Here is a 57,671-nt window from a genome sequence, read left to right on the forward strand (position 1 = left end):
GCCATAAGGCCGCTCCCTGCCGGGACGGCTTCACGTTTTACCAAGAGAAGCTCATGCCAAGACCCAAAAAATGGCGCAGAGTCTGCTGCATGCCCCAGAGCACCTGTTTCGGTCCAGTGGCCGGAACCGACGCCACTGTGGCTGAAACCGACGGCACTATGTCTACGGAGGAAACACAGGGGCGTGGCCGTGGAATGCGTCGCGGCATGCACGGTTCAGGGCACGGCGGGCGCAGAGGCCATGCCGGGCACGGCATGCACGGCGAAGCAGTCATTATGACCGTTGACCAGTACGAAACCGTGCGCCTTATTGATCTGGAAGGACTGACGCAGGAAGCTTGCGCTGAAAAAATGCAGATCGCGCGAACCACCGTGCAGAGCATCTATGCTGAGGCACGAAAAAAGCTGGCTGACGCGCTGGTGAACAGCAAGATGCTGCGCATTGAAGGCGGAGAATACAAACTCTGCGAGGATGCGGACGAACCGTGCGGGCATGGCGGTTGCCGCCACCACCACAGGCAAGGCTTCTAGAGCTTGCTGCACAGCCATTGAGCAACCGCTTACGGCTACACTTTAAACACATACATGCGTAAAAGTAAGTACCATCTTTTTTAAACGTATATAGGCGCTTGCCCTCGGATAGAAAACACGCCGTTCAGCGATCCGAAAAACCGCGCAAACGCGCACGGCCCTGGGGCATATGGGCGGGTGCATATGTCTTGTGCACTCCTTGCGTTCACCGCTGCCAATAGGCCATTTCGAACATGCCCAAAGCACCGCAAAGCATCTTGGCTCTGAACAGCCGCCAGCCCATTCAGACAGGGTCAGCTTCCTTGCACACGTCAACCCAAACGCCTCCGGTGATGCGCTCAAGTTCGTCCAGCGCGATTCTTACTGCATTGTTGGGCGCGCCCGCCGCTGGATATACAGGATCAAAACGCCGGAGGCTGGCATCCAGATAGATGCGCACATTGTCGTGTAACGCAAAAGGACACACGCCGCCCATCGGGTGGCCCACCAGCTCCAGCAGATCTTCAGGTTTGATGAAGCGGGGTTTGCAGTTGAAGGTGTCCTTGAATTTGCGGTTGTCCAGCCGGGCCGTACCCATCACCACCAGCACCATAGGGCCGTCTGTTCCCATAACAGAAAGGCTCTTGGCAATACGTCCCGGCTCGCAGCCCACGGCTGCGGCAGCCAGATCCACAGTGGCGCTCGACACCTCGAATTCCATATATGCCTCAGCCAGACCGTGACTCGCCAGCACGGCCTTTACTGCATCCACACGCATGACCCATCCTTGGTTTTACATTTCTCTGCAACATCAAGCTGCGACAGCAAAGCCAGATACAGCGTATGCCAGCCGTTGCGGCAGCATCCTGCTGATTATGGCCTTGCCAATGGGAGCACGTCATGCCACCAATACAAAACGCCGCCCCAGATATTCTCATCCCGGCATGCTTTTCTTATTATATCAAAGAGAAGAAACCTTTATGCTGAGAGTACGGTTTTTGCCGCTCGACCAGGATAAAAGGGAAAATTCCATGCAGAAATAGCAGACAAGGCTTGCGTGACGGCACTGCCTAGCGCCTGAAAACCAGTGCCAGTCCAACCAGTACCAGCACGAAACCCAAAAGCCGCGGCCAGCCAAAGGGCGTCACGGGCAGGCCAAACCAGCCGTAGTTGTCTATAACAGCCGCCATAAGCAGGTTGCCAAAAATCATTGCCAAAGCCGTTGCCAGCACTCCGATACGCGGCACGGCAATGATGGTGTTCAGCACCATAATGGCCCCGAAAATACCGCCAATCCATTGCCATGACGGCGTTTCAGCCACCCGCCAGATCTGCCCGCGCCCAAAAAACAGCGTGGCCAGCCCTAGAAACAATGCCCCGCAGGCAAAAGAAATAAAACTGCTTTCCAGAACGCCCACGGTGCGGCTCAAGGCCGCGTTAATGGGCGACTGCATGGCCGTCAGGCAGCCTGCCAGAATCATGAGAGCAATGTACAGCATAACCCCTCCGGCAAGGTCTGAGGGTAGGAGCGCCCTTAATATAAAGACACTCCGGCGGCGACGAGTGACCGCCGCAAGATATTCGCCGCCGTATGGCTGGTGCAAGATGGTCACCGAAAAGTGGCAGCCGAAAAATGTTTGGCACAAACCGTCCGCGCCGTGCGCATACGTCAGCTCACAGGATGAATATGGATCGAGGTCAAACAGTGGTGGCCCTGCTGCCTTTCACACGTGCAGAACCCGCAGCGCAGAAGACACTTGCAGAAGCCGCCGTGCTAGAGCAGATTAACTTTGAAATTCATTATATTTCAAAGTTGTCATTCTGCCGAAAAATGCGATTTTCGGCAGAATCCACGCCGCGTTGCGGCGCGCTGCACGCTTGTGCAGCGTTAGAGCATTTAAACTTTTTCAAAGTTAAAATGCTCTAAAACCGTCGCGTAAAAACCACCATGCAAAACCCGCAGGCTGCTTATTCGCCGTTACGCAAAAAAGGCGTGAGGGCTACGGCTACAAGCAATCCTTCGGGACTGAGAAAACGGGTAACGGTCTGCCCCCACGGCTCCTGCTTCAGGCGCACCAGCATAGTGTAGCCGTTTTGCTCAAGCACCTGCGTGGCGGATTCAATATCTTCCACATCCAGCTCAAGCCATGCCTGAGGCACAGGCACCTCTTCCGGCCACTGCGCAGTGCCGAAGCAGGAAAGCGCGGCCTTGTCCAGAGGCCAAAGGGCAAAATGCTTCACGCCTTCCACGGCCTGCGTGTGCCAGTAGCCTTCATAACCTTCGGTGTGTTCAAGTGGCAGGCCGAACATGTCCCTGTACAGATGTTCGCTTTCCTGCTGCCTGTTCACCACAGGGCCGAAGCCAGAAACAAAAAGAACTTTTATACCTTGCGGCAGATTGGGCTGCATTGCTGTCTCCAAACCGGGCAAGGTTTCGTGCCGGACACAGGGCTTCAACCCCGGTCCGGCACGGTGCCCTGTTTCTGTTCTTACTCTGCGAAAATGCCCTTGGGCAGCGCGCCGAAAACAGCTTCATAGCGCTGACGGAAGCTCGCCGGGGTAATGACGTGCTCCTGCGTGCCCATTTTTTCCAGGGCAAAGCTGGCGCTGACAGAGCCCAGCTTGGCGGCTTCGGGCATGGCAAGACCATGCACCAGCCCCTTGATGAGGCCAGCCCGGTGGGCGTCGCCCGCTCCGGTGGGGTCCAGCACCTTATCAATGGGCACAGGGGCAATGTGAACGGTTTCGCCCTGGCCGCGTACCTGTGCGCCTTCCGCGCCAAGTGTCGTCACAAGCCAGCTGGTGCGGGCCGCAATTTCGTCTTCGCTCTTGCCCGTGGCCTTGCAGATCATGTTCAGTTCATAGTCGTTGGTGATGCAGGCCAGGGAGCCTTCAATGGCTTCCAGCAGCTCTTCGCTGGTGAGCACGGGCAACTGCTGGCCGGGATCAAAAATATAGGGCACGCCCTTTTCGCGGTACATGCGGGGCAGACGGCGCATGTCTTCCACATTGCCGGGCGACACAATGGCGATGTCCTGCCGGGCATCCATGCCGGGGAAGTCGTACACGGCGGGCAGGGTCATTGCGCCGGGGTAAAACCCGGTGATCTGGTTGCTGTTCAGGTCTGTGGTGATATAGCACAGAGCCGTGAACACATCTTCCGCACGGCGAATGCCGTCCAGGGGCAGACCATGCGAGGCCAGCGTTTGGGCGTAGGACTCAAAATCGCGCCCGGCGGCAGCCACAATTACGGGCTTTTCATCAAGCAGGGCAAGAGTATAGGCGATATTGCCCGCGCAGCCGCCACGCCTTTCGTCCATGCCGTCCACCATAAAGCTGACATTAATCATGTGCAGCTTGTCCATGAGAATATGGTCCTGAAAATTACCGGGAAAGGTCATGATGCGGTCAAAGGCCAGCGAACCGGAAACGTAAATGGCCATAGGGTCCTCGCGTTATATGGTGAACAAATATTTGTTGAAAACTGTCTGGCAGATTCAGACAGGCTCTGCCCGCCTCAAAGACCCGAATCCCGCATTACCGTCATGATTCGGACATGGGCGGCTGGCTGTTTTCCTGAATCCAGTGCAGAAAAGGCCCATGCCCCGCCTCAATGGGCACAGCCACAATGCAGGGCACCTCATAGGGGTGCAGGCGCCTAACCGCCTCTTCAAAGGCAGGCAGGGCCGCGCGGCTAACCTGAGCCAGCAGCAGGCATTCTGCCTCGTCGTGAACTTCGCCGCGCCAACGGTATATGGAGCGCGCCCCGGGCACGATATTTACCCCTGCTGCAAGCCCCTCGCCCACCAGGGCGCGGGCAAGATCAAGGGCAAGCGTTTCATGGGGCGCAGTGACGTAAACGAGAAATGACATGCTGTGCCTCCGCCGTGGGATCTGAGGGCAAGGTTATACCCAAACGCGCAAAAAACAAAGACCGCAACAGGCGGCAAGGCCACAGCACGAACGCGCAGCACTGCTTGTATGCGGCCGGATTCACAATCCGCGCTGTTTTTGCAGGATTATCACGCCACATCCAGCAAGGCGCACATTGATTTTATACACGCAAAGCCACAGAATCAATGACGCACACGCAATGCCAACTACGGATATGGGCACGGCATCAGCCTCACGCACCTTGCGGGCATTTTGCGCCTATGGCATAGGACAGCCATGAAGGCGAAAAATATCCGTCAGGCGAGAGCGCAAAAAATACTTGAGGCATTGCGAACCCGCTATCCTTCTCCCCGCACGCATCTGGATGCGGCAACCGCGTGGCAGTTGCTGGTAGCCACGGTTCTTGCCGCCCAGTGTACGGACGCCAGGGTCAATACCGTGACCCCGGAACTGTTCCGCCGCTGGCCCGGCCCCAGCGACATGACGAAGGCGGCCATTGAAGAAATTGAGGCGATCATCCGCCCCACAGGCTTTTATCACAGCAAGGCAAAAAATCTGCTGGGGGCTGCGATTCGCGTGTGCGAAGTTTACGGCGGTCAGGTGCCAAAAACCCTTGAAGAGCTCATTACCCTGCCCGGTGTGGCGCGCAAGACTGCGAATGTGGTGATGTTCGGGGCCTTCGGCATCAACGAGGGACTTGCTGTAGACACGCACGTCAAGCGTATCAGCTATCGTCTGGGGCTTACTGAAGCAACCGACCCTGTTCCCATTGAGCGCGACCTTATGGAACTTTTTCCGCGTGAGGAATGGGGCGATGTGAACCACCGCATGGTCTGGTTTGGGCGCGAGGTCTGTGAGGCGCGCAAGCCCCTTTGCGGCCAGTGTGAGATGGCAGATTTTTGCCCGAAGCTCGAACCGCCCAAAACGCCCCGACCGCAACGCAGCAAAAAATCAAAGCCTTAAGAAATATGTTTCCCCGTCGATGAGAACTACAGCGCTCTGCCATTCGGCCAGCGCCCCCGTCTCTTTATTCAAGACTCAGCCGTCCACTCGGCTCGGACATACAGGATGGAAGCCATGTCGCAAAACAGCTTGCTCAACGTCAACAACAATGAACTTGAAATCATTGAATTTATTATAGACGAAAAGCAGCCTGACGGCAGCTCCTACAGTGGGCACTACGGCATCAACGTGGCCAAGGTGCTCGAAATCATTCGCCTGCCCAATATCACCAGCGTACCCAGCAAGTGCGACTCGTCGGTGCTGGGCACCTTCAACTTGCGGGGCAAGGTGCTGCCCATCCTCAATCTTGCCACATGGCTTGGCAAAACAATGACCGAAGAATCCAACGCCAAGGTCATTGTAACGGAATTCAGCGGAGTGCAGGCCGCATTTCTTGTTTCGTCCGTCACCAGCATCCACCGCATGACCTGGGACCGCATCGAGCCGCCGAACCAGTATGTGCAGACATACTCGCGCGACAGTATCACCGGGGTTCTGCGCATTCAGAACAGGGTACTCTTTATTCTGGATATGGAAAAAATTCTGGCCAGTCTGGACAGCACGCTGGACATGTCGCAGATCAAGGTGGACACCTCGCCCGTTGAAGGCGCGGCCCAGTTTCACCTGCTTGTGGCAGACGATTCCAATTCGCTGCGGCACATCATCAAGTCTTCGCTGCAAAAGTCCGGCTTTCAGGTCACAGCTGTGGCCAGCGGACGCGAAGCGTGGGAGTTTTTGCAAAAAACCCGTGATGAAGCGCAAAACGAAGGCAAGGAACTTACCGATATTGTGCATCTGGTTATCTCTGACATCGAAATGCCCGAGATGGACGGCCATATGCTCACGGCTAAAATACGCGACACTCCCGGCATGAGCACCCTGCCCATCATCCTTTTCTCTTCGCTCATCACCGAGGCCCTGTACGCCAAAGGCGTCAAGGTGGGGGCAGACAAGCAGGTTTCCAAACCCGACCTCCCCGGCCTGAGCAAAATCATTCGCGAGCTCATCGCGGAAAAGCTGAACAAATAACTGGCAGAAACGAACGGGCGCCCCTTTGAAAGGCCTGAGTTTCACTGCAGAAACTCAGGCTCTTTTCGTATATTTTCGTATGTTTTCGTATGGCTGTCAGTTCCTCTGAGGCGAGCCAGACCAATGACAAGTCCCCCTTCACAGGGGCGAAACCTGCTTTTCTGCATTGTGTTTTAACCGCCGCACAAACTGAAAACCCGCCGTTTGCCTGCCCGGCACCCATATTTTTGGTCTATGCCGTTGGCACATGCCGCCTGAACATCTCTGACACAAGTACCCCGCCAGTGGGGATGGCCTTAAAAACCCTGTATCTTTACGCCCCGTGCTGTCGCTGACTCACTCGTAAAAAGCGCTTCCTCACGCAACCGCTGCACGTCTTTTCGGGGAGATTCGCCGAAAAGGCGCTTATATTCCCGGCTGAACTGACTGAGGCTTTCATAGCCCACCGCCACGCCAGCGCTGCTGGCATCCATATTCTGCATAAGCATAAGGCGTTGTGCCTCATGAAGTCTCAGCCTCTTCTGGAACTGAAGCGGACTGAGCGTCGTTACTTCTTTGAAATGCCTGTGGAACGTGGAAGGAGCCATGTGGACTTTTTCCGCCAGCTCTTCAACCTGCACTGCTGCGGCAAGATTCTGTTTCAACCAGGTTATGGCCTGGGCCACATGATTACCTTGAGAGCCCAGGGTATAAAAAGAGCGCAACCTGTGGCCGCTCTGCCCTGCCAGCAAGAAATAGTGAATCTCACGCACGATCATCGGCCCGAGAACCAGTAGCTTTTCCGGGCAATCAAAAAGCTTTGCCAATCGTACGTAAGCGTCCAGAAGATCGGTGTCGAGTTGCTGAACGTGTATGCCCTTGACCACGGAAGCCGCCTCTGCCGGCTTGTGGGGCATTTCCAGCGCCAGCTGCGCAATCAGGCTTTTGTCCAGATCAATGGCGATGGAAAGGCTGGGAACGTCCGGCGAGGCTTCACAAATCATACTCGCGCCCGGCATATCAACGCCTGTCACCAGAATGTCGTCTTCACCATACCGGTATTCATCCTTGCCCATAAATGCCCGTTTACACCCCTGCGCCATTTTGACGATCACCGGTTGATAAAAGCATGTTTGCGGTTCTGTGGTTTTGTCGCGCCGGTACATACGCACCCCGGCAAGACCGGTTTCATAAACACCGGGTCTGGGCATGCGCTCAAGAACGCTACGCTTGAGAAAGGCTTTTGCCCTGTCAATATCCACCCACATATCGTTCGCCATATGCCCTCCTTCACCACCTTGCATATTCTCAGACACCACTAGCATGAAGCTGCCCAATTGACATATCCATGAGAGTATTAGGCAAACAATAGGCAGAAATGTGCCTTCAGACAACTCTATTCAGACCTTATAAACAACATTAACGACCACGTTTTGCCAAAAGGGGTATGAAATGAACGAGTCTGATAATATCTCCCGCCGTTTTTTCCTGAAAAGCAGCGCTGCTGCCGTGGGCGTTGCCGCACTTTCCAGCATGGCTGGCGGCAGGGTCTGCGCCGCCACGCTCTCCACTACAAATCCGAAAAACGATGAGCAAGGCAAGGCAACGGTATTTTTTACCAAGGACCTCAGCGCCGCAGGCCTGCGCAAACTGTATGCCCGCGTCAACCAGGGCATGACCGGAAGAATAGCGGTCAAACTGCACACGGGAGAACCCGGCGGCCCGAACATTATCCCCCGGGAAATGGTCAAGGAGCTGATGCATGATGTCCCAGGCGGGGTCATTGTTGAATGCAATGTGCTGTACGACAGCCCAAGAAAAACAACTGACGGACACAAAATGGTCATTGCTGGCAACGGCTGGACCTTCTGCCCGGTAGACATAATGGATGAACACGGCGACGTGAACCTGCCCGTCAAAGGTGGCAAGTGGTTCAAAGAGGTCGCCTTTGGAAAAAATATTCTGAACTACGACTCGATGCTTGTGCTCACTCATTTCAAAGGTCATGCCCTGGGAGGCTTTGGCGGATCACTGAAAAACATCGCCATCGGTTGCGCATCAGGAAAAGTCGGTAAGGCACAACTGCACGACTCTGACGGCAGCTCATGGCCTTCCGGCCCGGATTTTATGGAACGTATGGTTGAAGGCGGCAAGGCCGTTGCAGACCATTTTGGCCAGCACATCACCTATATCAACGTGCTGCGCAACATGTCCGTAGACTGCGACTGCGCAGGCATCAGTGCCGCGCCTCCTACCGCGCCGGATCTGGGCATTTTGGCTTCAACGGACATTCTGGCCATCGATCAGGCTTCCGTTGATATGGTGTACGCGCTGCCCGAGGCCCAAAAGGCCGATCTTGTGGAGCGTATGGAATCCAGAAGCGGCTTGCGCCAGCTTGAATATATGAAGGAACTCGGCATGGGAAAATCCGGGTACGAACTGGTAGTCATCTAAAGCAGATTAACTTTGAAAAACTTCACATTTTAAAGTTGTAATGACGGTGAAGTCATATGAGAAAATTTATCCAGCACGAAGCCGCCTCGTTTTCAAGGCGCTCATTTATAACAGCAATAACCGCAGGCATGTTCGCAGTGGCGGTGCATCCGCTTTTGGCTCCCACCAGTGCGGCCAACGCAAAACCCGCATCAGGGGGGCAAAAAATGCTGATCGTATACTACTCCCGCTCCGGCAATACCCGCGTTGTGGCGGAAAAAATTCATGCCTCTCATGGCGGCAATATTGTGGAATTGCAAACAGTGAATCCATACCCGGAAGAATACCGGGCTACCACAGAGCAAGCCCAGAAAGAACTGAAAGCAAACTACTTTCCGCCCCTGAAAACCAGTGTGGACGACATCAGCCCATACGACGTGATTCTTGTGGGTTCACCAAGCTGGTGGGGCACCTTTGCATCGCCCGTAAGAGGTTTTTTGGCGCAGCATGATTTTTCGGGCAAAAAAATTGCGCCGTTCATCACGCATGAAGGCAGCGCACTGGGTAAAAGTGTTGCCGACCTCAAAACGCTTTGCCCCGGCGCGACCATTCTTGATGGTCTGGCGGTACGTGGCGGCCGTGTACAAAATTCACAGGCTGAAATCGACCAATGGCTGAAACGCCTTGATCTGGGTAAATAGGAGAAATGGTATGCAAACGCGCACATTGGGTACTGACGGCCTGAGCGTCTCCTGCATGGGCCTTGGCTGCATGGGCATGAGTTACGGCTACGGCCCTGCATCTGATAAAAAGGACATGATCGCCCTGATCAGAACGGCTGTGGAAAACGGCGTTACCTTTTTTGATACTGCCGAATGCTATGGCCCCTTTACCAACGAAGAACTGGTGGGCGAAGCGCTGGCACAGTACCGCGGTCAGGTCGCCATTGCCACCAAATTTGGAATTTCCATCATAAACGGCAAGCAGATAACCGACAGCAGGCCTGAAGTAATCCGCCAGTCTGTGGAAGGCTCGCTAAAACGCCTTCGTATAGAAGCCATCGATCTGTATTACCAGCACCGGGTTGACCCTAACGTGCCCATTGAAGATGTGGCCGGAACAGTCAAAGAACTGATTCAGGAGGGCAAGGTCAAGCACTTCGGCCTTTCCGAACCAGGGGTGCACACCATACGCCGCGCCCACGCTGTACAGCCTGTGGCGGCAATCCAGAGCGAATATTCGCTCTGGTGGCGGCGGCCAGAACAGGATTTGCTCCCGACCCTTGAAGAATTGGGCATAGGGCTGGTGCCATTCAGTCCTCTTGGCAAAGGCTTTCTTACTGGCAGGTTTGACGCCGCAACCACCTTTGACAAATCCGACTTCCGCAGCATCCTGCCGCGCTTTACCCCGGAAGCCCTGGCCGCAAACCAGGCACTGGTGACGCTGCTTCAGAATTTTGCCGCACAAAAAAATGCCACCCCGGGGCAAATTGCCCTGGCATGGCTTCTTGCGCAAAAGCCCTGGATCGTGCCCATTCCTGGCACAACCAAGCCCTACCGCCTTGTAGAAAATGCGGGGGCCGCAAGCCTGCATCTTGAGGCGGACGAACTGAAACAGCTCACCAGAGCGGCGTCTGAAATTCAACTGACAGGCGAACGGTATCCCGAAGAACTGGAAAAACGTACAGGACTGTGATGAACTTTATTCAAACCCTTGCCATAGCCCTGCTTCTTCTGGCCTTTAGCGTATGTGGCACAGTAACCCTTGCATCGGCAGGAGATACAGCAATGAGTAACATCATTATCACACGTAAAAATTCCGTAGAGCCCGCCACCGGCCCGGAATCAGTCTTTACAGGCGACGTCAGTGTTGAATTTTCTGTTCCCCGGCGGGGCGAGTCGCGTCTGTCTGGAGGCTTTGTCACATTTCAACCCAAGGCTCGCAGCAACTGGCATACGCATCCCTACGGCCAGCTTTTGATTATTGCCACGGGCAAAGGCCGGGTTCAGGAATGGGGGCAGCCTGTTCAGGAGGTTTTTTCCGGTGATCTGGTCTGGTTTCCGGCGGGCGTAAAGCACTGGCACGGCGCTGCTCCGGATCAGGCCATGTCGCACTACGCCATTCAGGAAGAACAGGACGGGCAGGCCGCAAACTGGATGGAAAAGGTCACGGACGCGCAGTACAACGGCCAGTAAAATTCCGGGGGCCCAATGCGAAGAGCAGTCATAACAGGCGCAGCGGTTCTGCTGCTGTGCCTGTACGGCATAATATCCGAGGCAAAAACAGTGAATACCACGTTATCAAGCAGGCAACAGGCCATTGTGCCCATTGCCGCATTTGCCGCAAGCGGGCAAATACCAGCCCTGAAAATAGCGTTGCACGACGGCCTTGACGGCGGACTGACCGTCAATGAAATCAAGGAAATACTCGTGCAGCTTTACGCTTACGCGGGATTTCCCCGCAGCCTGAACGCACTGGGAGCCTTTCAGCAAGTGCTCGGGGAGCGCGAAGCAAAGGGCATACACGACGAACGGGGCAAAGAGGCAGGCCCGGTTTCTCAAGAAAAAACGAGCCTTGAACGTGGCACAGAAGTACAAACCGCGCTGGTGGGGGCTCCTGTCAAAGGCGGGCTTATGGATTTTGCCCCGGCCGTTGACGAATTTTTGAAGGCCCACCTGTTCGGAGATATCTTCGGGCGTGACAATCTGGACTGGCAAAGCCGTGAAATCGCCACAGTGTCAGCTCTTGCCAGCATGGATGGAGTGGAAAGCCAGCTTCGTTCACACTGCCGCATCAGCAGAAATGTCGGCCTGACAGCAGAACAAATGCAGGCTCTGGCCGCAGTTCTCCGGGCCAAAGTCAGTGATTGCGCAGGAAAGAAGGTTGATATGATCCTGAAGGAAGAAGACGGCAAATAGCCATACGCCAAAGCCTGTTCACAAGCTTTACACATTGCCCGGTGCCGTTTGCAGGTACATCCCAAACGACTGCAAGCGGCACCGTGGTGAACTGTCTGAAGAGTGTAACGTGTCCCAGCAAAGCCGTGTAGCAGCAAGCAGACCCGCCGTTACGCGGCTTTGTTGCGGCAACATTTGAAGCAACCCCTTGTGGACGTTTCAAGAATAAAATGCCCAAGGGGGCGAAGCCACATATCCACCGTCAAACCGCACTTCAAAACTGCCTTGCTACTTCGCCCTGCTCTCCAGCAACACAAACCTGTACGCAGTATTTTGCCAAATACTCGTTAGCGGACTCAGAAACGATGTAGCTGGCCATGTCGTATCCATACATATGCCCGCTGATGACCCAACCGCGCTTGGCAATGGTTTCCAGCATGCGGCCATAAACGGCCTCATGACTTTGCGCCTCACCCCGATGATAAAACCTCGCATAAAGCCCCGCAGGCCTGATGCGCAGGTTTTCTGCTCTGGTTCCCCGCGATGCGCCGCAAAAAAAATACCCGGCAATATAGGAAGGAAGGTGTTCCCGCTCTGTCAGAAAACCAAAAGGCATGGGGGCTGACCTGCCCAGTTTTTCAAACTTGTCGGCAAACTCGGCAAGAATTGCGATGCAGCCCTCTTCCGTAGCCTGATCTTCCGCGCTTACAGACGTCACTTCAAGCTGTTCTTCTTCCAGCTCTACCAAATCCAGAACATCGTATTGGGCATTCAGCGCTTCATGTCCCAGGGCTATGGTCGCTTCCAGCATTTTTTGCCTGGTGGCAAGACGCAGGCGCTCCTGACGCAAAAGCTGCCTTTTTTCTTCCAGATGTTCCAACAGGCCTGCCGGATCAGGCTCACGCACGAAATTGCGTATTTCTTTCAACGAACTGCCCGTTTCTTTAAGCATGGCAACCATGTCGAACTCGTAAAACTGGCCTATACTGTAGTGCCTGTAGCCATTTTCCGAAACATGCCGGGGCTTCAGCAACCCCTCTTTGTCGTAAAACAGCAGGGTGTCCTTGCGCGTTCTGCACAATTTGGCAAATTCTCCGGTACTCAAATACTTCATAGTTTTCCCCTTGACTCTGGAGTTACTCCATACCTTATGGTGACTGACACCATTATGAATAGCAAGCAAATTGCCCATTCCAAGCCTCAAGAGGAAATAATGCCCAGATTTATAGATATCTCATTTCCCCGCCGCAGCCGATTCATGCCGCGTTTTGCCGCCCTGCTCTGCCTTTGCCTGTTGCAGGCGGGCTGCAATGACGGCCCCTCCCCAATGGAGAACGCGCCGCAGGTGCGCTATACGGCCATTGCCCCTGAACGCCTTGTGCTCACCAGTGAATTGCCCGGACGTGTGGCAGCTCTGGTCACGGCCGAAGTGCGCCCTCAGGTGGACGGCATCATTCAGCAGCGGCTTTTTGAGGAGGGAGCGCCCGTAACAAAAGGGCAGGTTCTCTACCAGATTGACCCCGCCGCCTATGAAGCGGCCCGCAACACGGCCAAGGCTGAACTGGAAGAAGCCCTGGTGCACGCAGCCGCGCAGCAGAAGCGTGAGACCCGCGCACGGGTGCTGGCCAAGGCCAACGCCGTAAGCCAGCAGGAATGGGATGATACTGTGGCCGAACACGGCAAGGCCAAAGCCCGTATTGCGCGCGCAAAGGCGGCCCTGGAAACTGCGGAAATCAACCTGAACTATACGAGCATCAAGGCTCCTGTGTCCGGCAGAATAGGCAGATCTGCCGTCACGCAGGGCGCACTGGTTACAGCCAACCAGACAAACCCTCTGGCTGTCATTCAGCAAATTGATCAGGTGTATGTGGATATTACGCAGTCCAATGCCAGCATGTTGCGCCTGCGCCGCCTTGCCGCCGCTCTTGGCCCCGCATGGGGTAAGGGCACAACCGGAGCGCGCCTCATTCTTGAAGACGGCACGCCCTATGCCGCACCCGACCCTGAGCACGGCGAGACACAATGGCATACGGGCGATCTGCTTTTCGCAGAAATAAGCGTGGCCCAGACCACGGGCAGCGTGAATCTGCGCGCCCTGTTTCCCAACCCTGAAGGGCTGTTGCTGCCGGGCATGTATGCCAGGGTGCTGATTGAAGAAGGCGTCATAGAAAATGCCCTTCTGGTTCCCCAACGCGCTGTCATGGCTGACGGAAGTGGACGCCATTTTGTACTCACGCTGCAAGAACCGGAAACATCGGCAACGGCCCAAAATGCTGCCCTTTTGTTCACGGTGCAGAAAAAAAACGTGGAGCTCGACCGCCCCTTTGGCAACCGCTGGCTTGTACGCTCCGGCCTTGAAGCCGGAGATCTTGTGATTGTGGAAGGTATTCAGAAAGCCATCCCTGATGGCAAGGCCATAGGCGAGCAAACGCCCGACGATACGCAAGACAGCGGTGCTGCGCAAAACAGCAAAACCCGGGATGGGCAATAATGGCAGCTTTCTTTATCAACCGCCCCATCTTCGCCACGGTGCTGGCGATTCTGCTTATGCTGTCTGGCGGGCTGGCCTTGCGCAATCTGCCCATTGCCCAGTACCCCGACATTGCTTCGCCACAGGTATCCATCTTCGGCCAATACCCCGGCGCTTCGGCGGCAACGGTGGACCAGAGCGTGACCCAGCTCATCGAACAGCAGATGAAAGGCATCGACAACCTGCTCTACATGCGCTCTTCCAGTGATTCCAGCGGCACTATTGAGATGGTGTTCACCTTTGAGGCCGGAACCAATATCGATATTGCCCAGGTGCAGGTCCAGAACAAGCTGCAGCAAGCCATGCCCATGCTGCCTGAGGCCGTTCAGCGTCAGGGCTTGCAGGTCAGCAAGGCCGTGGAAAATTCCTTTATGGTCATAGCCTTCTATGTCACTGACGCTTCAATGACCGCAGGCGGCATCAGTGACTATGTGGCAAGCAATCTTATTGACCAGCTTAACCGGGTGGAAGGCGTGGGCTCCACAACGCTTTACGGCGGCGTCAACGCCATGCGCATCTGGTGCGACCCCGCGAAAATGGAGCAGTACAGGCTGAACCCGCAGGATATCGTGGCCGCAGTACAGGCCCAGAACGCCCAGGTTACGGGCGGCCAGGCAGGCGCAGCCCCCGCCTTGCCGGGGCAGGAGATCAACATCACGGTCAATGCCGCCTCACGGCTGCAAACAGTGGAAGAATTTCAGCAGATACGCCTGCGCACCGAAAGTGACGGGGCAGTGCTTCGCCTCGGGCAGGTTGCCCGCGTGGAAATCAACGAGGAAAACTTTACGGGGCAATCGCGCTTTAACGGCAACCCGGCCGTTGGCGTGGCCGTAAAGCTGGCCTCCGGGGCCAATGTCATAAAAACCACCGACGCCATCAAGGCGGAACTGGCATCCCTTGCCCGCTTTTTTCCTGAAGGAATGAAGTACGACTTCGCTGACGACAGAGCCCCTATTGTAGAAAAATCCATCAGCTCTGTGGTGCGTACCCTGCTGGAAGCCATTGCCCTTGTGGTAGCCGTGATGTTTTTATTTTTGCAGAATTTTCGCTCAACGCTCATTCCCGCCATTACTGTGCCCGTGGTCTTGCTGGGCGTGTTTGCCGTGCTGTCTCTGGCAGGATACTCCATCAACACCCTGACCATGTTTGGCATGGTGCTCGCCATTGGCCTGCTGGTAGACGACGCCATTGTGGTGGTTGAAAATGTGGAGCGCCTCATGCGGGACGAGATGCTCAGCCCCAGAGAGGCCGCACTCAAATCCATGCGGGAAATCACAGGCGCGCTGGTAGGCGTGGCCGTGGTTATTTCTGCCGTTTTCGTGCCTATGGCCTTCATGTCCGGGTCCACAGGCGTCATTTACCGCCAGTTTTCCATAACCATTGTCACGTCAATGGTACTGTCGGTGCTGGTTGCCATTGTGCTTACGCCCGCCCTGTGCGCCACGATGCTGCACAGGCACGCGCACAGCCAGGGAGAAGGCCTGTTCGGGCGCTTTAACCGCTGGTTCGACCGCCTGACCCGGCGTTACGCCGTCAGCCTGCGCCCCATGCTGGACAAACCGAGGCGCTGGGTTGTCATCTTTGGCGCGGGGCTCGCCGTATGCGCTATTCTGCTTTTACGTCTGCCCAGCGCCTTCTTGCCAGATGAGGACCAGGGCATACTGTTTCTTGATGTTCAGCTGCCGCCGGGGGCTTCCTTCGAGCGCACGGCGAAGGTACTGGCGCAAGTGGAAGACTATTTTCGCCAGGACGAAAAAGAAGCCGTGCAAAGTATTTTTACGGTTATGGGCTGGAGTTTCAGCGGTTCTGGTCAGGCTTCGGGCATGGCATTTGCCCTGCTCAAGGACTGGAGCGAGCGCGGCAAGGGACAAGGCGTATTTGATGTCATGAACAGGGCAAACGCCCGCTTTGCAGCTACCCCTGAAGCCCAGCTTTTCGTCATGGCCCCCCTGCGGTTATGGAGCTTGGCAATTCATCCGGCTTCAATATGGAACTGATGGACCGTGGCGCCAGAGGACACGAAGCGCTTATGTCCGCCAAGGACGCCCTTTTGCAAAACGCGATGAAGCAGAAAGCCCTCGCCTACGCCCGGTACAGCGGTCTTGATGATTCAGAGCAATACCGGCTGCTTGTCGATAGTGACAAGGCAGGAGCACAGGGGCTGGACATGGCCGTGGTCAACGGAGCCATAGGCGCATACTGGGGCGGAGAATACATCAACGACTTTGTGGACAAGGGCCGCACCAAGAAGGTCTATCTTCAGGCAGAGGCAGGATTCCGCTCCAGCGCGGAGGATTTTTACCGCTACTATGTGCGCAACAGCGCGGGTGAAATGGTGCCTTTTGCCAGTTTTCTCGGTGTGGAATCCATCACGGCTTCCCCCAAACTTACCCGCTACCAAGGTGTGCCTTCAGTGAAAATTGAAGGTGAGGCCGCACCGGGGCAAAGCTCCGGTCAGGCCATGAAGGCTATGGAAGCCAGCGCCAAAGCTCTGCCCCCGGGCTTCGACTTTGCCTGGACAGGCCTTTCCTACCAGGAACTGCTGTCCGGCAACCAGGCTCCCATGCTCTACGCCATTTCACTGCTGGTGGTGTTTCTCAGTCTGGCAGCCCTGTACGAAAGCTGGAGCATACCCGTATCCGTTTTGCTGGCCGTGCCTACGGGCCTTGTGGGCGCTCTTGCCGGGGCTTGGCTGCGCGGACTGAATAATGATATCTACTTTCAAATCGCTGTGCTGACCATTGTGGGCCTGTCAGCCAAAAACTCCATTTTGATTGTGGAGTTTGCCCGCGCCCAGCACAGGGCTGGCAAAAGTCTGGCCGCTGCAGCCATTGAGGCATCCCGGCTGCGGCTGCGGCCCATCATAATGACATCCCTGTGTTTTATTCTCGGTGTCATTCCTCTGGCCCTGAGCAGCGGAGCCGGGTCAGGAGCGCAAAATGCCCTGGGTACTGTGGTGATGGCAGGAATGCTCACCGCGACGGCCCTTGGCGTTTACTTTACGCCACTGTTCTTTGTGCTGGTTGTGAATATATTTCGCAAACCGCGCAGCAAAGGCGGTAAGTAGCAATACTGCTGGAAAATACGGCAAAAAACATCGGCACGCCACGCAAGCCGTAATGACTGTGGCGTGACGGTATTTCAAAGCAAGCATTCACCGGGAGCGTGATCCCGGTGAATGCTTGCTGCATCACGAAGGGCGGCCCGGTCTGCCCACTGCCACGCATTATGACGCAAAAACAATGCTGGCTGTAACAAACGCATCCTATGATTTTTTTATGAGCACAGACAATCCGAATACACACAGTGCGCCCCCACAGGGCGCTCCTGTTCAAAAGCGCCTTTCCAAGGGCGCACGCTGGCGGGTGCTTATTGCCGTTATGGTGGCATGGTTGCCCATTGCCACGGACATGACCATCCTGCATATCGCCGTGCCGTCGTTGACGCTTTCGCTACAGGCCACGGGCACGGAAATACTCTGGATTATTGACATCTACCCGCTGATTATTGCCAGCCTGCTGGTGCCAATGGGCACGCAGGGCGACCGCATCGGCCCGCGCAAACTGCTCTTGGTCGGGCTGCTCATCTTTATGGCCGCTTCGCTGGCAGCGGCCTTTTCGCCAACGGCCAAAAGCCTGATTATGGCCAGGGGCCTGCTTGCCGTGGGCGGAGCCATGATAATACCCAGTGTGCTGGCCATCATACGGATTACATTTGACGACTGGAAAGAACGGGCCATGGCCCTGGGCATCTGGGGTACGGTAAGTACCGTGGCCGCCGCCATGGGCCCTCTGGCGGGCGGCCTTTTGCTTGAGCATTTCTGGTGGGGATCTGTTTTTCTTATCAATGTGCCGATCATTCTGATTATCCTGCCCCTGGCTGCCCACCTGCTGCCCAAGCCCCAAATCAAGGCCAAAGGCACATGGCCCATCGGGCAGGCTCTGACACTGGCCGCGGGCCTTATGGCGACGGTGTATGCCATTAAGGCCGTTTTCAAACAGGGCTCTTCAATGCTGCTTTGCGGCGGCGTGCTGGCTTGCGGTATTTTTTTGCTGGCATTGTTCATACGCAAGCAGCTGACTGCGCGCGCGCCCATGCTTGACCTTGGCCTGTTCCGCATGCCTGCCATCCGCGTGGGACTCGTGACAGCCCTTATTGTTTCAGGCGCGCTGGCTGGCGTGGAGCTTACCATTGCCCAGGAGTTGCAGTTTGTTCTCGGGCGCACGCCCTTGCAGGCTGGCATTTTCATGCTGCCCATCATGGCGGCTTCTGCCGTTGGCGGCCCTTTGGCCGGAAAACTGGTCGTTTGGGGTGGGCTGCGGAGCGTCTGTACACTGTCGCTGCTGGCTGCCGGAGCCAGCCTCGCCGGGCTGGGTTTTGCGAGCTTTCATGACGCTGGCTGGCTGGTGTTCTCGTGCATGGTCATTTTGGGGCTTTCACTCAGCATTGGTTTGACGGCCTCATCCATTGCCATCATGGGCAGCGTGCCGCCGGAAAAAGGCGGGGCAGCAGGATCCATTGAAGCTCTGGGTTATGATCTGGGCGCGGGCTTGGGCATCACGGGCTTTGGGGTTCTGCTGTCAGTAAACTACAGCGCGGCCTTGCGTTTGCCGGAATACATACGCCAGAGCCTGCCGCACAGTGTCGTGGATTCTATCAGCGATACGATGGTTGCCGCGGAGCTGGCTGGTGGAGAAAAAGGCAAAGCCATTGCCGAGGCCGGACAAATGGCCTTTTCCTCCGCACACAGCACAGTGCTGCTGTCTGCGGCGCTTCTGGTATTTCTTTTGGGCTTGTGGGTTTTCAACGGATTACGCCACTATAACCCAAAGGAACAAAGTAAAGGCTGATCCGGCAAGGGATGTCCTGTCGCCAAGCACACTGGCAAGACAATCCATGCAGAATCACGTTGACTGGAACCAGGCAGGCCGAGCTGATTTGACGAGAATGTATCAGGTAAAAACTGACGCTGCAAAAGCTGAACTGCCCAGAGCTGGTATGGTAAAAGCTTGTCTGCAAAAGTTGTTCTGAAAAAATACCGTGGCAAGGCCCTTCCTGCCGTAAATTCACAGGTAAAATTGTCCTCCTCCAAAGCCCTGCCCCCAGCGGGGCTGACAAGCCGCAGCGCGTCACCCTTCTGACGCGCTGCGGCGCAAAAAGACTGCATTTTTTGGCAACCATTTTGCAATCCCCTCCGGCATGGACGTGTTCAACTACAACCAGGCTGAGATTTTAAGTCTCATACTTACCATGATGCGGGTAAGTATTGTCATGTTCATGCTGCCTGTGTTTTCCACCAACAATATCCCCGTACAGGTCAAAGCCGCCATAACCCTGGTGTTCACGCTGGGCGTATGGCCGCATCTCGCCCTGCCGGGCAGCCAGATGCCTGCCCATCCCTTCGACATGGTAATCATGATTCTGGGCGAGGCGGTGCTGGGGCTGGTGCTGGGCATGGCCGTCAATTTTCTGTTTATGGGCATTCAGGCGGGTGGTGAACTTCTGGGCTTTCAGATGGGCTTCACCATGATAAATTTTGCCGACCCGCTCACCGGCAACCAGACGGGCATAACGGCGTTTTTTCTCTGGATGGTTTCTCTGCTGACCTTTCTGGCGCTGGACGGCCACCTGTACATGATCAAGGGCTTTGCCGAATCCTTCAAGCTGATACCGCCGGGGGGGCTTTTCATCGGCTCCAACATCATGTGGCAGATACTGCACCTGGCTTCGCAGATGTTTGTATTGGCCCTGCAAATTGCGGCTCCGGTAATGGTGGCGCTTTTTATGGTGGAAGTGGCCCTGGGCCTGGTAGCCCGCACCTCGCCGCAGATACACATTATGGAATTCGGCTTTCCGGCCAAGATTGGCGTGGGATTTTTCTTTGTGGGTCTGCTGCTGGTCATTATGGCTGACCATGTGGAAACCTTTATTCTGGGACTGGACGGCCTATTCACCAACCTGCTGCGGTCTATGAGCCCTCTGTATCAGTAGCGTTAAAAACCCTGTTCCAGTCCAAGCCGGAAGACCATATGCGGATAAACCTGCTCCGCATGCAACTTGTCCCTATGGTACAGCAGCTCTTCAACAGCGGCCATGGCCCCCTGGCAAGAGGCTGCCAAAGGATCGTCAAAAACCACATATCCGCCAGCAACCATTCGGTCTTTCACGCTCTCATATGAGTAGGCAACGGCGTCGTAGATATCACAGTCAATATGTGCCAGGGCAAAAGACAGTTTTTCCTGAAACAGCGTCGGGACTGTGTTTTCAAACAATCCTTTGACCAATATCAAGTTATCCAGACCGAGCATCTCTTTCCGCCTAAGCATTTCCCCCATCAAGTTATCTTCCTTGAAATCCCCTTGTTTGTGGTAATCTTGCGCGCTCTCGGTCAGGGGCATGCCCTCAAAGGTGTCCAGCGCGTATACGCGCCTGCGGCTTTTTGTAAATTTGAGCAGGTAGGCCATAAACAGGGCCATCCCTCCCCGAAAGGTACCAAATTCAATAATATCTCCTTGTGCATCCAGCTTCGGCAGGTAGTACTTAAGAAGAATAAACATATTCAAAAATCGCTCTCTGGTGACAAGAGAAAGCCCATGCGCTGCACGCTGAGCGCCATGAAAAAGCGGATCCGCTTCACAAAAAGCCCGCAGTTTATCTTGTTGAAGACTTATGCCTCTGGCGGCCCCATCATGCAGGGATACTCCTTTTCTGGCGCCAGGCAGGGGCAAGCGCAACAAGGTATCGCTATCAAAAATATTATACAGGAAATTATCGGACTCATCTTTGATTTTTACATCAAAGGGCGAGCATGGCCTTAGCATACAGCGCGTCACCAGCAGCCTGGTTCCCTGACGAACATAAACGCGAATTTCGACTGATTGACTATCCCGCTGAAGGTCAAGGCAGGCAACGGCCAACAGATTTTTTTCCACTGTTGCTACGCGGCCTCTAAACAAAATGCACTGTTGAGCGCTGTCTATCAATTCATAAAAAGCGCCAACATAACTGTCTGCATGGCCGTACAGGGCGAAGCGGCAAGGTCCTTTGGGAAAAGGCCCTTGAACCTGCTTAAACATCATGCCGTCGCCCGATCCATCGGCAAGCACGCCAGCCATATCAGGAACCAGCTTTCCCACGCCTGTCGCCGAGGCCAGCAAAAGTTCCTTTGCTTCACTGTCACTCATCTCTGCAAGCTTAGTCATGGCACTCTCCCCTATGCAAAGACCTTGGAAAAACCGTCCAAAACTGGTCTTCTTTGAGTTTTCCTGTATAGCATCATCTGATGTATCGCATCTTTTTTTTCTGCCGTATTATTTATCACATCGTACTCTAGCGGGGACGAAAGCCTCTTTTCAAGGCGATAAAAAGACGACAAAATTACCTCTGGCGATATACTTTTCCCACATATATATTTGTTAGGACAAGTGTCACCATTAAACATATTAACTTTATTTGACCTACACAGGTCACAACGCTCCTGAGAAAGAGCATGCTCATTGGCAATATATCCAGAAAAAAACTCTGGTTCACTATCTGAAAAAGATATTACAGATCTTGTTCCCACGGCTCTTGCCATGTGCATCAATCCTCCAATGACACCAAGGAAGGCACTACTATTTTTTATTATAGCAGCAGTTTCTCTTAACCCAACATGAAGGCAGTTTTTCGTATTTGGAAGCAATGGATCGCTTTCTGCTCCAATCTGAACAATCGTATAGTTTTTACTTAAAACTTTGCTTACCACAGACCATGTTTCATAGCCGGCAGTTTTCCATACTGCGCCATAGCTTTGCATAACAATATATTTATCATTTACAGGTCTGTTTTCTTCAATTTCCTGATCGCTCAGGTATATTTTTGGATAAATCTTGATATCGCCATACACTTCGGCTCTGGCACAAAGCTTTGCTATCATATGTGTTTCTGGATAACGCCAATGATAAAATCCATTTTTGCATTCAAGATCCCAATAGTGAGCATAAAATGGAGCGACACCACGTTGCAACAGGGCATCATGCACGTCGCGCGAATTAAAAACGGCATGTGCGGGAGTATCATTCAAAACAATATTTGGGTTATGCTCAAGAAGAGCATTGTATTTTGTTGAAGCCACGCAAAGGCCACAGTTCTCGGCAATTGCCGAAACGAGGATGGCATCGCCTATGCCGCCATCATTAAAAATCGTTTTTGTGCGTTGGGCCATATGAACAAATCCTTACTGGATACGGCGGTCAGCGGGGCGTCTTGCAAGCGCGAGCGATCACGCGCATATCGCGCCCTGGCACATGAAATTTAGCCTGATTATCTAGCACAAGAACTTCAAATCCGGCTTTGATCAATTCACTGGCCATTTCATTTTTTGTCCAAACGTAGCGGTGTGTTTCATAATCAAGCCTGTCCCACTGGTTGCCATAAAACTGAGAAAAACCCAGATTAAGGGCCCCCAGAGGAGTATCAATGCTGGCCTGGCTTTCCAGATACATTTTTATGCAGGCATCAAGGTCTGGATGCTCCATGAGAAGAAGCCCTTCCGGTCGGAGCAAACGGTGAAATTGAGCCAGAAGGTCTATGGCGGCCCATCGTGTAAAATGCTCAAGCACATGAACAAGAAGAATGCGGTCTACACTGCTATCAGCGGCATCCAACGCGCGGATATCCATCTTTAAATCGTAACATGACCCGCTTCGTGAGGTATCTTTCCCCTCATAATCATAGTTATCAATGTTTATCCAGCCCTCAATATTTTCCCCACCGCACCCAAGGTGCAAATTTATCTCATTCATGCCTTGGCGACTGGCATAAGAATTAATTGAGTTAAACATGTAAACGTCCTCTTGATAAAATGACACTTGGCATGACACCCCAAAGTCCATCATCACAAGGAAAGCCTGCCGTGCAGCCTCTTAGGGCATCCCCATAAACATCACGTAAAGGATTTTGAAAAGCCTTCTGAGTTAGCAGACGCATTGGCTATCACAGCGCTTGGCAGTCTTCCCCGTAATCCTGTCATAAACCACCTGGAGCTGTCCCAATGAGTGTTCCAGGGAAAAATCACGCCCAACATGCACCCGCCCTGTCTGCCCTGCGGCTCTGGCAGCCTCTGGATGCCTGGACAACCAGCCAACATGATTGGCCAAAGCTACTTCGTCACGCCCGTCCAGCACAAATCCGCTTTGTCCATGCACTACCACATCGGCAGCACCGCCACACCTGGTGGTCACTATGGGCACCCCTAAGGCGTGGGCTTCCAGGAGCGCATTGGGCAATCCTTCCACATAAGCCGTATGTAAAAAGACCGAGCAGAGCGACAAAAAATCGGAAACATTCTTGATCGCTCCAGGCAGAAGGATGCGATCAGCATGCGCAGTGCTGGCCACTACGTTCTTTAGCTGCTCATACATCGGACCGTGCCCAGCCAGAACTGCATAAAGACCGGGATTAGCCGCACATACGCGCATAGCTGTGCAGATCCAGAGCTCCGGGTCCTTAATCGAGACAAAACGGATAAGACCACCCACCACCGGGGATTTTTCAGGGATGCCGAGTTTAATGCGCAAAGCGGCTACATTCTCTGGCTCAGGACAAGGCCAATCCTTTAATCGAAGAATATTTGATGTCAGCGAAACACTTCCCGCGGGCAGGTTGAGCCATTCCTCATAATCGATGCATCCGGCGCGGCTGTTGTTGGTCATAACTACGCCTGGCATCTGCACGGCCCTGCTAAGAATAGCGTGCGCCAACGATTCATCAACACTTTCAAAGCCATATGGTGCTCGACTGCGCGGTGCAAGACTGCGCCCGGCAATTATTATATTTGGAACACCCGCAATAATCGCCGCCAATAGGGGTTCGAGATGATCGGCATTCCAGATATGCAGTAATCGAGGCATTAAACGCAAAAACCAGGCTGCATAAACGGCAACACTATCCCGAAAAACAGGGGGAGGATTTTCAAAAGCAGCATCTACAACTCCGCGTGCCGCCTGAAAATCTTCAACCTTTATCTTATCCAGAGAAAATTCAAGAACAGCCTTACAGCAGTTCTTGGCTTCTGCCAGAAAAAAATCATTTCCTCCTGCGGCAGACAAGGTCCGGCACAGCAGGACAATGGGGGTTCCTTTATCCTGAAAAGCTTTAGCTGAAGCCAAAATTTGGCGCTCAACACCGCCGCAAGTCAGGGAACCGTTCCACCATGCCACCGGGCCGATGAAATATTCTGGCTTGCGCAAAGGAGAGCCTTTAATGAAGCTCGCAGCATTGGCTTGTGCGTCTGACATGGTGATACTCCAACTGCACTGTAGTTTTGGCGCGCATAAAAGATTGCAACATCGATGCCAATAAAAAAGGGACTGCACATGGCAGCCCCTTCCACAAAACACTCGCACATGATCAGATGTGCAGACCTGCCCCACTTCTACCCCGCAGCCTTCTCCAGCCGCGCCAGGGATTCTTCCTTACCCAGAAATGCCATGATTTCATTAAGATGCGAGCCGCCCATAAAGCCCATAAGGGCCGTGCGCAGGGGCGGGGCCACTTCTTTGAACTTGAGGCCATTATCAGCCACATAGGCGTTGAGGGCAGCCTCAATGCTTTCAGCCGTAAAGGGCTCGCAAGCCGCGAACACTGAGACCAGCGCGCTCAGATGGGCCTTGCCGCCATCCGTCAGATGTTTGGCGGCGTCTTTTTCGGCATATTCCAGATCAGCGGCGGAAACCAGCAACGGCCGGAAGCTTTCAGCCAGTGCCTTGAGGTTGTTGGCACGCTCGCGGAACATGAGGCACAGGGGTTCCAGCCGTTCCTGCGTCAAAACGCCAAGGCCGGCTTCCTCCACAAAGGGCGCAGTCAGCGCGGCCAGTTCGGCCAGAGGCATTTCGCGCATGAAGTGGGCATTGCACCATTCCAGCTTGGCGGGGTCAAAGGCTGCAGCCGCAGGATTGAGGTTGCTGCCGTCAAAAAATTCCACCAGTTCTTCGGGCGTGAACAGTTCCTGATTGCCGTGGGACCAGCCAAGCCGCACCAGATAGTTCACAAGAGCCTGTGGCAGCAGGCCGTCCTGCTGATACTCGATGACGGCCCGCGCGCCGTGACGCTTGGAAAGCTTCTGGCGGTCAGGGCCGAGAATCATCGGCACATGGCCGAAGCGCGGCACAGGCAGGCCCAGAGCTTCATAGATAAGGATCTGCTTGGGCGTGTTGGAAACGTGGTCGTCACCACGGATCACGTGCGTGATGCCCATGTCGTGATCGTCCACCACCACGGCCATATTATATGTGGGCATGCCATCGGCACGCCTGATGACCATATCGTCCAGTTCATTCACGTCTACCGCGATCTTGCCCTTGACCAGGTCGTCAAAAACCACCTTGCCTGCCAGCGGAGCTTTGAGGCGCACACAGCGCCCTTCGCCGGGGCCGAGGTCGCGCGTGCGGCAGCAGCCGTTATAGCGCGGCTTGAGGCCTTTTTGCCGGGCTTCTTCGCGCATGGCCTCAACCTCGTCAGGCGTGCAGGAACACCAGTAGGCGTGGCCGTTTTCCAGCAGCTTGTCCACATAGGTGTTATACAGGTCGGTGCGCTGCGTCTGATAGGCCAGATCCCCGTCCCAATCCAGACCGAGCCAGCGCATGGAGGCCAGAATGGAATCGGTATATTCCTGCTTGGAGCGCAAAAGATCCGTATCTTCAATGCGCAGATGAAAACGGCCGCCGGAATGGCGGGCCAAAAGCCAGCAAAAAATGGCGGTGCGTGCGCCGCCGATATGCAGGTGTCCCGTGGGGCTGGGGGCAAATCGTGTAACCACTTGCGTCATGTTACTATCCTTGACTGAGCTTTTGAGGCAAACAGGCTGTTTCCCGTCTATCTCATATATTTATTAATTTTTCTGCAAAATAGTCTCGGGCAAGCCGCGTGCCGGGCGCCAGCGACCAGAGGCAATACTTCTCCGAATACACCCGAGTACGTCAGGATGCCCCGAATGCGCCCGGAGACGCCCAGATTCGCACGGTTGCCCCGGATTGGCCCAGATGCCCCCGGAGACACCGCGCGGCTCACAAATTCCGGCTGTCTGTATTGTGCGCGGCTTCGCGCCTTTCATCGCAGGTGCGTGCAAGACGTTTGAGGGTAAGGGTAAGCTCCCTTACGTCGATGGGTTTGGTCAGATGGGCGTTCATGCCCGCCTGAAGACTGCGCTCTGCGTCGCCTCGCATGGCATAGGCTGTCATGGCCACAATAGGCACATCCACCGCGCCGGGCAATCCACTGGCCCTGATTTCGCGCGTGGCGGTATAGCCGTCCATAACAGGCATCTGCACATCCATAAGAACAAGGTCAATTTCGTCCACATGCTGCCGCCATGCGTCAAGGGCTTCCTGACCGTTGCTCACGGCCATGCATTCCACCCCCATGCCGCTGAGCAGCACTTCCATAATTTCGCGGTTTATGTCCCCGTCTTCAGCCATCAACACGCGCAACCCTTGCAGGCAGGCAAATTCCACCTTGTGATCGGCCTCGGCCAGATCAGGGGCAAACATGTCTTCCTGCCCTACGCCAAAGGGCAATTCCACCGTGAATACGCTGCCCTTGCCGGGGCCGCTCTGCACGTTGATGCGCCCGCCCATAAGTACGGCCAGACGGCGGCAAAGGGCAAGCCCCAACCCGGTGCCGCCGAAGCGGCGGGTAATGGACGTGTCTGCCTGGGAAAAAGGCGTAAAAATACGCTCCTGTTCTTCACCGCTCATGCCAATGCCTTCATCGCTGACGATACAGGCCAAAGTGACATTATTAAGTTTGCGGCGCACCAGCTGAAAGTCTATGCGCACTGTACCGCGTTCTGAAAATTTGATGGCGTTGCCGCCCAGATTCAGTAATATCTGGCGCAGCCGCAGGGCGTCGCCCATCAGGGTGGGCGGTATGCGCGGATCTATGCGGCTCTCAAGCGTGCAGTTCTTGTGATGGGTGCGCGGGCGCAGCAGGGCAAGCACGGCCTCAAGCTCTTTTTCGGGCTGGAATGGCAGATTTTCCAGCTCCATATGGTTGGCCTCAATCTTGGAAAAATCCAGAAGATCATTGATAATATCCAGCAGCGACTCACATGTGGAATGAATTTTTTCCACATAGTCCCTTTGCTGTGGATTGAGTTCCGTATTGAGCACCAGGTGCGCCATGCCCATGATGCCGTTCATTGGCGTGCGTATCTCATGGCTCATGTTGGCGAGAAATATACTCTTGGCCGCGTTGGCGGCCTCCGCGCTTTCCTTGGCCTCGCGCAGCACACGTTCATGCTGGCGGTGCTTCGTCACATCGCTCACATACCCGGCGATGCGGGGTTCTTCCTGCGTGCCCACGACCTCATAGGCCAGGGCAAACCAGCAAAGGCCGCGCCAGGGATGATTTACCCGAAGCTCCACATGCTCCTGAAAACCCACAGTCCAGCCTTCAGCACGGCAAAGATTGCGCCAGCGCTGCCTGTCTTCAGGCAGAATGCGCTTTTCCATAACCGCGAGCCGCTCTTCGGCGCCAGCCCCTTCGCGCAGGCCGAACTGCTCGTAAAAAACCTCATTGCAGGTAAACTCCAGCTTGCCCTTATGCCGTCCCAGTTCAAAAACACCCAGCCAACCCAAACGGCAGGCCAGCGAAAGCCGCGACAGGCTTTCACGCAAAGCCTGATGGGCTGCATGAAGTTCGTTTATGTCCTGATGGTAACCTGCAAGGCGCAGGACCTTGTCGCCTTTCTGGGAAACACGCCTGCCACCGCAACGCACACGAATGGAACCCAGCTGCGGATGGTTGTATGAGTAGCGCATTTCGCGCATTTCAGTGTGCTTTTTAAAATCTTCAAGGCTTTCCCATATGCGGTTTATGTCGCGGCTGTCCACGTGGGTGCGCCAGAATTCCGCACAGTCTTCAGGACTGATGTCGTCAGGCACGCCCAACAGGCGGCGCGTAACTGCGTTGGTAAGCAGACGCATCTGCCCGGAAGCCACATCGCGCTCAAGAACCCAGAGGCCAACACTGGCTGCAGCCATGGCCTCCTGTCCCCACGAAAGTCCTTCCTCAAAGCCCTGCTGTGCCTCTAACACCATTGTGCCTCCATAAAACTTGATGTGCAGGCTAGCGCTTTTGGCCCGGCAATACAATGCCGTTTTGCGTTGCCGCCCCGGTGCCTGCCACCCGTCTGCCATTCATTTTCACGCTTTCAGCGTAAAATGTCGGAACATTGTCGTTTGTTTGACTTCCTACTGGCTTGCGCGCCACATGGCTGGGTGTTAATTTGAACAGCTGTACGGACATACCGAATATTCTGCAACAGGAAAGACAGCGCCCACGCGGGGCTGCCCGCTGCCTGTAAATAAGGAAGACACATGAACAACGCCAAAGTTGTTATAAAGTACGGCGGGCACGCTATGGACAAGCCCGAGCTTTGCACGGCTTTTGCCACTGACCTTGCCCAGCTTTCGTCTCAGGATATGGGATTTGTGGTGGTGCATGGCGGCGGGCCCCAGATTTCCGCGCTGCTGGCGCGCCTGAATATTGAAAGCCGCTTTGAAAACGGTCTGCGTGTTACTGACGAAGCCACAATGGAAGCCGTGGAAATGGTTTTGTGCGGCCAGGTAAACAAGGCCGTTGTGGCCTCCTTTGCCGCGCACGGCGTGCGGGCGGCAGGCATTTCCGGCAGAGACGGCAACTTGCTGCGCGCTGTGGTAAAAAATCCCGCGCTGGGCCTTGTGGGCGAGGTAGAGACTGTAGACGCAGCCCTGCCCCTTTGCCTGCTCCAGGCTGGCTTTGTGCCTGTTGTGGCTCCGGTGGCCAGCGGCCCCGAAGGCCAGGCCCTGAACATCAATGCCGACACGGCCGCAGGCGCTCTGGCTGGAGCTTTGGCTGCGGATTACTTTGTGCTGATCTCCGATGTGCCGGGCGTGCTTGATGCCGAGGGCAGGCTTATTCCCGCCCTGACCCGCACAGAGATAGACAAGCTCCGCGCAGAAGGCGTCATTACCGGAGGCATGATCCCCAAGGTGGAATCCTGCCTGCACGCTCTGGACGCAGGCTGCCAGCGCGCTCTTATTCTTGATGGCCGCGCGCCCTCAAGTTTGCGCCGCTACCTGCTGGACGACGCCCCGCTGGGCACCGTTGTTGTGGGCTAACCGCACGCCAGACAAAAATACAAGCGGCAGCCGGAATTCCGGCTGCCGCTTTTTTTATGTAAAATATTCTGAAGCTGTTTCTACTGCACAATGCCCACAGTCTGGGCAATAAGCACACTCCAGCCGTCAGGCAGGGGTAGCTTGCCGTCCAGCGCGGAAGCGTTCGAGGCATGCACATAGTTGCCCAAACCTGCCGACGCGCAGAACAGGCCCGCGTTCTGATACAGCGAGCCCACATGCATACCCGACCACTTGTTTGCCGCCGGAGCCGCAAACAGCAGCACCAACGAACCACCGCCAAGCTTGGAGCGCCAGTCTCCGTCCAGAACCTTGACCAGGGCGTGGGCGGTTTCATAACGCCACACGCCGTTTTCCAAAGCTACAAAAACCTGCACTTCCTGCCTGTTCAGGGCTGACGGGGCGGTACGGCGTCCGTCTTCCCGGTTGACGCCCCAGGTGGCCCAAAGCAGGTCACTGAGTTGCTGCGCGGGAAGCGGCGCGCCGCTGTAGCCTTTTTTGGTGGAATGGCGCTGGGCAAAAGCCTGCATAAGCGGCATGCCCCCGGTCTTGTCAGGCGCGGGCAGTTCCATGCGCGGAGCGCCAGCATCCACTGGGGCTGCGTTGACAGGGGCAGCGGGAAGCAAGGCCAGAGAAGCCAGTGACAGAAAAAGAGCAAGGTTACGCCGAATATTGCGGATCATAAAATACTCCGTGGATGGGCTGGTGCCCACGAGTGCTCAAGGGCACCCCCAAAATGACCAGGCAAGCAGAGCAACCATGAAAGGCTAAATATTTCAGGGTTGGTATGCAGCCCAACTACGCGTCTGGCTGCCCCCGCGCTGCATCGCAACGGGCGGCCCGGTCTGCTTGCCGTCGGGCATTGTAACGCTGAACATGCTGCAATGCTCTGAAAAAGCCGTGGCTGGAGTATGATGGTCTTTACGGAATCTTTCAAGCAGCCCCGAGAAAGGCGAGTCGCCTGGCAGCGCCACACACCGCGGGGCCTGTGCTGCTGCTGCCCGATGGTGCTCGTGGCAGGATGTGCAAAAAGACGGCGCGTTGCGGATGGCAAGCCCCGAATTGCAGCAGGGCGAACTACGCCCGCATGTATTACTGGAAAAAAAGCAGGGCCGTACCGGGTATTGCGGCTGAAAAGACCGCGCCTGACGCGCCACGGGTCAGGAATTCTCCCCGGCCAGCGGATGGAGCTTTCCTCCACTGTCGAGCAGGTGCTCAAAATCTTCAAGGCTCATTGGGTGAGCGTAATAAAATCCCTGAGCCTGAATGCGGCCCAAACGGGACAAAAAGTCACGTTGCGAAGCGTTTTCCACTCCCTCGCACAAAACCCCCATATTCAGGTCTTCGGCAAGGCGCACAACGCTGTTGATAATGCTTTTGTTGGTAGGGGCTATTTCCCCTGTCCCCAGGAGTCCTCTGTCAATTTTAATAAAGTCGAAGGGCACATCCTTGAGCACGTTAAGACTGGAGTAGCCCGCGCCAAAATCATCCAGCCAGATGGAATAGCCGTACTGCTTGAACTGACGCACGCTTTCACTGATTTCTTCGAGCTTTTTTACAAAGACGCTCTCGGTGATTTCCAGCCCAATCCAACAGGGCGCAATGTCATGCGCCTGCACCAAAGAATGAAATTCTGATACAAAAGTGGGATTTCTGAAATGCTCGCGTGAGATGTTCAGGGATACAGGCACCATCGGCTTGCCGGACTGCTGACGGCGCTGCATGTGCTTGCAAACCTGACCATAAATGGTGAAATCCAGGCTGGTTATATCGCCAGATTCTTCCAAAAGCGGCACAAAGCTGTCGGGCATTATGATCTTGCCGTCAGGCGTGCGCATTCTGGCCAGAGCTTCGACGCCCACCACGGTTCCGGTAACGATGTCGATTTGTGGCTGTAGCAGAAAAAACACGCCCCGGCTTTCCAGCGCCTTGGCAATGTCTTCATAGAGACTCTGCCTTTGCAGGCGGCAGACCTCCATAGCTTCGGTGAAAATTCCGCAGCGTGATCGCAGGGTAGGCTTGAGAGCGCGCCGCGCCTTGTCTGCCCGGCTTACCAGAGGGTGCAGGCTTTCCGGCGTGCCATCCACAGCGCAGATGCCGCCCACAAAAGCCAGGTGACTGCGCGGGTGCAGATTGCGTTTTTCTGCAAGAAACTGTTCGCCTTCGGAGACAAGTTTTTTGGCCATGCCCTGCAGGCTGAAGTCCGGGGGGATAGTGAAAAGCATTGCGAACTGATCGGCAAAAACGCGGCTGGCGCAGACATAAGAATCGCAGCGGCGCAAAAAAGTGGCAAAGGCACGCAGCATGCTGTTGCCCGCACGTTCGCCATAGATGCGGTTGAGAACCTGAAATCCCTGCATATCGGCGTGCAGGATGCCGAAACGCCGCCCAAGACATTCAGTGCGCACCACTCGCAGTGCCTGTTGCAGAAATGATTCATACTGCATGAGCCAAGTGGTGCGGTCATACTGTTCCATACGGCCCAGCAGACGGCGAATCTGGCAGCTTTCCCAGCTCTTCAGGTTGATTTCTGATCCGGGGTCGCCTTCTGTCCGGCCAGAGGGCCACGCGCCACCCTCAAAAAGTCCCCCCGCCCCATCCTCCAGAAAGTGCATGCCTCCCCCTTTTTCGGTCCGGCGCAAAGACTCCACTGTGGTGTCTTTCTACAATTCTGGGCTAGGCGAGGCTAGCTCACTCTGAAATATTTTGTAAAGAATTTTCTATGTTTGTAAAAATAGCTATCACTAGCTCTTTTGACCGCGGCGCACCCACCAGTCCTTTTCAACGCGTCCATACCACCATCTGTTATGGTCGGTACGCAACACAACTTGGGCCAGCTCTTCAGCCGCCGGGCTGCGCAGGCGCTTGACCGCGCTTTCAAGCCATTGCGCGGCAAAAGCGTTGCCCTTGTCCAGCTCTGCTTTGAGGTTACAGATAAGGTCAAGCTGATCCGCGTCGTGGGCCAGGATTGATTCCGGGCTTGCGCTCGCATCCAGCTCATCCCAAAGCGGCAGCACATCGCCCTCAAGCCCGGTTCCTTCCACACAGTCTTCCAGGGCACGCCGCGCCTGGCATTGGTCGTAGCGATGGTTCACATAGTTGAAATCGCCCGTGCGCGCCTCATGCAGATCATGAAACAGGCAAAGAAATGTGACCCTTGCAGGATCAATATCGCTCATGCGCGCCAGCACATACCCTATAACGCTGACCCGGTACGAGTGTTCGGCCACATTTTCCTTGCCGGAACCAAGAAAGGCATACCCGGTGCGGGGCGTGTGCCGCAGCATTCCAACTTCATTAAAAAAATCTGCAATGCGCTCCAACTGGTCAGGATTGAAGGTCTTTGCGGCTACCCGCTTGTCTGTGTCGCTCATGATAATTCCGGTAAGATGATTGGCAAAATTTGAAGAGCATCAAAAAAGGTCACTCAAGACCATACTTACGCAACTTGTTATGCAGGGTGGCGCGGGTAATACCCAGACGGCGCGCGGCCTCGCTTTTGTTATCCCCGGCCTGCCGCAGCGTTTCTTCAATGGCCCTGCGCTCCACGGCATCAAGAGGCAGGCCAGCCAGCGATGCGTCCGGCTCCGCCGGGCGCACGTCTTCCTGAATTGCGCAAGACAGCATGGAGGGTAGTTCGCGCCCGGTAATAAGGTCGCCGTGGCACAGTATGACGGCGCGCTCCACCGCGTTTTCCAGTTCACGCACATTGCCCGGCCAGGAATAACGCAGCATGGTGTCCAGGGCCTGAGGCGAAAATCCGCGCACGACCTTCCGGTTGCGGCTGGCGAAGCCTTCAAGAAAATGCGCCGCCAGCAGAGGAATGTCCTCCTCCCTTTCGCGCAATGGCGGCACATCAACACTGATGACGTTGAGCCGGAAAAACAGGTCTTCGCGAAAACGCTTTTGCGCCACTTCCTGCCGCAGATCACGGTTGGTTGCGGCCAGAACGCGCACGTCCACAGTAAGCTGGGTGTCCGAACCTACGCGCTGCACTTCACCCTGCTGCAAGGCGCGCAACAGTTTGGCCTGAACGGACAAAGGCATTTCGCCCACTTCATCCAGAAAAAGCGTACCGCCGTGGGCCTGAGCAAAGCGGCCTTCACGCCGCCGCTCCGCCCCGGTGAAAGAACCTTTTTCGTGGCCGAAGAGTTCAGACTCCAGAAGATTTTCAGCCAGCGCGGCGCAGTTCACCGTAACAAAGATTTTATCGGCACGGGAGCTGTGCGCGTGCAGGGCGCGGGCCACCAGCTCCTTACCCGTGCCGGACTCTCCTGAAATAAGCACGGTGGCCTCTGTGGGAGCCACGGTATCTATAATTTCCTGCATGTGGGCAATAGCGCTGCTGCGGCCTATAATGCCCGGCATGGATGCGGTGTTGCTCAACTGACGCCGCAATTCACGGTTTTCAACACTCAGGCGCGAATGTTCGATGGCCTGATGCAACACGCTTTTCAGGTTATCAAAATCCAGGGGTTTGACCAGATAATCATAGGCTCCAAGCCGCAAGGCTTCCACCGCAGTTTCTACGGAGGAGTATGCGGTCATAAGCACCACTGGCAAGGCGGGATTATATTCAAGAATGCCCTTGAGGGCATTTATGCCGCTCAACCGGGCCATACGCACATCAGTCAGCACCACGGCAAAAGCTTTTTCGCGTACCAGAGCTACAGCTTCATCTCCGTCAGAAGCCTCTTCCACCGCATAGCCCCAGGAACGGAGCATGGTACGCAGCATGCCACGATGCGCTTCGTCGTCGTCAACCACAAGAATGCTGTTGCTCACCCTGCCCTCCCCTCCTGATCTACACAGAGCACTTTCACGTTGAAATTGCCGCTCTGCGGCAAGCAATGCTTGCCAGCGCCAACCTCACATGCCCTGTAACGTTCGGCTTCACAAAGCCAGAGCATCTTACCGTACAGATAGTTTACTCGGCAAAACGCCATATAGCTTTATACATAAGAAGCTGTCTTTTCCTGTGCGGGAGTACCCGTCACACGCGCTTTCTTTTTCTGCGCTCAACAAATGGCGGCGGCTCGGGCGATGCCTCTGGCAGCCAGATGCGGAAGATGGTTTCCCCCTTTCCATCCCCCTGCGCCTGCCGGGAAGTAACGCTGATCTCGCCATTGTGGGCTTCGACAATCTTGTGCACCATAGCCAGCCCCAGCCCGGTGCCTTGCCCCTTGGTAGTAAAGTAGGGATCAAAAATATGCGGCAACTGACGCGGGGGAATGCCTATACCCGTGTCGCGTACCATAAGGCACACGCCCTTTTTCTGCCAGGCCACGGCCAACGTCAGCCTGCCCCCGTCGGGCATGGCGTCCAGAGCATTGATGCAGAGGTTCAGCAAAGCCTGCCCCATGCGCTCGGGGTCCACCATAGCCTGCGGCACGCCGCGGGCAACCCTGCACTCAACCTCAACGCCGCGCTTTTCCGTATCCTGCCGGATAAGGCGTACCACATGCTCCACAACCCCCGTGATGCTGCCTGCCCGGGGAAACACGTCGCTGGGGCGCGAAAGCCCGATAAGATCCATAATGACGCGGTTGAGCCTGTCCACCTCGTTGACCATAACATTGGCCGCGGCACGGTCTTCGCTGCCTTCGGGAAAGCGCTGGCCGAAATATGTGGCGTAGCCCTTGATGGAGCTGAGGGGATTGCGGATCTCATGCGCCACCCCGGCAGCCAGATTGCCAACAGCCGCCAGCTTTTCCTTGCGGCGCACCTCGCCCTCAAGACGGCGCACTTCCACTTCGGCCTTGCGCTGCCGCTGGCGTGATTCACGGGCACGTTCAGCATAGTAAAGAGCCAGAAGGCAGACCAGCCCCACAAGCAGGGTCACGGCAGAAAGCATGGCCACATAGTCCCGGTTCTGGCTGCGCGTGATCTCAAAAGGCGAAATATCCAGGCCAAGAAATATTACAGGAGTGGGGTATCCCTTGGCAGCATCGGTCGCACCGGGCGAAAACTGGCGGTACACGGCAAAAACCCTGCGCCCCTCAAGGTGCATGATACCCCAGCGGGCCAGCATGCCAGGCCCCAGCTCGCGCATGCGCGCCTCGTCCATCTCCACGTCTTTAACCTGCAAAATTTCGCCAAGACGTCCTCGGTCACTGTGGGCTACAATGGTGCCGTCGGGCATGGTTACGGCAACAAAAACAATGCCCGGGCTGGCCGCCATTTCTTCCAGCAGCACCTGAAGGCGTACCCCAGCCTCGCTGCGCATGCCGGAGCGCAAAATACTTTCAAAGGCAATGATAAATGAAGAGCCCTTTTCAGCCAGCAAACGCCCCATGGCTGCTTCGCTGCGCTCAATGGAAATATACGCAAGCAGGCTTATCATGAGAGCCAGCACAAGCGCTGCGCCCCCCATCAAAAGACCAAGCGGAGCGCGCAGCACTCCACGCGCGCCTTTCAAGGAAGCGTAAAGCCTCCCGCCCGGGCCTTCCAGCATGGCTGGCTTCGCCCCGTGCGTCTCTTCATGTTTTATACTCATACAGCAGGTATAGCTTCATGAGGCCACGCTGTCACCCTATGGTGCCGGCGCCTCGAAATGTTTGCACGGTTTTTGCTTCGTAATATACATATAGTCCAATATATGTTGTTAGAGCAACGCATACTCTGCCGCCCAGGTTGAAAGAAAAAATCAGGCATCAGCCCATATCCTACCGCCTGACATAACTGATTCAGGATTGCTTGCGCCATGAAAAAAACCATTTTCCTTCTTGTTATGATGGTCTGTCTGCAACCGCCAATGCGTTCTCCGGCACAAAATCATGAATACGATATTTTGCCGTCAAATCCACCACGGCAGCCCTTTAATGCACTGGGCATGCCATTGGAACACCTGCCCCCGCAGCAACGCATAAAAGCATTTGTTATCATTAGTGAATTTTCGCCAAAGGTGTATGAGCTACGCCAGCACATCATAAACAAGAAAAGTGAATTGGAAGACCTTAATTTTGATAGAAAAACATCACCCGATACGCTGTCTCGCCTCGGCTGGGATTTGCTGGTGCTGCGCGACGAACTACGCTCGGTGCTGACTCATGCCGACCAGCGGATGCGGCTTGAAGTTGGCATTCCTCTGGGTACGCCCAACAGCAGGGGATGCAGCATGGGCTTTGAGCAAATGCCCTGTAAATAGGGGCAAAACCAGCCCCGCACCAACACTCACCCCTATCTGCACAGACCGCGAGAACCATTATTTTTCAGCTTTTCGGCATCAGAATACCTGGGTACGCAGACTATCCAGATGGCGTGGCTAGGTTGTTTAATAATTATACATATCAAAATACATATGCATAAAAAATATACACATTTGAACTTCTGCAACAAAACCCTAAAAAAACCAACAGTCGAATGAGTTCAGCATATTATAGAAATACACTCCATAAAATCGATATTGGCACAGCAATTGCTAATATTCATGCATGACTACAGAAAACAGATAGAATAAATTTAAAAACAAATAAAAGTCTACCAGCGCAAGAGCAAGCTTCTCAGTCCGACCATAATAGTGAAACCCGGAAGCGGCAAAACAGCGCCCAACGGCTGCATTTATAAAATCTTAGGCTGTAAGCGACGCCGCTTCGGAGCCGACAGAAATGTTCACTGCCGGATCCTCAGAATCTGGACCCGGCAATTGGCAGGAACAGCCAGCCCAAGGCTTTGCGCCGGGTACACCGGAGCGAGAAAAAACAAGGCTGGTCCGAGCGAAAACATGTCGCCAACCCAGCCAATCCGCCGACGGGCGGTAACTATATAAAACCAACAAACTTCCGTGATGTCCTCCGCCCCCATTGAGGGCCTCCGGATCCCCCCCCCGAAAACCTCCTCCTTTGAACAGAACCTCTAACCATCGGAACATCCTCCCTCTCTCGGCCGCCGGTTGCCCCCGGCGGCCGCCTCTTTTTTTGGGCCTTTGCCTGCCGCGCACACACCTGAACGGCTTGTCACTTCCACCGCCACATGCCCTGCGCAAACAGACGACAGCCGCTCCGCCCGCACCCGGCACGCCAAATCAGTTGCCACTCAGTTCGTCACCGCAAGCCCCTTGCAGCCAGACCAAGTACGTTCAAGCCAGTTGCCTCCGAGCCAGTTGCCGCCTGAAAATGGCGCTTACCTGCGAATAACGCTCGGCTTCGGATACTTCACAGCAGCAAGCCAGGTACAGTTCCTTTTTATTTTTCGGACATTGCGCCTTTCTCGTTCTAAAATGATCCGGCAGCCAGGCAAGCAGCCTCCCTCCAAGAGGTGTGGGACGTGCAACTGTTGCCGGGTGCGCTTATCCCGCTCGCGGTTTGTTTGCGAAGCTAGCAAAGCGCGCCACGGGATTTAACCGTTGCGGCGCGCTACACCCTGATGCTCTGGATACAGAACCTACGGACAATAACAAGCGTGCTAGCGATACAGATGATTTTCTTGAACAGATGATCCTCTGGAGTCGCCACTGTCATTCATATGCCTCTCAGTCAGGGCCGCCCCGAATACCGCACTGTTTTGTTTGCACGGCATGCACCATATCTGGCGAACCTCAAGCCGCTGAAAATCCTGACTCTCAGAGCAACCGGCTTCGACGCTGAAAGCCGCAAACGAAGCCCCCGCGCCAACGTGTGAAAACGTCAACGCGGGGGCCCCACAGGCTATCACATGGTCAAGGAAGGGTTAGAGTTTTTTAACGGTGCAAGGCATATCCATTACAGACGCCTTGCGACTTTAGGGCTTTCCAGCTGGCAGCAAGACGCCACGGAATTCCACTTCAGTCCGCCTTTCCATTTGCCTGGGAATCAGGTGGGCCCACGCACGCCAGAGGCGTGGACTCGCGCCGGATTCCCAGGCATCATACTGTGGCTAGCCAAGTTTCATCTGGGCCACAAGGTTCTTGAGGGTGTGCGCCTGCGCCGCCAGATCCGAAACGGCCTGCGTAGCTTCAGCCATAGCAATGGCGCTTTGCCTCGATATTTCATTGACGTGCACGATGCTCCGGTTGATCTCTTCGCTGGCGGCTGATTGCTCTTCGCTGGCCGTGGCGATGGCATTAACCTGATCTGCCGTGGATTCCACTGTGGCGACTATTTCCTCCAGCGCCTGCCCGGACTGATTGGCAAAATCCGTGGCACGGGCAATCTGATTTACCGCATTATCCATAGATCCCATACTCTTGGCAGTGCTGTCCTGAATGGATTTGATGGCCTGGCTGACATCCTGGGTAGACGCCATGGTTTTTTCAGCCAGCTTGCGCACTTCGTCGGCCACAACGGCAAAGCCGCGCCCGGCGTCGCCCGCCCGCGCCGCTTCGATGGCCGCATTCAAGGCCAGCAGGTTGGTCTGGTCGGCAATGTCTGAAATGACATTCATAATTTGCGTGATGCTCTGGGCATGGCTATTGAGTTCAGCCATGTCGCCCTTGAGTGCCTCAGACGTATGGCGCACGGACTCGATGCTCTGCACGGCCCGCTCCACAATCTGCGCGCCAGATCTGGCCTTTTCCCTTGTGTCTGCAGAGGCTTCTGAAGCCGCGCTGGCGTTGCGGGCCACTTCCTGCACTGTGGCGTTCATTTCGTTCATGGCCGTGGCAGCCTCGGCAAGACGCTGTGCCGATTCTGAAGCGCTGCGGTCAGATTGTTCAACCTGTGCCGCCAGCTCTGTAGAGGCGGAAGAAATGATGCCAATGGAATTTTCCAGCTGTTCAGCTGCGGCCAGCATGCCATCCTGACGAGCGTTCTCGGCTTCTTTGCGGGCCACCTGCGCTTCTTCCATAGCCACGCGGGCTTCACCTGAGGCCAGCTCAGCCTGATGCGCCTTTTCTTCGCTTTCGCTGAACAACCCGCGCAATTTGCCCACCATGCTTTGAATGCCGCTTGAAAGCCCGCCAATCTCATCGCTGCGTTGGGCGGCCTTGGTCAGCGCTGCCTCGTCCTGTGGCGAAGGATTGAAGTTGCCGCCTGCCACTGCCTGCACATAGCGCTCCCCGGTCTTCAAGGACCGCGATATGCCGCGAGCCACAAATACGATGACGCAGCCCAGCACAACCGCAGTTATAAGACCCATGAGCACATTGGCCTTCAGCAGCTTGCTGGTGGGAGCAAGCATCTCGTCCCTGTCGGCCACCATAACCACATGCCAGTTGCTTTCAGGCATATGACGGTAGTAGGCCACCATTTCGCGGTCGTCGCGCATATAGGTCGTGCGCCCGCTGCCGCCGCCTATGGCAGCCTGTACAAAGGGTTCGCTGCTGCAATCCTTGCCCAGCATAGCCTTGTCAGGATGCATGAGCGCAGTCCCTTTGTTGTCATAGACCGCGCAGAAGCCTTTTGTGCCCATCTTGATGGTGTCTGTGGTGTCGACGCTCAATTTTGCAAGGCTCATGTAGCCGTACAGCACGCCCTGCGTTTTGCCCTGAAGCTTCACCGGGGCCGCCACCATCGTTGACATCTCACCCGAATGGCTGCGCAGGTTTTCCATGCTCATCTGGCCGCCAAGAGCCATCTGCACCGACTTGCGCTCCCGCAAGTTGCTGCCGATCATTTCCCGGGAGGTATGAGCCACTACCACACCCGTGGAATCGACAAGGCCAGCGCCGTCAACCATGCCAAAATGTTGGGCAAGGTCATCAAGTATGCTCTGAACATCCGGCTCGGAAACCTGCAGTATGTCTGACTGGTTGCCCCCGCGTGTGAGCAGGGCTTTTTTGGCATGGGCCGATTCTGCGTTGGTTCTTATAAGGCCGTGCGTCATCTGCTGCACAGTGCCTAGACCGTCAATCTGTTTATCTATAACACTATCAAATTCATGCGCAATTTGATGCGTAAGAGAATTCTCTGCCTGCCAGTAGCTTAGCGCGCACACTGCCGTCAGACCAAGCATGGACGGAACCAGGATAGTGAGCATCATCTTGCTCATAATTCCAATTTTCATGTGTATAACCTCTGAATCTGGGGAATTTCAGATTGTTGGCGCAAAACATCACGCCGAATTAAGCCTGAGGCGGTGACGGCGGGGAGGCCGTCCGAAAAGAAGATACTGGAAGGGGGTATGCCGCTCTGGCAATTCTAGCCAGAGTAAATACACCTATATAGCTTTTCGTATTTTAATGCAAAAAATATTATACCTTTTGCGTAATTTTTTAGTCTTTTTTACATTTTTTTTGTACTGAACCTGCACGCCCAGACATGCAGAAAATGAACACATAAAAACAGACTGTTGCGGGCATAACCCCCTTTTCATCAGCAGCCGTGCGCGCATATACGGACAAAAACAGGAGTATTTTGAAGGGTTACCCTGTTTCTGGTTGTATTGGGGCATTGCTTTTTCCGGGAATAAATTTCGACACGGCAACGATTCTACTGATGAACAATCTAGGCGGTGTCGTCACGAGATGAATTTTCTTGTTATTTCAAGGAAAACGAGACTTTTATGTAGGGAGCGTACTCTGATAGTACTCGACCGGAATAAAAGCCGAAGTTCGACGCGGAAATAACTGGAAAGGCGCTCGTGACGACACTGCCTAGAAGGGCAGGCGACAGCAGTCCGGCTGAAGCGACGGGATACGAAGAAAGGGATCTAGAGCAGATTAACTTTGAAATGCATTACATTTCAAAGTTGTCACTCTGCCGAAAAATGCTATTTCCGGCATAATCCACGCCGCGTTGCGGCGCGCTGCACGCTTGTGCAGCGTTAGAGCATTTAAACTTTTTCAAAGTTAAAATGCTCAAGAGGGAAAGAAAGAAGGAAAGGAAAAACGGAATCAGGCGGTCACGGTCAGGCGCAGAGTTTGCCCGCAGGCAGGGTCAAAGATCAGACCGTCCGGGGGCAGGCCAAGGTTGGCCCAGGCGGCGCGAAGTTCCCCGCGCATTCCCCATATATATCCCTGGCAGGAGGACGGCGCACACAAGGCCTGCAACACAGGCGGCGCATCCGCATCAGAAGCTACCGCCAGCTGTTCAAGGTGTTGCCGCACCGCCAACAATAAGGCACGCCCCATAACTCGGCTGCCCAGGGCAGGGTCAACAGGGCCAGCCAGCAGGGCCGCGTCCAGCGAAGCTTCAGGCGCAAGGCCCATGCGGATAACAGGAACACGGGCCTTCTGGGCCAGAAGCCATCCCTGCGCCAGACAGTCCAGCGTGTCTTTCAGCCCCCACGGGCTATAAAGCCCCTGCCGCCACATGCGGGCAAGAGCCGTACCCTCAAGAACAAGGCAGGGGTAAAACCGCAGCATGTCAGCTCCAGCGGCAAGAGCCAGCGGAACGTCACGCAAAAAGTCGTCAGGGGTATGCCCCGGCATGCCCGGCAACAACTGCACACCGAGCGTCAAGCCCGCCTCTTTCACATACGCGCAGGCCCGCAGGGCCGTAGCCCCATCATACCCGCGCTTTGAGGCCACAAGGGCATCATCCGCAAAGCTCTGCACCCCAAGTTCCACGCAGCCGCAACCCGCAGCGCGCAAGCGGTCAAGGACAACGGCGTCCACGCAGTCTGGCCGGGTCGAGCAGCGGAAGGAATGAATCCAGCCCCGCTCCAGCGCCTTTTGCGCCAGATCAAGGCAGGCCGTCTGTTCCGGCAAGGGCATGGCCGTGAAGGTACCGCCATAAAATGCCAGTTCAGCCGGGGGCTGCCCGAGGGCATGCCTATTTTTAAGGTTGTCGTGAGCCCGGCGCAGCAGGCCGGCAAGGGACGATGCAGACAGAACTGGTGCAACAGAGGCAGGTGCGGCGGCATCTATACAGGCGGAAAGGCCGGTCTGCACATCCTGCGCACAGAACACGCAACGCACCGGACACCCGCTAAAAGGAAGAAAGAGTGGAATCAGGGTCTGCCCTCTATTACGGGGTACAAACCAGGGGAGTGTTAAAGAAAAATTTCGGGCAGATACCGTTTTCATACATGCTCAATGGCTGCGAAGCCGTGCGCGGCGCGCACTATGGCCTATTGCCCGCAGGAAGACAATTTTTAAGAAAAACCTTGCTCTGCCCGTTACTTGCATGTATTTTACACAAAAGTGCCCTTCATGTGAAGTGCACCTTTGTTGCCTACTGGACAGTATCTGTCAGAAACATGTTTTGTGACCACCATACCAGCGACATTATTATGCGCCGGAGAAATCACAATGAAAAAAACACTGACTAAAGCGGACATCGTGGAGGCCATCTACGAAGAAACCGACAAGAACCGCGTTGATGTAAAGAACGTGGTTGAAAAATTGTTGGACATAATGAAGTCCGCCATCAAAAAGGACCGGGCCCTGCTTATCAGCGGCTTTGGCAAGTTTGAATGCTATGACAAGGCTTCGCGCAAGGGACGTAATCCCAAGACTGACGAAACCATCACCCTGCCCCCGCGCAAGGTTATGGTGTTCCGTTTGTCGCGGAAATTCCGCTCGGAACTGAATCCTTAGCAGACTACACACGCCTGTGCCTTCACGGCGGGCTTTGCCGGGCCCTGCCGCGTCGGCTTGGCGCGCACTATTTTAGCCGTCAGCCGTAGCACGGACAGGGTATTTTTTACTCTGTACTTTTTTCGTGTCCCAGTTTCTGCCGTTCTGGGGCTGCGTTATCGTCAGGCTCCGGGCCTTCATGCCGTGAATGTCCGGCGTCAGCGTTCGGGAGCTGCGCATGCTGTTCAATTCCTATTCCTTTCTCTTTCTGTTTCTTCCCTTACTGCTGCTGTGCTGGCGGCTGGCATCAGGTTACGGCGCTACGCGGCTGAGCCTTGTTCTGCTGCTATTCTCCGTAGTCTTTTATGCCCTGTGGGGATTGCCCTTCCTGCTGCTTCTGGCGGTCATTCTGGGCATGAACTACGCCTTTGCGCTGGCTCTGGCCGCGCCGGAGCAGGCAGCGCCCGCAAGCGGCGGCATTCATGATGAAGGGCTGATCCCTGCCGAGGGCGACCTGGACGACATACCCGAAGGCGAATCGCCCCTTCTGGCAAAAAAGCGCAAGCAGTTTTGTCCTTTCAGGGGGTGCAGCCTGAAGCGCACGGGGGCATGGGCATGCAGCCGTAAAGGTTTGCTGACCCTAGCGCTCATATTGAACCTGCTGCCCTTGCTGTGGTTCAAATATTCCTGGTTTTTCGCCCAGAACCTGGCCCTTCTTATGGGCACGGAATGGAACTTCACCCCGCCGGGGCTCCCGCTCGGCATATCCTTCTATACATTTATACAGATCGCATGGCTGGTCAGCGTGTACCGACGGCAGGTCGTTCCGCAGGGCTTTTCACGCCACGCGCTATTTTCGGCCTGTTTTCCCTACGTCATCTCTGGCCCCATTGTGCGCTACGAACAGATGGGCCCGCAGCTTGACGATCTTTCGGGCTCCACCTCAGAAGGCCTGGCGCAGGGCTTTACGCTTTTCACCATCGGTCTTGCCAAAAAAGTGCTGCTGGCCGACGGGCTGGCCGTGTACGCCAACGCCGTATTCAATGCGGCGGAAAAGGCCTTTCCCATCAGCGGAGCCGAGGCATGGCTAGGATCTTTCTGCTATACCTTCCAGCTTTACTTCGACTTTTCCGGCTATACGGACATGGCCATCGGCCTTGGCCTCATGCTCGGTCTGCGCCTGCCCGAAAACTTCGACTCGCCCTACAAGGCCACGGGCATCGTGGATTTCTGGCGGCGCTGGCACATTACCCTGAGTTCCTGGTTACGCGACTTCCTGTACATTCCCCTTGGCGGCAACCGCAAAGGGCGTTTCATGCAGTACCGCAACCTCTTTCTGACCATGCTTATCGGCGGCGCATGGCACGGCGCGGGCTGGACCTTCATCATATGGGGAGCCCTGCACGGGGCCATGCTGAGCACCAACCACTTTTTCCGCGCCTGCATCAAGGGCAGCCTGCTTGAAAAAGTGCTGGCCACCCTGCCCATGCGTCTTTTTTTCATCCTGTTCACCTTCATGTGCATCAATCTGGGCTGGGTGGTGTTTCGCACGGTCAGCCTCGACGGCGCAGCGGCTATGTACGGGGCTATGTTTACCGGGCCTTTCACGGCTCAAGCCGCAGGTCTTACGGCAGACCACGTCGGTCTTTCAACGGCTGGCGCGCTGGCTGCCCAATGGCTGCCCAACAACTACTTTCAGGGTTGGCTGCCCTTTGCCCTCATGGCCATAAGCGTTGTGCTGGTATGGGCCTTCCCCAACAGTCATGAACTGCTGCACGGCAAACGCGACGGCTCGCGCCCGCTTCTCAGTTGGCGGCCTTCGGCGGCATGGGCGACGGGTCTGGCCTGTCTGGCCTTCGTGACCCTTATTCTGGTGTCGCGCAAGGCAACATTCCTGTATTTCCAATTTTAGAGAGGCGGACACATCATGAGCAAAATTCTCACCGAAACCGCCTATCTTCAACGCTATTTCCGCGTAATGCTGTTTCTGGCCCTGGCCGTGGCCCTGCTGGTGCTGCCCTATACCCTTTGGTGGCTCTATAAAAGCGGCGACGTAGGCGTCGAACGTGCTGTGGAAGCACAGTCTTCCGGACAGTTCGCCATTTTCGGGTCCGGCGTTTCGCAGGACTTTGTGGACTACAAGCTGCAACTCTACGCCAAGGTCAAACCGGAAATTGCCGCTGTGGGTTCTTCCCGCGTCATGCAATTCCGTGGAGCCTATTTCCGCAAATCCTTCCTCAATGTGGGCGGCACGGCTGGCAACCTTTCAGTATTGCGATCCACCATCGACGCCATGCTGGTGGAACACAGGCCCGAGGCGCTCATTATAGGTCTGGATTTCTGGTGGTTCATGCCCCAGTGGCAACCCGATCCTTTCAAGGACGAGCCGCCAACCAGCGGTTCCTACAACAGCGGCATTGAAAGCCTGAAAAAGCCCTGGGCATGGCTGCTTGAAGGCAAAATTTCCGCCCACGACCTCATCGCGCCTGTTCTGCTGGAATCCGCTGGCGGCTTCCGCGCCGGACGTTACGGCATCATGGCCCAGCAGACCGACGACGGCTTCGGCCCCGACGGCTCGTGGTACTACACTGCCGAAACCACAGGGCAAAAGCGCCCCTTTGACTATCAGTTTGAAGACACGCTCAAACAGGTGAACCACGGCATCAAGGCCTTTTTTCACGCCAAGCCCATTGAGGGCAGCCGTGACCCCGGCGGCATAAGCTCCGCCCATCTGGACGCCTTTGCCGAAATATACTGCCGCCTCAAGGCGCGCGGTATTGCCACCTTTGTCTTCATTTCGCCATTGTCGGTCAAAGTGCTGGACGCCATACGCCAGCGCGAGGGTGAGTACCCGCACCTTTTCCGCCTGCGGGAGGCCCTGCTGGCACGCGGTATTGACGTTATCGACTTTACGGACCCGCGCACCTTCGGGTCCAGTGACTGCGAATTTGTTGACGGCTTCCACGGCGGCGAAGTAACCTATGCCCGTATGCTGCGGGATATGGCCGACCGCTGGCCCGCCCTGCTGGCCTATGTGAATATGGAAAAAATCAATGCGACCATCCGTGACTGGCGCGGGCATGCCCTTGTTTTTGACGACCGCCTCACGGACAAGCCCGAAATTGATTTCAACAATTTCAACTGCCCCAAACGTAAGCCATAGGCCATAAGCGGCCTTGGCAAGGCTTGGACCCGGCAGCAAAAAGCATCAGACGCACAGCCGCAACCCAAAGGCGTCATCGCTGCGGGATCAGGTCAGGAATGGGAGCCATGCGCCCGAACACCACCAGCTTTACAGCAGGGCCGTCAGGTTCTGCCCCTCAAAATACCCTTACCCGCAGGATCGCCAATGCGGTCCTGCGGGTTCATGTTCTTCGCAGTCCTGAACTGAACCGCCAGCTACGGAGTATTGCCCGCCACAGCCTTGTGCTGGGCAGCCTTCTTATCAGCGCAACCGCCCTGTGCTCTATGAGCGCGCGCCCTGTTCTGGCAGCGGCAGCCTCCATTGCCACACCCACATACACAGAACCCAGAGTTCACGAACCCACGGTTGCCGTACCTACTGTTCAAGCGCCCACTGTGCAGGCGCCAACCATTCAGGCTCCGCCTTTGCAACCCTCTAGCGCAGAGCAAAGGCCGGGCTGGGCGGGCAACAACCAGTCTACGGGAAATGATCAGCCCTCCAGAGGGCGCGAAATAATGGGATTTCTTTTCGGCGGCCAGCTGGCAGAAACAGAAACTGGCACGCATCAGCCGCAGGCAGCGCAAAACGGGCAGGCGGGCCATGCTCCCGCAAGCGCAGCCACCACAGGCCATGCTCCAACAACAGGGCAGGTTCCCGTACTTTCGCCACCTCCTGTGCCGCCGCCAGCGCCTGTAGCCCCCACACCTGCGGTGGCTGCCCCTCACGCTCCCAAGGGAACCGTTCCGGGTGAAATGCAGCCCCAGTCTCCAGAAGCCCAGTTGCGCCAACAGCAACTGAATCAGGAGAGGGAACGCCAACGGCTGGAACGGGGAAAGCAGAATACGCAGCGCGCGCCACGCGGCAAGGCCGCTGACAGTAAAAACGCTGCGCAGCAACCTGCGGCGCACCCCGAGAAAGCTCCTGATGCGCCTTCCACACCGCATGCGCCCGCTGATGCGCAGCCTGGGAATGCCAAAGTGCTGGAAAAGCCCGAACCCCCTGTGACGCCGGGAACCCCGGCGGCCCAGGCCAATGAGGCTTACCAAAACGGGGATTACGCCCAGGCCCACGCCATCTGGCAGCATCTGGCCGACGGCGGCGACGGACAGGCCATGAACAATCTTGGCGTGCTCTTTGATCTTGGTCAGGGTGTGGACCTGGATGAAGGCAGGGCGCTGTACTGGTATGCCCGCTCCGCTTCAGCGGGGCACCCATCGGGCATGAGCAACTACGGACGCATGCTGGAGCAGGGACGCGGCATTGATGCCAACCCTGAAGAAGCCGCGCGCTGGTTTGACCTTGCCGCTCGCGAGGGACAGCCCGAAGCGCAGTACAATCTTGGCCTCATGTACGAAAGCGGGCACGGCGTTCCGCAGGATCACAAGGCCGCGGCGGCATGGTACAGCCGTGCGGCAGCGCAGCAGCAGACCGACGCCCTGGCCCGCCTCGGCCAACTCTACCGCACAGGACAAGGAGTGGAAAAAAATCAGGCTCGCGCCACGCTGTTGCTTTATGCGGCGGCCATGCGCGGCTCTATCCACGCTATGAAAGAACTGGAAGATATGGCCGGGCCGTCCACATCACGCCCCGGAGCCATACTCTTTGGCCTGCGCCTTGATACAGCCACCCGCCCCGCCATGCGCGAAGCTCTTGGCAAGGCAGGCATGCAGGCATCCCGTCAGGACGACGCCTATATTTGCGACACCTATACGCCCGGCGCGCTTGTACCCGGTGCGCGGCAAGCGGCCTTCTGCTATGGCCCGGGCCGCCCGGCCCCTCTGGGATTTGTGGAGCTGGAATATACCGTGCAGGACAAGGCCATAGCCCAGAGTATTGTACATATGGTCAGCGAACGCTTTGGCGCGCCATCCGCCGGAGAGAGCGACGACGACCATATCTGGAATCTCGGCTCCGTGGTTGTCGCCACACGCTATGAACCTTCGCGCCAACTTATGAGCCTCATGTATATGGTGCCTGCCGTCTATCACCTGACCCGTCAGGATTAGGCAAAGCTGCACAATTTTCCAGCTTACTGCACCAGGCGGTCCTTTCACTTTGAGCGTACTTTTATTTGTGCGGCCGGAGAGAAAAGGCCGCGTTCTTATCCCCAGACAAGCCGGCGGCATTTCAGCTTTGAAATATTTTGCGGAGGACAACTCATGCAAAATAGCCCTCGGCAACGCCCGCGCACACAGCCCAAGACACTCATTTTTTTTCAATATGCTGCAATGCCATTCTTGACCTGAAACAAGGTTCGCAGAGGCCGCGCCGACCATACATAGCACTGGTGCAAAGGCAATCTGCCTCCAGCTAATCAAAACACCCCAAGGCACTGCCATCTGCGCTTGACAGAAAGACTCCCCTTATATATCAATTTATCTCGATATTGTGATGAGAAACGGAAAACGGTGAAAATCCGTTGCGGACGCGCCACTGTAATCGGCATAAACCCGCGCCGCACCACTGTTCTTAATAAGCATCCTGTCTCGCTGCGCAGCCTCACGGCAAAGCTTGCTTACCCGCAAGCACCGCGCAGCTGTTTGTCTGATCCTCGCCACCTGCGGCGGTGAACAGACAGCAGAGCCAGAAACGCTTTACGGGCTGATTGCACAAATCGCTCATGAACGGGAAGGTGCGGCCACGCGCAACTCCACTGCGCAGGGGCCGTAAGCCAGGAGACGCCTCGTCACCTGCCGCCATCCGGCGGCAAGGCAGTACTGTCTCGCGTTCAGGCAAGTGCCCGGCCCGGCGTTCATGAGCCCGGCCAGAGCCGTGCGGCATCAGCAATGCCGCGCGTCGGTACGGATGCACCCGTACCGTGAAATGGCTGCAACACTGTTGTCACGGCCATTTCAGGTATACAAGCTCTAGCGTGAAAAGAACTGCCCTTTCAACACCATATGAAAGGAGCAACCATGCGAACCCACATTCTCGGCTTTCCCTCCATGGGCAGGCAGCGCGAGCTGAAACAGGCTCTCGAATCCTTCTGGCGCGGCGATACTTCAGCCCATGACCTCACAGGCACGGCCCACAAGCTTCAGGAAGCCCATTGGGGCGTCCAGCGCGAAGCAGGCCTCAGCTACGTGACCACGGGCGATTTTTCCCTCTATGACCGCATGCTGGACACAAGCCTCATGCTCGGGGCTGTGCCCGCGCGCTTCGCCGCCTGCGGCAAAGACGCCCTGACCCGCTACTTCGCCCTGGCGCGCGGCGATGCTTCACGCAACATTCCGGCAATGGAAATGACCAAGTGGTTTGACACCAACTATCACTATCTCGTGCCGGAAATAGAACCTGACGCCGTCTGGACGCCCGGTGAACATCCCGTGCTGGAGGCCAGCAAACGCGCCACCGCCCTGGGCTTTACCCCCAAGGCCGCCATTATCGGCCCCTTTACCTGGCTGGCCCTGGCCAAGGGGCAGAACGGCGCTGACCCGTGGACGCGGCTGGATGAGGTTCTTGCCACCTATGCCGCGCTGCTGGAACAACTGGGTTCCCTGTGCAGCTGCATTCAGATTGAAGAACCCATTCTTTGTACCGAGCTGCTGCCCGCCGCTGCTGCCGAGCGCTTTACCGAAGCCTATGCGGGCCTCAACGCGGCTGTTGCCCGTGCCGGGTCAACCAGCCTTTTGCTTGCCACCTACTTCGGCCCGCTGACGCAGCACCTTCCCCTGGCTGCAAACAGCGGCTGCGCGGCCCTGCATATTGACCTTGTGCGCGGCCCCAACCAGCTGGACGCCGTTGTTGCGGCCCTGCCAGAGCACACGGCCCTGTCTCTTGGGCTGGTCAACGGCCGCAACATCTGGAAAACCGACTACGCACAGGCAGCCAATTTCATAAAACGCGCCGTGAGCGCTCTTGGCGCTGACCGTGTGCTTTTGGCCTCGTCCTGCTCACTTCTGCACAGCCCCGTAGACCTTGCTGAAGAAACCGATTTACCCGGCCACATCAAAAACCGTATGGCCTTTGCCGTGCAAAAATGCGCGGAACTGGCCGACCTCAAGGCCATAGCCCAGGGTCAGGGCGCAGACCTGCTGGCTGCCAATGCTGCCCTGCTGGCCGAAGCGCAGGCCCATGCCGACACCGTGGTAACCACGGTGCGCGAACGTGCCGCCGCCGTAACGCCAGCCATGCTGGCCCGCAAATCACCGCGTGCCGCTCGCAAAGAGGCTCAAAACTGGCTGCGCCTGCCGCTCTTGCCCACCACTACCATCGGGTCCTTCCCGCAGACAGACCATATCCGCAAAACACGTCTGGCCTTCAAGCGCGGTCAGATGAGCCAGGCCGACTACGAGACCGCCATCAAGGCGGAAATAGCTGGCTGCATCAAGAAGCAGCAAGAGCTTGGTCTGGATGTGCTGGTACACGGCGAGGCCGAGCGCAACGATATGGTGGAGTACTTTGGTCAGCAGCTGGGCGGGTTCTGTTTTACCCGCAATGGATGGGTGCAGAGCTATGGCAGCCGTTGCGTCAAACCGCCCGTCATCTACGGCGATGTGTACCGCAAAGCGCCAATGACCGTGGAATGGGCGCGCTATGCCCAATCGCTGACGCAAAAACCCGTCAAAGGCATGCTTACCGGGCCTGTGACCATTCTTTGCTGGAGCTTTGTACGTGACGATCTGCCTCGTAGCGAAGTCTGCCGCCAGATCGCCCTGGCCATACGCGACGAGGTGACCGACCTTGAGGCCGCAGGCATACATATTATCCAGATTGACGAAGCCGCGCTGCGCGAGGGCATGCCCCTCACCGCCGCAGAGGCCGCCGTTTATCTGCAATGGGCTGTGGACGCTTTTCTTCTGACATCTACGGGCGTTGAAGACCGCACCCAGATTCATACCCACATGTGCTACAGCGAATTCAACGCTATTCTGCCCGCCATTGCGCGTATGGACGCCGATGTCATCAGCATCGAATCCAGCCGCAGTGGAATGGAACTGCTGGACGCCTTCACCCGCTTTCACTACGAGGGCGAGGTCGGCCCCGGCGTGTATGACATCCACAGCCCGCGCATTCCCACGGCAGACGAGATGGTTCACCTGCTGCGCCTGGCCCTGAAGCACATCGACAAAAGCCAGCTCTGGGTCAACCCGGACTGCGGCCTTAAAACGCGCCGCTGGGAAGAAGCGTACCCGGCTCTGGAAAATATGGTGGCCGCTACCCTGCGTGTACGGGTAGAGCTGCCTGCTTAGGGTATTCAGGGAGTGTAATCAGGATTTGAGAGGATTTGTGGGGGAAGGACCCTTTTGCAAAAGGGTCTCCTCCCCCACACCCCCTCCCCCTAAAATTCTTACTGCTGTTTCAGTCTGCTTCAAGGGATCTTCTGATCTGGATCAAAGTTCTCATAGGCAGTGAAATTACCCTGCTCACACAAGCGCCCGTCATACCCTCGCCATAATGGTCAGCAGTTTTGCTATCAACGGAGACAAGAGCACAATGGCGTAGATGCGCACCAGGTGATAGACCATAACCATTGGCGCTTCGGCCCCTGCATCTCCCGCCAGAGCCATAATGGCATTGAAGCCGCCGGGGCTGGTGGCAAGGTAGGCCCCCCCGGCGCTCATACCGCCAAAGCGCATGCTTATCCAGGCGCAACCCAGGCCAGCCGCCAGAATGATAAAGGTGGAAAGCAGCATGATGGGCCACGTTTCCCGCACGACATTCAGCATGCCGGGGCTGTACATATTGCCAACGATTACGCCCACGCAGCCATAGACAAGATACCTGATCCAGTGGGGCATATATGGCGTGCTGACGGAGCCAAAGCTCTTGAAAATAACCACGGCCAGCATGGCCCCGGTCATCGGGCCGCCCGGCAGGTCAAAATAGTCAAAAACCAGACCGCCAGCCAAACCAACGGCAAAAAGTGTTATCAGGGTCGTCATAAATCCTTCCTTCACGCGGCGCAGTGGTCTGTGGCAGGGGCCGCGTCATGATTGGGCGCTAGCTATACGCCGTCCGCCCTGCATACGCCCATTGCTTCCGCGCCTCAATATCCAAAATAGCAAGAAAGCGCATTCTCCAGCCGGAAAATGCGCTCTTTCTTTAGAGCATTTCAACTTTGAAATGCTAACGCGCGATTAAACGCCGTAATGAGCGTGTATTAAACTTTGAGAATACATATTTTCAAAGTTAATCTGCTCTATTGCCGGGTCAGACCATTTCGGCAGCAAAGCCCGCCCTGCGCCCAAGCACAGCGGCCCTCTTCATTTCAGCTCGCCATGCCAAGAGCATGCTTGCTTCATGAAAAGGGCCGCCTGATACGGTAACTGAAACTGTCTACTTCAAAGCCTGCCGCTACGCGGCTATTTCTGAAGTATGCCTATGAGTTTGTCCATTGTGGCCGATGCGTCGCCAAGCATCATGATGACGCCGGGCTTGCCATACAGGGTGTTGTCCACCCCGGCGTAACCGGGCTTGTCGTCATAGTTGCAGATGATGACATTTTTGGCCTCGCCAGCCTTGAGGATGGGCATGCCGTAAATGGGCGTGCCTTCCGCAGTGTTGGCCGCAGGATTCACAACGTCGTTGGCCCCGATGACGATGGCCACATCAGCGTCGGCAAACATCGGGTTAACAACGTCCATTTCAAGCAGGTTTTCATAATCCACGTTGGCTTCGGCCAGCAGCACGTTCATGTGACCGGGCATACGGCCCGCCACAGGATGAATGCCGTAGCTCACCTTGACGCCCTTGGCTTCCAGCAGATCCGCAAGTTGCTTCACCTTGTGCTGGGCCTGGGCCAGAGCCATGCCGTAACCGGGTACAATAACCACGCTCTTGGCATCCCGCAGCACCTTGTCCACCTGATCGCCGCCACCAGACGCAGACGCAGCGGCAGGCGCAGCGCCCGCCGGGCTTTCGCCGTGCGCGTAAGCCAACAGCTTGTCAAAGCTCTTGGAGGCGTCGCCAGTCATGAGGATCACGCCGTCGCGTTCGTACAGAGGATTGGGTACGCCAGCATAACCCGGCTTGTCGTCGTAGTTGCAGATGATGATGTTCTTGGCATCTTCAGCCTTGAGGATGGGCATGCCATAGATGGGCGTGCCTTCCGCGCTGTTGGCCGCAGGGTTCACAACGTCGTTGGCCCCCACGATGATGACAAGGTCTGCCTCTGCAAACATCGGGTTCACGGTGTCCATTTCAAGCAGATTTTCGTAATCCACGTTGGCTTCGGCAAGCAGCACGTTCATGTGCCCGGGCATGCGGCCCGCCACAGGATGGATGCCGTAGCTGATCTTGGCCCCCTTGCTTTCAAAGAGGTCGGCCAGCTGCTTCACCTTGTACTGCGCCTGGGCCAGAGCCATGCCGTAGCCGGGCACGATGATCACGTTTTTGGCGTTTTGCACCAGGCTGGCGGCTGCGGCTTCCTTGCTGTCGCCGCCGGAAGCGGCAGCAGCGGCGGCCGGGCTTTCGCCAAGGGCAAAGCTCACCAGACGGTCCACGGTCTTGGCCGCGTCGCCCGTCATGAGGATCACGCCGTCACGCTCGTACAGGGGGTTGGGCACGCCAGCGTAGCCGGGCTTGTCGTCATAGTTGCAGATGATGATGTTCTTGCATTCGTCGGCCTTGAGGATGGGCATGCCGTAGATGGGCGTGCCTTCCGCAGTATTGGCCGCAGGGTTCACAACGTCGTTGGCCCCGATGACCACCACAAGGTCGGAATCCGCGAACATCGGATTTACAACGTCCATTTCCAGCAGGTCTTCGTAGTCCACATTGGCTTCGGCAAGCAGCACGTTCATGTGACCGGGCATGCGGCCCGCCACGGGATGGATGCCGTAGCTCACCTTGACGCCCTTGGCCACAAGCGCGTCGGCAAGCTGCTTCACCTTATGCTGGGCCTGGGCCAGAGCCATGCCGTAACCGGGCACGATAACAACGTTTTTGGCGTTTTGCACCAGTTTTGCGGCTGCGGCCTCCTGGCTGTCGCCACCGGAAGAGGCGCCTTCCGCCGCAGGGGCATTGCCCTGGGCGTAGTGCAGCAGTGTGTCAAAGGTCTTGGCGGCGTCGCCCAGCATAAGGTGTACGCCAGCCCGCTCGTACAGCGGGTTGGGCACGCCAGCGTAACCGGGCTTGTTATCGTAGTTGCAGATGATGATGTTTTTGGCTTTTTCAGCGTCAAGAATGGGCATGCCGTAAATGGGCGTGCCTTCGGCGCTGTTGGCCGCAGGATTCACAACGTCGTTGGCTCCAACCACGATAACAAGGTCGGCGTCCGCGAACATCGGATTTACAACGTCCATTTCAAGCAGGTTTTCGTAGTCCACATTGGCTTCGGCAAGCAGCACGTTCATGTGGCCGGGCATGCGGCCCGCCACAGGATGGATGCCGTAGCTCACCGTAGCGCCCTTGCTTTCCAGCAGGTCGGCAAGCTGCTTCACCTTGTGCTGGGCCTGGGCCAGAGCCATGCCGTAGCCGGGCACAATGACCACTTTTTTGGCGCTCTGCACCAGCTTGGCAATGTCGGCCTCGCTGGATTTTGCCTGCGCGGGCGCGGCGGCAGCCTTGGGAGCGGCGGCCCTGGGCGCAACCACAGAGGATTCGCCAAGCAGGATGGACAGCAATTTTCTGTTCATGGCCTTGCACATGATGCGTGTCAGCAAAAAGCCCGACGAGCCGATGATGCCGCCAATGGCCACCAGCAGGGGGTCATTGACTGCAAAACCCGCAATGGCCGCGCATACGCCGCCCATAGAGTTCAGCAGCGAAATGGTGATGGGCATATCGGCCCCGCCCACGCGGATGGTAAAACCAACGCCAAAGGCCGTGCCGGTAAGGAACATCAAAAAGATGAAGAATCCGAACAAGAAGTGCGGGAATATTGTGCCCATAAGCACAGAGAATCCCATAACGCCCAGAATACTCAGGATAATCTTTGTATGATCGGGAAGGATGATAGGTTTTTGCGGCAGAACCTGGTGCAGTTTGCCAGCGGCCACAAAGGAGCCCGTGATGGTGGTCATGCCCATAGCCAGAGCCAGGCAGGCGCTGCCGCGTTCAAAGGCAGAAGGCGCGCCTGTGTCCGTCAGGACGAGAAAGCTTACGATGGCCGCAGCCCCGCCGCCGATGCCGTGCAGAAAGGCGACCATCTGCGGCATCTGGATCATCTTGACCTTGTTGGACAGGGTAAGCCCCAGAGTCATACCCACGGCAATGGCCAGCCACAGCGTGGGCGACAGCAGCGAACCGTCCTTGAACATGGTCACAAGAATGGCGAGACCCATGGCCGAAGCGCAAAAAAGATTGCCCTTGACCGCGGTGGGAACCCTGTTCATGAGGCGCAGGCCAAAGAGAACAGACGCCACAAGAAGCCCGGCGATGATGTTGTAGGTCAGTGCATTCATGTCACAGCAACCCTTATTCTGATTTATGGTTGAGGCAAAGGCCAGAACGAAGGATTACTTCTTTTTCCCGGCGACCATGCGGAGCATCTTGTGGGTAATATCAAACCCGCCGAAAACGTTCACAATAGCCATAGCAACGGCAATGGCGCCCAGGATGGTGAAAAAGACGGAGCCTGCAATGTAGGTCGCCGTCACCGCACCAAGAATGATGACGCCCGAAAGGGCATTCATGGCCGACATCAGAGGCGTGTGCAGCAGGCTCGGCACATGGCTGATGATCTTGTAGCCAAGCAGCGTCGATACAATGAACACTGCCAGCAGGGTAAGTGGGGTCATATGCTCTTCCTTGAATAGTATTTTCCGGGACTTCACGCTGCAAGCCCGGGCGGCAAACGCCGCCCGGGCTGTCAGTCAGGAATTAAAGCCCCATGGCCTCACGCGCGCCACGGTGGACAATCTGCTTGTCGATAGTGGTCAGCGTGGATTCGATGATGGGATCGCTCTTGTCCAGCACGATCTTGCCGTCCTGAGCCAGGAAGGAAAGCAGCTGATACACGTTGTTGGCAAACATCCAGGTGGAACTGGTGGGCATCATGCCGGGGATGTTCTTGGTGCCGTCGATGCTTACGCCGTGCTTGACCACCACTTCGCCGGCATCGGTCAGTTCGCAGTTGCCGCCCTGGTCGATGGAGATGTCAACAATGCTGGAGCCGGGAGCCATAGAGGCCACCATTTCCTTGGTGATCAGGATGGGAGCCAGCTTGCCGGGGATGAGGGCGCACAGGATGATGATGTCCGCATCCTTCACCAGAGGCTTGAGGGCTTCACGTTCCTTGTTGAGCCATTCGTCGCTCAAACGCTGGGCATAGCCGCCTTCGCCAATGGCCACATCAGCGGGCACGCCCACGTCAAAGCTCTTGGCCCCAAGGCTGGTGGACTGTTCGCGCGCGTCGGGACGGATATCCACGGCGGTCACGACAGCGCCAAGGCGCTTGGCCGTGGCAACAGCCTGCAAACCAGCCACGCCCGTGCCGATGACCAGCACGTTGGCAGGTTTGATAACGCCCACGGCCGTGCCCACCATAGGCATGAACTTGGCCAGACGGTTGGCGGCCATAAGCACGCCCTTGTAGCCGGCAACCGTGCTCATGGAGGTCAGGGCGTCCATGCCCTGAGCACGCGAAATACGCGGAATACCGTCAAGCGTGATGCTGATCACGCCTGTGGCCGCCAGCTTTTTCATCATTTCATGGTTCACCGGCGCGGCGGGGTGCAGGAACGTGATCAGGTACTGGCCGTCACGCACCATTTCCGCTTCGTGCTTGTTCACTTTTTCGTTGAACAGCGGTTCCTTGACCTTCAGGATCACGTCAGCCTTGGCAAAGATTTCCTGAACGTCTTCAACAATCTTGCCGCCAGCTTCAACGTAAGCGGCGTCGGAGAAAAACGCGCCTTCGCCCGCACCCTTTTCAATCAGAACCGTCGCGCCTTCGGCAACCATCTTCTTGACGGTATCAGGAGTTGAAGACACGCGGCGTTCGCCGTGCATGATTTCTGTCGGCACACCGATGGTCATACCCTGAAATTTCATTATAAGACTCCTTAAGACTTTAGGTGCTCTTGCTATATAGTTTGTGCGGCAACCTGCGCACTATGCGAGGTTGTCGCCACACGGTACTGGAAAAACTAGGCTTTCTGGACGTCTTTTTTGTTCCAGCCAAGCATGTTGTACAAAACGTTGATGCCAATAAGCCAAATCGGCCCAACTATCATGGCTATGCGCGTGGAGTCGCCAAGGCTCAGAATCACATATACAAATGCCAGACCCGCCAACGCGAAATAGTTGGAATAGGGGTACCAGGGCATCTTGTATGCGGTATTGGCAACTTCCTCGGGCGTCTTGGCGGATCGGGATTTCATCTGCACGATGATAATGGTGCCCCAGATCCACACAACAGCAAACGTGGCGACGCTGGTCACGATGAGGAAGACTTCTTCAGGCACGATGTAGTTCAGGAACACGCCGATAAGCATGATGCACGAAGACACCAGAATGCCGCGCGCGGGCACGTTGGCCCGGCTGGTCTGGGCAAAGTACTTGGGCGCACGGTCTTGCAGGGCCAGGTTGTAAAGCATACGGCCGTTACTGTAGATGCCGCTGTTGCATGAAGACAGAGCGGCGGTGGCGACCACGAAGTTGATGATGCCAGCGGCGGCGGCGATACCGATGTTTTTGAAGGTCAGCACAAAGGGGCTGCCGTGCACGCCAATTTCATTCCAGGGGAAGATACTCATGATGACGAACAGAGCGCCGATGTAGAACAGCAGAATACG

The 57,671-nt window shown here is 56.0% G+C and carries 45 protein-coding genes and 1 pseudogene (1 of these 46 running past the window's edge); 21 read left to right on the plus strand and 25 right to left on the minus strand.

Features of this window, described 5'->3' with window-relative positions; all coding sequences use genetic code 11:
• Nucleotides 1–53: 53 nt before the first annotated feature.
• Complete coding sequence (locus HNQ38_RS14200) at nucleotides 54–530, plus strand: DUF134 domain-containing protein (RefSeq protein ID WP_246388047.1); 477 nt, start codon at nucleotides 54–56, stop codon at nucleotides 528–530.
• A 283-nt stretch (nucleotides 531–813) separates the two neighbouring features.
• Here HNQ38_RS14200 and HNQ38_RS07780 read toward each other — a convergent pair whose 3' ends face one another.
• On the minus strand, nucleotides 814–1,287 hold the full coding sequence (locus HNQ38_RS07780; protein WP_183719107.1) for a YbaK/EbsC family protein: 474 nt from the start codon (nucleotides 1,285–1,287) through the stop codon (nucleotides 814–816).
• Here HNQ38_RS07780 and HNQ38_RS07785 point away from each other — a divergent pair.
• On the plus strand, nucleotides 1,286–1,552 hold the full coding sequence (locus HNQ38_RS07785; RefSeq protein WP_183719108.1) for a hypothetical protein: 267 nt from the start codon (nucleotides 1,286–1,288) through the stop codon (nucleotides 1,550–1,552). The two genes, HNQ38_RS07780 and HNQ38_RS07785, sit on opposite strands and share 2 nt — an antisense overlap.
• A gap of 27 nt (nucleotides 1,553–1,579) precedes the next feature.
• On the opposite strand, the gene HNQ38_RS07790 is transcribed toward HNQ38_RS07785, so the two are convergent.
• A complete protein-coding gene (locus HNQ38_RS07790) occupies nucleotides 1,580–2,008 on the minus strand; it encodes a DMT family transporter (protein WP_183719109.1) in 429 nt (142 codons plus the stop codon).
• A gap of 188 nt (nucleotides 2,009–2,196) precedes the next feature.
• Between HNQ38_RS07790 and HNQ38_RS07795 the strand changes: the two genes are divergently transcribed.
• A complete protein-coding gene (locus HNQ38_RS07795) occupies nucleotides 2,197–2,436 on the plus strand; it encodes a hypothetical protein (protein WP_183719111.1) in 240 nt (79 codons plus the stop codon).
• A 41-nt stretch (nucleotides 2,437–2,477) separates the two neighbouring features.
• Here HNQ38_RS07795 and HNQ38_RS07800 read toward each other — a convergent pair whose 3' ends face one another.
• From HNQ38_RS07800 to cutA, 3 genes are all read right to left on the minus strand, one after another.
• A complete protein-coding gene (locus HNQ38_RS07800; protein WP_183719113.1) occupies nucleotides 2,478–2,918 on the minus strand; it encodes a VOC family protein in 441 nt (146 codons plus the stop codon).
• Nucleotides 2,919–2,998: 80 nt separating this feature from the next.
• Entirely contained in the window at nucleotides 2,999–3,952 is a 954-nt protein-coding gene (locus tag HNQ38_RS07805; RefSeq protein WP_183719115.1) for a carbohydrate kinase family protein, read from the minus strand.
• 100 nt (nucleotides 3,953–4,052) lie between these two features.
• Nucleotides 4,053–4,382 carry a divalent-cation tolerance protein CutA gene (cutA, locus tag HNQ38_RS07810; protein WP_183719117.1) on the minus strand — a complete coding sequence of 110 codons (330 nt, stop codon included), beginning with the start codon at nucleotides 4,380–4,382 and terminating at the stop codon, nucleotides 4,053–4,055.
• A 297-nt stretch (nucleotides 4,383–4,679) separates the two neighbouring features.
• Between cutA and nth the strand changes: the two genes are divergently transcribed.
• A complete protein-coding gene (nth, locus tag HNQ38_RS07815) occupies nucleotides 4,680–5,366 on the plus strand; it encodes an endonuclease III (protein WP_183719119.1) in 687 nt (228 codons plus the stop codon).
• A gap of 114 nt (nucleotides 5,367–5,480) precedes the next feature.
• Complete coding sequence (locus tag HNQ38_RS07820; RefSeq protein WP_183719121.1) at nucleotides 5,481–6,434, plus strand: chemotaxis protein; 954 nt, start codon at nucleotides 5,481–5,483, stop codon at nucleotides 6,432–6,434.
• A gap of 296 nt (nucleotides 6,435–6,730) precedes the next feature.
• Here the strand turns inward: HNQ38_RS07820 and HNQ38_RS07825 are convergent, their stop codons facing one another.
• Nucleotides 6,731–7,693 (minus strand): AraC family transcriptional regulator, encoded by a 963-nt coding sequence (locus tag HNQ38_RS07825; RefSeq protein WP_183719123.1) that lies wholly within the window; start codon nucleotides 7,691–7,693, stop codon nucleotides 6,731–6,733.
• A 172-nt stretch (nucleotides 7,694–7,865) separates the two neighbouring features.
• On the opposite strand from HNQ38_RS07825, the gene HNQ38_RS07830 reads away from it, so the two are divergent.
• From HNQ38_RS07830 to HNQ38_RS07850, 5 genes are all read left to right on the plus strand, one after another.
• Nucleotides 7,866–8,867: a DUF362 domain-containing protein gene (locus HNQ38_RS07830; RefSeq protein ID WP_183719125.1), complete on the plus strand. Its 1,002-nt coding sequence runs from the start codon at nucleotides 7,866–7,868 to the stop codon at nucleotides 8,865–8,867.
• Between the two features lie 56 nt (nucleotides 8,868–8,923).
• Nucleotides 8,924–9,547, plus strand: coding sequence for a flavodoxin family protein (locus HNQ38_RS07835; RefSeq protein ID WP_183719127.1), 624 nt, complete (start codon nucleotides 8,924–8,926; stop codon nucleotides 9,545–9,547).
• Between the two features lie 10 nt (nucleotides 9,548–9,557).
• Nucleotides 9,558–10,541 carry an aldo/keto reductase gene (locus HNQ38_RS07840; protein WP_183719129.1) on the plus strand — a complete coding sequence of 328 codons (984 nt, stop codon included), beginning with the start codon at nucleotides 9,558–9,560 and terminating at the stop codon, nucleotides 10,539–10,541.
• Nucleotides 10,542–10,633: 92 nt separating this feature from the next.
• Nucleotides 10,634–11,041, plus strand: coding sequence for a (R)-mandelonitrile lyase (locus HNQ38_RS07845; RefSeq protein ID WP_183719131.1), 408 nt, complete (start codon nucleotides 10,634–10,636; stop codon nucleotides 11,039–11,041).
• A gap of 15 nt (nucleotides 11,042–11,056) precedes the next feature.
• Nucleotides 11,057–11,764, plus strand: a complete 708-nt coding sequence (locus HNQ38_RS07850; protein WP_183719133.1) for a carboxymuconolactone decarboxylase family protein — start codon at nucleotides 11,057–11,059, stop codon at nucleotides 11,762–11,764.
• 253 nt (nucleotides 11,765–12,017) lie between these two features.
• Here HNQ38_RS07850 and HNQ38_RS07855 read toward each other — a convergent pair whose 3' ends face one another.
• Entirely contained in the window at nucleotides 12,018–12,857 is an 840-nt protein-coding gene (locus tag HNQ38_RS07855) for a MerR family transcriptional regulator (protein ID WP_183719135.1), read from the minus strand.
• 99 nt (nucleotides 12,858–12,956) lie between these two features.
• Between HNQ38_RS07855 and HNQ38_RS07860 the strand changes: the two genes are divergently transcribed.
• From HNQ38_RS07860 to fliR, 4 genes and pseudogenes are all read left to right on the plus strand, one after another.
• On the plus strand, nucleotides 12,957–14,234 hold the full coding sequence (locus HNQ38_RS07860) for an efflux RND transporter periplasmic adaptor subunit (RefSeq protein ID WP_183719137.1): 1,278 nt from the start codon (nucleotides 12,957–12,959) through the stop codon (nucleotides 14,232–14,234).
• Nucleotides 14,235–14,290: 56 nt separating this feature from the next.
• Nucleotides 14,291–17,340: pseudogene (locus tag HNQ38_RS07865) on the plus strand (efflux RND transporter permease subunit).
• Between the two features lie 211 nt (nucleotides 17,341–17,551).
• Complete coding sequence (locus HNQ38_RS07870) at nucleotides 17,552–19,123, plus strand: MFS transporter (protein ID WP_183719139.1); 1,572 nt, start codon at nucleotides 17,552–17,554, stop codon at nucleotides 19,121–19,123.
• A 349-nt stretch (nucleotides 19,124–19,472) separates the two neighbouring features.
• Nucleotides 19,473–20,264, plus strand: coding sequence for a flagellar biosynthetic protein FliR (fliR, locus tag HNQ38_RS07875; protein WP_183719141.1), 792 nt, complete (start codon nucleotides 19,473–19,475; stop codon nucleotides 20,262–20,264).
• Between the two features lie 2 nt (nucleotides 20,265–20,266).
• Here the strand turns inward: fliR and HNQ38_RS07880 are convergent, their stop codons facing one another.
• The 6 genes from HNQ38_RS07880 to HNQ38_RS07905 all read right to left on the minus strand — a co-directional run bounded on the left by HNQ38_RS07880 (nucleotide 20,267) and on the right by HNQ38_RS07905 (nucleotide 28,351).
• On the minus strand, nucleotides 20,267–21,475 hold the full coding sequence (locus HNQ38_RS07880; protein ID WP_183719143.1) for a TylF/MycF/NovP-related O-methyltransferase: 1,209 nt from the start codon (nucleotides 21,473–21,475) through the stop codon (nucleotides 20,267–20,269).
• A gap of 11 nt (nucleotides 21,476–21,486) precedes the next feature.
• The gene (locus tag HNQ38_RS07885; RefSeq protein ID WP_183719145.1) at nucleotides 21,487–22,476 is read right to left on the minus strand and encodes a glycosyltransferase family 9 protein; all 990 of its coding nucleotides are present in this window, start codon (nucleotides 22,474–22,476) and stop codon (nucleotides 21,487–21,489) included.
• Nucleotides 22,477–22,504: 28 nt separating this feature from the next.
• Complete coding sequence (locus HNQ38_RS07890; RefSeq protein WP_183719147.1) at nucleotides 22,505–23,095, minus strand: class I SAM-dependent methyltransferase; 591 nt, start codon at nucleotides 23,093–23,095, stop codon at nucleotides 22,505–22,507.
• A 132-nt stretch (nucleotides 23,096–23,227) separates the two neighbouring features.
• Nucleotides 23,228–24,550 carry a glycosyltransferase gene (locus tag HNQ38_RS07895; RefSeq protein WP_183719149.1) on the minus strand — a complete coding sequence of 441 codons (1,323 nt, stop codon included), beginning with the start codon at nucleotides 24,548–24,550 and terminating at the stop codon, nucleotides 23,228–23,230.
• Nucleotides 24,551–24,687: 137 nt separating this feature from the next.
• Complete coding sequence (gltX, locus tag HNQ38_RS07900; RefSeq protein ID WP_183719151.1) at nucleotides 24,688–26,079, minus strand: glutamate--tRNA ligase; 1,392 nt, start codon at nucleotides 26,077–26,079, stop codon at nucleotides 24,688–24,690.
• 238 nt (nucleotides 26,080–26,317) lie between these two features.
• Nucleotides 26,318–28,351, minus strand: a complete 2,034-nt coding sequence (locus HNQ38_RS07905; protein WP_183719153.1) for a hybrid sensor histidine kinase/response regulator — start codon at nucleotides 28,349–28,351, stop codon at nucleotides 26,318–26,320.
• Between the two features lie 279 nt (nucleotides 28,352–28,630).
• On the opposite strand from HNQ38_RS07905, the gene argB reads away from it, so the two are divergent.
• Nucleotides 28,631–29,413, plus strand: coding sequence for an acetylglutamate kinase (argB, locus tag HNQ38_RS07910; RefSeq protein ID WP_183719155.1), 783 nt, complete (start codon nucleotides 28,631–28,633; stop codon nucleotides 29,411–29,413).
• Nucleotides 29,414–29,493: 80 nt separating this feature from the next.
• Here argB and HNQ38_RS07915 read toward each other — a convergent pair whose 3' ends face one another.
• From HNQ38_RS07915 to zraS, 5 genes are all read right to left on the minus strand, one after another.
• Nucleotides 29,494–30,114 (minus strand): nitroreductase family protein, encoded by a 621-nt coding sequence (locus HNQ38_RS07915; protein ID WP_183719157.1) that lies wholly within the window; start codon nucleotides 30,112–30,114, stop codon nucleotides 29,494–29,496.
• A gap of 477 nt (nucleotides 30,115–30,591) precedes the next feature.
• Nucleotides 30,592–32,046, minus strand: coding sequence for a GGDEF domain-containing phosphodiesterase (locus tag HNQ38_RS07920; protein ID WP_183719160.1), 1,455 nt, complete (start codon nucleotides 32,044–32,046; stop codon nucleotides 30,592–30,594).
• A 129-nt stretch (nucleotides 32,047–32,175) separates the two neighbouring features.
• On the minus strand, nucleotides 32,176–32,805 hold the full coding sequence (locus HNQ38_RS07925; protein ID WP_183719162.1) for an HD domain-containing protein: 630 nt from the start codon (nucleotides 32,803–32,805) through the stop codon (nucleotides 32,176–32,178).
• A 49-nt stretch (nucleotides 32,806–32,854) separates the two neighbouring features.
• Nucleotides 32,855–34,216 (minus strand): sigma 54-interacting transcriptional regulator, encoded by a 1,362-nt coding sequence (locus HNQ38_RS07930; protein ID WP_183719164.1) that lies wholly within the window; start codon nucleotides 34,214–34,216, stop codon nucleotides 32,855–32,857.
• A 208-nt stretch (nucleotides 34,217–34,424) separates the two neighbouring features.
• The gene (gene zraS, locus HNQ38_RS07935; protein ID WP_183719166.1) at nucleotides 34,425–35,927 is read right to left on the minus strand and encodes a two-component system sensor histidine kinase ZraS; all 1,503 of its coding nucleotides are present in this window, start codon (nucleotides 35,925–35,927) and stop codon (nucleotides 34,425–34,427) included.
• A gap of 207 nt (nucleotides 35,928–36,134) precedes the next feature.
• On the opposite strand from zraS, the gene HNQ38_RS07940 reads away from it, so the two are divergent.
• The gene (locus HNQ38_RS07940; protein WP_183719168.1) at nucleotides 36,135–36,578 is read left to right on the plus strand and encodes a hypothetical protein; all 444 of its coding nucleotides are present in this window, start codon (nucleotides 36,135–36,137) and stop codon (nucleotides 36,576–36,578) included.
• Nucleotides 36,579–38,284: 1,706 nt separating this feature from the next.
• Here HNQ38_RS07940 and HNQ38_RS07945 read toward each other — a convergent pair.
• Both HNQ38_RS07945 and HNQ38_RS07950 read right to left on the minus strand, forming a co-directional pair.
• A complete protein-coding gene (locus HNQ38_RS07945; RefSeq protein WP_183719170.1) occupies nucleotides 38,285–40,351 on the minus strand; it encodes a methyl-accepting chemotaxis protein in 2,067 nt (688 codons plus the stop codon).
• Between the two features lie 829 nt (nucleotides 40,352–41,180).
• Nucleotides 41,181–42,197 (minus strand): radical SAM protein, encoded by a 1,017-nt coding sequence (locus tag HNQ38_RS07950; protein WP_425485990.1) that lies wholly within the window; start codon nucleotides 42,195–42,197, stop codon nucleotides 41,181–41,183.
• 342 nt (nucleotides 42,198–42,539) lie between these two features.
• On the opposite strand from HNQ38_RS07950, the gene HNQ38_RS07955 reads away from it, so the two are divergent.
• From HNQ38_RS07955 to metE, 5 genes are all read left to right on the plus strand, one after another.
• Nucleotides 42,540–42,827 (plus strand): integration host factor subunit alpha, encoded by a 288-nt coding sequence (locus HNQ38_RS07955; RefSeq protein WP_179980258.1) that lies wholly within the window; start codon nucleotides 42,540–42,542, stop codon nucleotides 42,825–42,827.
• 217 nt (nucleotides 42,828–43,044) lie between these two features.
• Complete coding sequence (locus HNQ38_RS07960; protein ID WP_183719174.1) at nucleotides 43,045–44,718, plus strand: MBOAT family O-acyltransferase; 1,674 nt, start codon at nucleotides 43,045–43,047, stop codon at nucleotides 44,716–44,718.
• A gap of 15 nt (nucleotides 44,719–44,733) precedes the next feature.
• Entirely contained in the window at nucleotides 44,734–45,969 is a 1,236-nt protein-coding gene (locus tag HNQ38_RS07965; protein ID WP_183719176.1) for a hypothetical protein, read from the plus strand.
• Between the two features lie 107 nt (nucleotides 45,970–46,076).
• The gene (locus HNQ38_RS07970; protein WP_246388048.1) at nucleotides 46,077–47,996 is read left to right on the plus strand and encodes a hypothetical protein; all 1,920 of its coding nucleotides are present in this window, start codon (nucleotides 46,077–46,079) and stop codon (nucleotides 47,994–47,996) included.
• Between the two features lie 909 nt (nucleotides 47,997–48,905).
• The gene (gene metE / locus HNQ38_RS07975; protein WP_183719178.1) at nucleotides 48,906–51,182 is read left to right on the plus strand and encodes a 5-methyltetrahydropteroyltriglutamate--homocysteine S-methyltransferase; all 2,277 of its coding nucleotides are present in this window, start codon (nucleotides 48,906–48,908) and stop codon (nucleotides 51,180–51,182) included.
• Nucleotides 51,183–51,371: 189 nt separating this feature from the next.
• On the opposite strand, the gene HNQ38_RS07980 is transcribed toward metE, so the two are convergent.
• The 5 genes from HNQ38_RS07980 to HNQ38_RS08000 form a co-directional block, all read right to left on the minus strand.
• Entirely contained in the window at nucleotides 51,372–51,875 is a 504-nt protein-coding gene (locus HNQ38_RS07980; protein WP_183719180.1) for an AbrB family transcriptional regulator, read from the minus strand.
• 420 nt (nucleotides 51,876–52,295) lie between these two features.
• On the minus strand, nucleotides 52,296–55,337 hold the full coding sequence (locus HNQ38_RS07985; RefSeq protein WP_183719182.1) for an NAD(P)(+) transhydrogenase (Re/Si-specific) subunit beta: 3,042 nt from the start codon (nucleotides 55,335–55,337) through the stop codon (nucleotides 52,296–52,298).
• A gap of 54 nt (nucleotides 55,338–55,391) precedes the next feature.
• The gene (locus HNQ38_RS07990) at nucleotides 55,392–55,673 is read right to left on the minus strand and encodes an NAD(P) transhydrogenase subunit alpha part 2 (protein ID WP_183719184.1); all 282 of its coding nucleotides are present in this window, start codon (nucleotides 55,671–55,673) and stop codon (nucleotides 55,392–55,394) included.
• Nucleotides 55,674–55,755: 82 nt separating this feature from the next.
• Entirely contained in the window at nucleotides 55,756–56,928 is a 1,173-nt protein-coding gene (locus HNQ38_RS07995; RefSeq protein WP_221277848.1) for an NAD(P) transhydrogenase subunit alpha, read from the minus strand.
• A gap of 95 nt (nucleotides 56,929–57,023) precedes the next feature.
• On the minus strand, nucleotides 57,024–57,671 hold the end of the coding sequence (locus tag HNQ38_RS08000) for an amino acid permease (protein WP_183719187.1). It continues 744 nt past the right edge of the window; the window shows 648 of its 1,392 coding nt (coding positions 745–1,392); its start codon lies beyond the right edge, outside the window; its stop codon occupies nucleotides 57,024–57,026.

Source organism: Desulfovibrio intestinalis (assembly GCF_014202345.1).
Taxonomy (GTDB): Bacteria; Desulfobacterota; Desulfovibrionia; order Desulfovibrionales; family Desulfovibrionaceae; genus Desulfovibrio; species Desulfovibrio intestinalis.

Bases quoted from the DNA above. Each gene is read 5' to 3' on its own strand.
- HNQ38_RS07920 (WP_183719160.1), bottom strand. From the start codon at position 32,046: ATGCACTTTCTGGAGGATGGGGCGGGGGGACTTTTTGAGGGTGGCGCG.
- HNQ38_RS07980 (WP_183719180.1), bottom strand. From the start codon at position 51,875: ATGACGACCCTGATAACACTTTTTGCCGTTGGTTTGGCTGGCGGTCTG.
- HNQ38_RS07880 (WP_183719143.1), bottom strand. From the start codon at position 21,475: ATGACTAAGCTTGCAGAGATGAGTGACAGTGAAGCAAAGGAACTTTTG.
- HNQ38_RS07985 (WP_183719182.1), bottom strand. From the start codon at position 55,337: ATGAATGCACTGACCTACAACATCATCGCCGGGCTTCTTGTGGCGTCT.
- HNQ38_RS07845 (WP_183719131.1), top strand. From the start codon at position 10,634: ATGAGTAACATCATTATCACACGTAAAAATTCCGTAGAGCCCGCCACC.
- HNQ38_RS07800 (WP_183719113.1), bottom strand. From the start codon at position 2,918: ATGCAGCCCAATCTGCCGCAAGGTATAAAAGTTCTTTTTGTTTCTGGC.
- HNQ38_RS07780 (WP_183719107.1), bottom strand. From the start codon at position 1,287: ATGCGTGTGGATGCAGTAAAGGCCGTGCTGGCGAGTCACGGTCTGGCT.
- HNQ38_RS07785 (WP_183719108.1), top strand. From the start codon at position 1,286: ATGACCCATCCTTGGTTTTACATTTCTCTGCAACATCAAGCTGCGACA.
- HNQ38_RS07820 (WP_183719121.1), top strand. From the start codon at position 5,481: ATGTCGCAAAACAGCTTGCTCAACGTCAACAACAATGAACTTGAAATC.
- zraS (WP_183719166.1), bottom strand. From the start codon at position 35,927: ATGAGTATAAAACATGAAGAGACGCACGGGGCGAAGCCAGCCATGCTG.
- cutA (WP_183719117.1), bottom strand. From the start codon at position 4,382: ATGTCATTTCTCGTTTACGTCACTGCGCCCCATGAAACGCTTGCCCTT.
- metE (WP_183719178.1), top strand. From the start codon at position 48,906: ATGCGAACCCACATTCTCGGCTTTCCCTCCATGGGCAGGCAGCGCGAG.
- HNQ38_RS07895 (WP_183719149.1), bottom strand. From the start codon at position 24,550: ATGTCAGACGCACAAGCCAATGCTGCGAGCTTCATTAAAGGCTCTCCT.
- HNQ38_RS07860 (WP_183719137.1), top strand. From the start codon at position 12,957: ATGCCCAGATTTATAGATATCTCATTTCCCCGCCGCAGCCGATTCATG.
- HNQ38_RS07840 (WP_183719129.1), top strand. From the start codon at position 9,558: ATGCAAACGCGCACATTGGGTACTGACGGCCTGAGCGTCTCCTGCATG.
- HNQ38_RS07805 (WP_183719115.1), bottom strand. From the start codon at position 3,952: ATGGCCATTTACGTTTCCGGTTCGCTGGCCTTTGACCGCATCATGACC.
- HNQ38_RS07890 (WP_183719147.1), bottom strand. From the start codon at position 23,095: ATGTTTAACTCAATTAATTCTTATGCCAGTCGCCAAGGCATGAATGAG.
- argB (WP_183719155.1), top strand. From the start codon at position 28,631: ATGAACAACGCCAAAGTTGTTATAAAGTACGGCGGGCACGCTATGGAC.
- HNQ38_RS07795 (WP_183719111.1), top strand. From the start codon at position 2,197: ATGGATCGAGGTCAAACAGTGGTGGCCCTGCTGCCTTTCACACGTGCA.
- HNQ38_RS07870 (WP_183719139.1), top strand. From the start codon at position 17,552: ATGAGCACAGACAATCCGAATACACACAGTGCGCCCCCACAGGGCGCT.
- HNQ38_RS07940 (WP_183719168.1), top strand. From the start codon at position 36,135: ATGAAAAAAACCATTTTCCTTCTTGTTATGATGGTCTGTCTGCAACCG.
- HNQ38_RS07945 (WP_183719170.1), bottom strand. From the start codon at position 40,351: ATGAAAATTGGAATTATGAGCAAGATGATGCTCACTATCCTGGTTCCG.
- HNQ38_RS07915 (WP_183719157.1), bottom strand. From the start codon at position 30,114: ATGATCCGCAATATTCGGCGTAACCTTGCTCTTTTTCTGTCACTGGCT.
- HNQ38_RS07960 (WP_183719174.1), top strand. From the start codon at position 43,045: ATGCTGTTCAATTCCTATTCCTTTCTCTTTCTGTTTCTTCCCTTACTG.
- HNQ38_RS07955 (WP_179980258.1), top strand. From the start codon at position 42,540: ATGAAAAAAACACTGACTAAAGCGGACATCGTGGAGGCCATCTACGAA.
- HNQ38_RS07905 (WP_183719153.1), bottom strand. From the start codon at position 28,351: ATGGTGTTAGAGGCACAGCAGGGCTTTGAGGAAGGACTTTCGTGGGGA.
- HNQ38_RS07990 (WP_183719184.1), bottom strand. From the start codon at position 55,673: ATGACCCCACTTACCCTGCTGGCAGTGTTCATTGTATCGACGCTGCTT.
- HNQ38_RS07835 (WP_183719127.1), top strand. From the start codon at position 8,924: ATGAGAAAATTTATCCAGCACGAAGCCGCCTCGTTTTCAAGGCGCTCA.
- HNQ38_RS07925 (WP_183719162.1), bottom strand. From the start codon at position 32,805: ATGAGCGACACAGACAAGCGGGTAGCCGCAAAGACCTTCAATCCTGAC.
- gltX (WP_183719151.1), bottom strand. From the start codon at position 26,079: ATGACGCAAGTGGTTACACGATTTGCCCCCAGCCCCACGGGACACCTG.
- HNQ38_RS07830 (WP_183719125.1), top strand. From the start codon at position 7,866: ATGAACGAGTCTGATAATATCTCCCGCCGTTTTTTCCTGAAAAGCAGC.
- HNQ38_RS07885 (WP_183719145.1), bottom strand. From the start codon at position 22,476: ATGGCCCAACGCACAAAAACGATTTTTAATGATGGCGGCATAGGCGAT.
- HNQ38_RS07995 (WP_221277848.1), bottom strand. From the start codon at position 56,928: ATGAAATTTCAGGGTATGACCATCGGTGTGCCGACAGAAATCATGCAC.
- HNQ38_RS07850 (WP_183719133.1), top strand. From the start codon at position 11,057: ATGCGAAGAGCAGTCATAACAGGCGCAGCGGTTCTGCTGCTGTGCCTG.
- HNQ38_RS07970 (WP_246388048.1), top strand. From the start codon at position 46,077: ATGCGCCCGAACACCACCAGCTTTACAGCAGGGCCGTCAGGTTCTGCC.
- HNQ38_RS14200 (WP_246388047.1), top strand. From the start codon at position 54: ATGCCAAGACCCAAAAAATGGCGCAGAGTCTGCTGCATGCCCCAGAGC.
- HNQ38_RS07965 (WP_183719176.1), top strand. From the start codon at position 44,734: ATGAGCAAAATTCTCACCGAAACCGCCTATCTTCAACGCTATTTCCGC.
- fliR (WP_183719141.1), top strand. From the start codon at position 19,473: ATGGACGTGTTCAACTACAACCAGGCTGAGATTTTAAGTCTCATACTT.
- HNQ38_RS07790 (WP_183719109.1), bottom strand. From the start codon at position 2,008: ATGCTGTACATTGCTCTCATGATTCTGGCAGGCTGCCTGACGGCCATG.
- HNQ38_RS07825 (WP_183719123.1), bottom strand. From the start codon at position 7,693: ATGGCGAACGATATGTGGGTGGATATTGACAGGGCAAAAGCCTTTCTC.
- HNQ38_RS07855 (WP_183719135.1), bottom strand. From the start codon at position 12,857: ATGAAGTATTTGAGTACCGGAGAATTTGCCAAATTGTGCAGAACGCGC.
- nth (WP_183719119.1), top strand. From the start codon at position 4,680: ATGAAGGCGAAAAATATCCGTCAGGCGAGAGCGCAAAAAATACTTGAG.